General features: G+C 62.1%; 51 protein-coding genes (2 of these 51 cut by a window edge). 26 read left to right on the forward strand and 25 right to left on the reverse strand.

Annotated features, from left to right (window positions below):
- A protein-coding gene (xthA, locus tag AOA59_RS09130; RefSeq protein ID WP_069788271.1) for an exodeoxyribonuclease III crosses the window boundary here: on the forward strand, positions 1 to 193 show its 3' end. The gene continues 620 nt to the left of window position 1, outside the view; 193 of the gene's 813 nt are visible here — the last part of the coding sequence; the start codon falls outside the window, past its left edge; its stop codon occupies positions 191 to 193.
- A 197-nt stretch (positions 194 to 390) separates the two neighbouring features.
- The gene (locus AOA59_RS09135) at positions 391 to 1719 is read left to right on the forward strand and encodes a substrate-binding domain-containing protein (protein ID WP_099486954.1); all 1329 of its coding nucleotides are present in this window, start codon (positions 391 to 393) and stop codon (positions 1717 to 1719) included.
- Positions 1720 to 1851: 132 nt separating this feature from the next.
- Here the strand turns inward: AOA59_RS09135 and AOA59_RS09140 are convergent, their stop codons facing one another.
- The gene (locus AOA59_RS09140) at positions 1852 to 3081 is read right to left on the reverse strand and encodes an acyl-CoA dehydrogenase (protein ID WP_099486956.1); all 1230 of its coding nucleotides are present in this window, start codon (positions 3079 to 3081) and stop codon (positions 1852 to 1854) included.
- Positions 3082 to 3232: 151 nt separating this feature from the next.
- Here AOA59_RS09140 and AOA59_RS09145 point away from each other — a divergent pair, with 151 nt between their 5' ends.
- The 3 genes from AOA59_RS09145 to AOA59_RS09155 all read left to right on the forward strand — a co-directional run bounded on the left by AOA59_RS09145 (position 3233) and on the right by AOA59_RS09155 (position 5622).
- Positions 3233 to 4168 carry a LysR family transcriptional regulator gene (locus AOA59_RS09145; RefSeq protein ID WP_017136514.1) on the forward strand — a complete coding sequence of 312 codons (936 nt, stop codon included), beginning with the start codon at positions 3233 to 3235 and terminating at the stop codon, positions 4166 to 4168.
- Between the two features lie 144 nt (positions 4169 to 4312).
- The gene (locus AOA59_RS09150) at positions 4313 to 4705 is read left to right on the forward strand and encodes a MerR family DNA-binding transcriptional regulator (RefSeq protein WP_058420934.1); all 393 of its coding nucleotides are present in this window, start codon (positions 4313 to 4315) and stop codon (positions 4703 to 4705) included.
- Positions 4706 to 4722: 17 nt separating this feature from the next.
- The gene (locus AOA59_RS09155; protein WP_099486958.1) at positions 4723 to 5622 is read left to right on the forward strand and encodes a hydroxymethylglutaryl-CoA lyase; all 900 of its coding nucleotides are present in this window, start codon (positions 4723 to 4725) and stop codon (positions 5620 to 5622) included.
- A gap of 612 nt (positions 5623 to 6234) precedes the next feature.
- On the opposite strand, the gene AOA59_RS09160 is transcribed toward AOA59_RS09155, so the two are convergent.
- A complete protein-coding gene (locus AOA59_RS09160; RefSeq protein ID WP_099486960.1) occupies positions 6235 to 7872 on the reverse strand; it encodes an AMP-binding protein in 1638 nt (545 codons plus the stop codon).
- Between the two features lie 149 nt (positions 7873 to 8021).
- On the opposite strand from AOA59_RS09160, the gene AOA59_RS09165 reads away from it, so the two are divergent.
- From AOA59_RS09165 to AOA59_RS09180, 4 genes are read left to right on the forward strand one after another with little or no spacing between them, the layout of a single operon-like run.
- Positions 8022 to 9185 (forward strand): isovaleryl-CoA dehydrogenase, encoded by a 1164-nt coding sequence (locus AOA59_RS09165; protein WP_099486962.1) that lies wholly within the window; start codon positions 8022 to 8024, stop codon positions 9183 to 9185.
- Positions 9186 to 9196: 11 nt separating this feature from the next.
- Positions 9197 to 10804, forward strand: coding sequence for a carboxyl transferase domain-containing protein (locus AOA59_RS09170; RefSeq protein WP_065931072.1), 1608 nt, complete (start codon positions 9197 to 9199; stop codon positions 10802 to 10804).
- Positions 10805 to 10819: 15 nt separating this feature from the next.
- Positions 10820 to 11626: a gamma-carboxygeranoyl-CoA hydratase gene (locus AOA59_RS09175; protein WP_099486964.1), complete on the forward strand. Its 807-nt coding sequence runs from the start codon at positions 10820 to 10822 to the stop codon at positions 11624 to 11626.
- Complete coding sequence (locus AOA59_RS09180) at positions 11623 to 13548, forward strand: acetyl/propionyl/methylcrotonyl-CoA carboxylase subunit alpha (RefSeq protein WP_099486966.1); 1926 nt, start codon at positions 11623 to 11625, stop codon at positions 13546 to 13548. Before AOA59_RS09175 ends, AOA59_RS09180 begins: the two co-directional genes overlap by 4 nt.
- On the opposite strand, the gene AOA59_RS09185 is transcribed toward AOA59_RS09180, so the two are convergent.
- Complete coding sequence (locus AOA59_RS09185) at positions 13545 to 14180, reverse strand: LexA family transcriptional regulator (protein WP_065931075.1); 636 nt, start codon at positions 14178 to 14180, stop codon at positions 13545 to 13547. The two genes, AOA59_RS09180 and AOA59_RS09185, sit on opposite strands and share 4 nt — an antisense overlap.
- Positions 14181 to 14309: 129 nt before the next feature.
- Here AOA59_RS09185 and AOA59_RS09190 point away from each other — a divergent pair, with 129 nt between their 5' ends.
- Both AOA59_RS09190 and AOA59_RS09195 read left to right on the forward strand, forming a co-directional pair.
- A complete protein-coding gene (locus AOA59_RS09190; RefSeq protein WP_065931076.1) occupies positions 14310 to 14660 on the forward strand; it encodes a DUF6124 family protein in 351 nt (116 codons plus the stop codon).
- A gap of 467 nt (positions 14661 to 15127) precedes the next feature.
- Positions 15128 to 16279 carry a M14-type cytosolic carboxypeptidase gene (locus AOA59_RS09195; RefSeq protein ID WP_099486968.1) on the forward strand — a complete coding sequence of 384 codons (1152 nt, stop codon included), beginning with the start codon at positions 15128 to 15130 and terminating at the stop codon, positions 16277 to 16279.
- A 19-nt stretch (positions 16280 to 16298) separates the two neighbouring features.
- On the opposite strand, the gene AOA59_RS09200 is transcribed toward AOA59_RS09195, so the two are convergent.
- The 5 genes from AOA59_RS09200 to AOA59_RS09220 all read right to left on the reverse strand — a co-directional run bounded on the left by AOA59_RS09200 (position 16299) and on the right by AOA59_RS09220 (position 21716).
- Positions 16299 to 16838 (reverse strand): cytochrome b, encoded by a 540-nt coding sequence (locus tag AOA59_RS09200; protein WP_099486970.1) that lies wholly within the window; start codon positions 16836 to 16838, stop codon positions 16299 to 16301.
- Positions 16835 to 17917, reverse strand: a complete 1083-nt coding sequence (locus AOA59_RS09205; RefSeq protein WP_099486972.1) for a catalase family peroxidase — start codon at positions 17915 to 17917, stop codon at positions 16835 to 16837. The genes AOA59_RS09200 and AOA59_RS09205 overlap by 4 nt, the downstream gene beginning before the upstream one ends.
- Positions 17918 to 18037: 120 nt before the next feature.
- Positions 18038 to 18802, reverse strand: a complete 765-nt coding sequence (locus tag AOA59_RS09210; RefSeq protein ID WP_099486973.1) for an enoyl-CoA hydratase-related protein — start codon at positions 18800 to 18802, stop codon at positions 18038 to 18040.
- 42 nt (positions 18803 to 18844) lie between these two features.
- Positions 18845 to 20143, reverse strand: coding sequence for a hypothetical protein (locus tag AOA59_RS09215; protein ID WP_099486975.1), 1299 nt, complete (start codon positions 20141 to 20143; stop codon positions 18845 to 18847).
- A complete protein-coding gene (locus AOA59_RS09220; protein WP_099486977.1) occupies positions 20136 to 21716 on the reverse strand; it encodes an amino acid adenylation domain-containing protein in 1581 nt (526 codons plus the stop codon). The genes AOA59_RS09215 and AOA59_RS09220 overlap by 8 nt, the downstream gene beginning before the upstream one ends.
- 198 nt (positions 21717 to 21914) lie before the next feature.
- On the opposite strand from AOA59_RS09220, the gene AOA59_RS09225 reads away from it, so the two are divergent.
- Together AOA59_RS09225 and AOA59_RS09230 are read left to right on the forward strand one after the other, a co-directional pair.
- Positions 21915 to 22421: an RNA polymerase sigma factor gene (locus tag AOA59_RS09225; RefSeq protein ID WP_065931082.1), complete on the forward strand. Its 507-nt coding sequence runs from the start codon at positions 21915 to 21917 to the stop codon at positions 22419 to 22421.
- Positions 22418 to 23155, forward strand: a complete 738-nt coding sequence (locus AOA59_RS09230; protein WP_065931083.1) for an anti-sigma factor — start codon at positions 22418 to 22420, stop codon at positions 23153 to 23155. Before AOA59_RS09225 ends, AOA59_RS09230 begins: the two co-directional genes overlap by 4 nt.
- A 141-nt stretch (positions 23156 to 23296) precedes the next feature.
- On the opposite strand, the gene AOA59_RS09235 is transcribed toward AOA59_RS09230, so the two are convergent.
- The 7 genes from AOA59_RS09235 to AOA59_RS09265 form a co-directional block, all read right to left on the reverse strand.
- Positions 23297 to 24292: a spore coat U domain-containing protein gene (locus AOA59_RS09235; RefSeq protein WP_065931084.1), complete on the reverse strand. Its 996-nt coding sequence runs from the start codon at positions 24290 to 24292 to the stop codon at positions 23297 to 23299.
- A gap of 10 nt (positions 24293 to 24302) precedes the next feature.
- Positions 24303 to 26651: a fimbria/pilus outer membrane usher protein gene (locus AOA59_RS09240; protein WP_371919062.1), complete on the reverse strand. Its 2349-nt coding sequence runs from the start codon at positions 26649 to 26651 to the stop codon at positions 24303 to 24305.
- Between the two features lie 113 nt (positions 26652 to 26764).
- Positions 26765 to 27550 carry a molecular chaperone gene (locus AOA59_RS09245; RefSeq protein ID WP_099486980.1) on the reverse strand — a complete coding sequence of 262 codons (786 nt, stop codon included), beginning with the start codon at positions 27548 to 27550 and terminating at the stop codon, positions 26765 to 26767.
- A gap of 26 nt (positions 27551 to 27576) precedes the next feature.
- A complete protein-coding gene (locus AOA59_RS09250) occupies positions 27577 to 28077 on the reverse strand; it encodes a spore coat U domain-containing protein (RefSeq protein WP_099486982.1) in 501 nt (166 codons plus the stop codon).
- Positions 28078 to 28082: 5 nt separating this feature from the next.
- Entirely contained in the window at positions 28083 to 28616 is a 534-nt protein-coding gene (locus AOA59_RS09255) for a spore coat U domain-containing protein (protein ID WP_099487017.1), read from the reverse strand.
- Positions 28617 to 28634: 18 nt separating this feature from the next.
- Positions 28635 to 29177, reverse strand: coding sequence for a spore coat U domain-containing protein (locus tag AOA59_RS09260; RefSeq protein ID WP_099486983.1), 543 nt, complete (start codon positions 29175 to 29177; stop codon positions 28635 to 28637).
- Positions 29171 to 29662, reverse strand: coding sequence for a spore coat U domain-containing protein (locus AOA59_RS09265; RefSeq protein WP_178076254.1), 492 nt, complete (start codon positions 29660 to 29662; stop codon positions 29171 to 29173). Before AOA59_RS09265 ends, AOA59_RS09260 begins: the two co-directional genes overlap by 7 nt.
- Before the next feature lie 224 nt (positions 29663 to 29886).
- Between AOA59_RS09265 and zapE the strand changes: the two genes are divergently transcribed.
- On the forward strand, positions 29887 to 30981 hold the full coding sequence (gene zapE / locus AOA59_RS09270; RefSeq protein WP_099486987.1) for a cell division protein ZapE: 1095 nt from the start codon (positions 29887 to 29889) through the stop codon (positions 30979 to 30981).
- 40 nt (positions 30982 to 31021) lie between these two features.
- Complete coding sequence (locus tag AOA59_RS09275) at positions 31022 to 32326, forward strand: leucine-rich repeat-containing protein kinase family protein (protein WP_099487019.1); 1305 nt, start codon at positions 31022 to 31024, stop codon at positions 32324 to 32326.
- Between the two features lie 61 nt (positions 32327 to 32387).
- Here AOA59_RS09275 and AOA59_RS09280 read toward each other — a convergent pair whose 3' ends face one another.
- Complete coding sequence (locus AOA59_RS09280; RefSeq protein WP_056858461.1) at positions 32388 to 33095, reverse strand: YebC/PmpR family DNA-binding transcriptional regulator; 708 nt, start codon at positions 33093 to 33095, stop codon at positions 32388 to 32390.
- A 110-nt stretch (positions 33096 to 33205) separates the two neighbouring features.
- On the reverse strand, positions 33206 to 34519 hold the full coding sequence (locus AOA59_RS09285) for an MFS transporter (protein WP_099486988.1): 1314 nt from the start codon (positions 34517 to 34519) through the stop codon (positions 33206 to 33208).
- A 257-nt stretch (positions 34520 to 34776) separates the two neighbouring features.
- On the opposite strand from AOA59_RS09285, the gene AOA59_RS09295 reads away from it, so the two are divergent.
- Complete coding sequence (locus AOA59_RS09295; protein ID WP_056858458.1) at positions 34777 to 35649, forward strand: LysR substrate-binding domain-containing protein; 873 nt, start codon at positions 34777 to 34779, stop codon at positions 35647 to 35649.
- A gap of 173 nt (positions 35650 to 35822) precedes the next feature.
- On the opposite strand, the gene AOA59_RS09300 is transcribed toward AOA59_RS09295, so the two are convergent.
- A complete protein-coding gene (locus AOA59_RS09300; protein WP_099486992.1) occupies positions 35823 to 36680 on the reverse strand; it encodes a LysR substrate-binding domain-containing protein in 858 nt (285 codons plus the stop codon).
- A gap of 114 nt (positions 36681 to 36794) precedes the next feature.
- Here AOA59_RS09300 and AOA59_RS09305 point away from each other — a divergent pair, with 114 nt between their 5' ends.
- From AOA59_RS09305 to AOA59_RS09315, 3 genes are all read left to right on the forward strand, one after another.
- Positions 36795 to 37904, forward strand: coding sequence for a 2-aminoethylphosphonate--pyruvate transaminase (locus tag AOA59_RS09305; protein WP_069788286.1), 1110 nt, complete (start codon positions 36795 to 36797; stop codon positions 37902 to 37904).
- Between the two features lie 29 nt (positions 37905 to 37933).
- On the forward strand, positions 37934 to 38761 hold the full coding sequence (phnX, locus tag AOA59_RS09310; RefSeq protein ID WP_099486994.1) for a phosphonoacetaldehyde hydrolase: 828 nt from the start codon (positions 37934 to 37936) through the stop codon (positions 38759 to 38761).
- 114 nt (positions 38762 to 38875) lie between these two features.
- Positions 38876 to 39430, forward strand: coding sequence for a cytochrome b (locus tag AOA59_RS09315; protein ID WP_099486996.1), 555 nt, complete (start codon positions 38876 to 38878; stop codon positions 39428 to 39430).
- Here the strand turns inward: AOA59_RS09315 and AOA59_RS09320 are convergent.
- On the reverse strand, positions 39427 to 40317 hold the full coding sequence (locus AOA59_RS09320; protein ID WP_099486997.1) for a 1-aminocyclopropane-1-carboxylate deaminase/D-cysteine desulfhydrase: 891 nt from the start codon (positions 40315 to 40317) through the stop codon (positions 39427 to 39429). The two genes, AOA59_RS09315 and AOA59_RS09320, sit on opposite strands and share 4 nt — an antisense overlap.
- 57 nt (positions 40318 to 40374) lie before the next feature.
- Positions 40375 to 42414 carry an NADPH-dependent 2,4-dienoyl-CoA reductase gene (locus tag AOA59_RS09325; RefSeq protein ID WP_099486999.1) on the reverse strand — a complete coding sequence of 680 codons (2040 nt, stop codon included), beginning with the start codon at positions 42412 to 42414 and terminating at the stop codon, positions 40375 to 40377.
- A 211-nt stretch (positions 42415 to 42625) separates the two neighbouring features.
- Between AOA59_RS09325 and AOA59_RS09330 the strand changes: the two genes are divergently transcribed.
- A complete protein-coding gene (locus AOA59_RS09330; protein WP_099487001.1) occupies positions 42626 to 43756 on the forward strand; it encodes a carbon-nitrogen hydrolase family protein in 1131 nt (376 codons plus the stop codon).
- 4 nt (positions 43757 to 43760) lie between these two features.
- The gene (locus AOA59_RS09335) at positions 43761 to 44795 is read left to right on the forward strand and encodes an AraC family transcriptional regulator (protein ID WP_065931099.1); all 1035 of its coding nucleotides are present in this window, start codon (positions 43761 to 43763) and stop codon (positions 44793 to 44795) included.
- Positions 44796 to 44803: 8 nt separating this feature from the next.
- On the opposite strand, the gene AOA59_RS33115 is transcribed toward AOA59_RS09335, so the two are convergent.
- The gene (locus AOA59_RS33115) at positions 44804 to 44938 is read right to left on the reverse strand and encodes a hypothetical protein (RefSeq protein WP_256593039.1); all 135 of its coding nucleotides are present in this window, start codon (positions 44936 to 44938) and stop codon (positions 44804 to 44806) included.
- A gap of 189 nt (positions 44939 to 45127) precedes the next feature.
- Between AOA59_RS33115 and AOA59_RS09340 the strand changes: the two genes are divergently transcribed.
- The gene (locus AOA59_RS09340; RefSeq protein ID WP_099487003.1) at positions 45128 to 46129 is read left to right on the forward strand and encodes a pyruvate dehydrogenase; all 1002 of its coding nucleotides are present in this window, start codon (positions 45128 to 45130) and stop codon (positions 46127 to 46129) included.
- A gap of 128 nt (positions 46130 to 46257) precedes the next feature.
- Here AOA59_RS09340 and AOA59_RS09345 read toward each other — a convergent pair whose 3' ends face one another.
- Positions 46258 to 46728 (reverse strand): MarR family winged helix-turn-helix transcriptional regulator, encoded by a 471-nt coding sequence (locus tag AOA59_RS09345; RefSeq protein ID WP_058420905.1) that lies wholly within the window; start codon positions 46726 to 46728, stop codon positions 46258 to 46260.
- 145 nt (positions 46729 to 46873) lie between these two features.
- Here AOA59_RS09345 and aceE point away from each other — a divergent pair, with 145 nt between their 5' ends.
- A complete protein-coding gene (aceE, locus tag AOA59_RS09350; RefSeq protein ID WP_099487004.1) occupies positions 46874 to 49534 on the forward strand; it encodes a pyruvate dehydrogenase (acetyl-transferring), homodimeric type in 2661 nt (886 codons plus the stop codon).
- Between the two features lies 1 nt (position 49535).
- On the opposite strand, the gene AOA59_RS09355 is transcribed toward aceE, so the two are convergent.
- The gene (locus tag AOA59_RS09355) at positions 49536 to 50414 is read right to left on the reverse strand and encodes a DUF2242 domain-containing protein (RefSeq protein ID WP_099487006.1); all 879 of its coding nucleotides are present in this window, start codon (positions 50412 to 50414) and stop codon (positions 49536 to 49538) included.
- A gap of 92 nt (positions 50415 to 50506) precedes the next feature.
- Positions 50507 to 51403, reverse strand: a complete 897-nt coding sequence (locus AOA59_RS09360; protein WP_065931104.1) for a LysR family transcriptional regulator — start codon at positions 51401 to 51403, stop codon at positions 50507 to 50509.
- A 116-nt stretch (positions 51404 to 51519) separates the two neighbouring features.
- Here AOA59_RS09360 and AOA59_RS09365 point away from each other — a divergent pair, with 116 nt between their 5' ends.
- The 3 genes from AOA59_RS09365 (at position 51520) to nhaA (ending at position 55509) form a co-directional block, all read left to right on the forward strand.
- Entirely contained in the window at positions 51520 to 52734 is a 1215-nt protein-coding gene (locus AOA59_RS09365) for an MFS transporter (protein WP_099487007.1), read from the forward strand.
- 22 nt (positions 52735 to 52756) lie between these two features.
- A complete protein-coding gene (locus tag AOA59_RS09370; protein ID WP_099487021.1) occupies positions 52757 to 54058 on the forward strand; it encodes a chloride channel protein in 1302 nt (433 codons plus the stop codon).
- Between the two features lie 122 nt (positions 54059 to 54180).
- Entirely contained in the window at positions 54181 to 55509 is a 1329-nt protein-coding gene (nhaA, locus tag AOA59_RS09375; RefSeq protein WP_099487009.1) for a Na+/H+ antiporter NhaA, read from the forward strand.
- Positions 55510 to 55576: 67 nt separating this feature from the next.
- Here nhaA and AOA59_RS09380 read toward each other — a convergent pair whose 3' ends face one another.
- A protein-coding gene (locus AOA59_RS09380) for a SurA N-terminal domain-containing protein (RefSeq protein ID WP_099487011.1) crosses the window boundary here: on the reverse strand, positions 55577 to 57239 show its 3' portion. The gene runs 212 nt beyond the window's last position; the window shows 1663 of its 1875 coding nt (coding positions 213–1875); the start codon falls outside the window, past its right edge — the gene reads right to left on this strand; it ends in the stop codon at positions 55577 to 55579.

The raw sequence follows: 57239 nt of genomic DNA on the forward strand, positions 1-57239 counted from the left end.
GGCCGACCGCTTCAGCTGGTTCGACTACCGCAGCCGTGGGTTTGAAGATGAGCCCAAGCGTGGGCTGCGCATTGACGTGATCCTGGCGTCCAACGGCCTGGTGCCACGGGTCAAGGATGCAGGTGTGGATTACGATTTGCGTGGGCTGGAAAAACCGTCGGACCATGCGCCGATCTGGCTTGAGTTGAGCTGATTTCAAGGTTTGTGTATTTCAATGTGGGAGCTGGCTTGCCTGCGATAGCGGTGTGTCAGCCAGCCATTTGACGACTGGCCCACTGCAATCGCAGGCAAGCCAGCTCCCACATGTTGATTTGCAGTGTGCCGGTCATATTTATGCAATCTGCCTGACTTAATCTGGCGGCACTCCCTTTGGCTTAAGAAGGTGCCGGCATGATGCTGCGCGTTCTGTTCCTGTTGATACTGCCGCTCTACGCTGTCGCCGCTGCCCTCCCCGTTCCCGACCAAGGCCCCGCCCTGCGCATTCAGGGTTCCAATACCATTGGTGCGGCGCTGGGGCCTGCGTTGGTCAAGGGCATGCTGGAGCACCAGGGCTTGCAGGCGGTGCACAGCGAGCCCGGCGATGGCGCCAATGAACAACGGGTGATCGGCAAGACGCGCCAGGGCAAAACCGTCACGGTCGAAGTCGCGGCCCATGGCTCCAGCACCGGTTTCAGCGCACTGAAAAAAACCAATGCAGACCTTGCGGCCTCATCACGCCCGATCAAGGACAGCGAGCTGGTGGACCTTGAACCCCTGGGCGACCTGAAAAGCCCGGACGCCGAACAGGTAATCGCCATCGACGGCCTGGCCATTATCCTCAACCCGCAAAACCCGCTGAACACCTTGAACACCGACCAGCTGGCGCAGATTTTCAACGGCGAAGTCAGCCACTGGGAGGATGTCGGCGGCGTCGGCGGCGCCATTCATCTGTACGCCCGGGATGATCAGTCCGGCACCTATGACACCTTTAAAGAACTGGTACTGAACCGGCGCGGTAAACCGCTGACCGCGACGGCAACGCGTTTCGAGTCCAGCGAGGCGTTGTCCGATGCGGTGAGCCATGACCCGCAAGGCATTGGTTTTATCGGCCTGCCGTATGTGCGCCAGGCCAAGGCGCTGGCGATTGTCGACGGTGAATCACAGCCGATGTTGCCGCTGACCAGCCTGATCGCCACCGAGGATTACCCGCTGTCACGCCGCTTGTATTTTTACCTGCCGCCGTCGAACCGCAACCCGTGGGCCAAAGCCCTGGTGGACTTTACCCAAAGTGGCAAAGGCCAGGCGATTGTGGCCGCCAATGGCTTTATCGCCCAGCAGGTGCAGGCGATCGCCGTGGAGCCACGGGCGTCGATGCCCGAGGGCTATCAAACCATCGTCCGTGACGCCCAGCGCTTGAGTGTGAATTTTCGCTTCGAGGAAGGCAGCGCCAGCCTGGACAACAAGGCGCGCCAGGATTTGCAGCGAGTGGTGGCATATATAAAAAGCCACGGCAAGCTCGACAAGCAGGTGACGCTGGTGGGGTTTGGTGACGCCAAGAATGACCCGCAGCGGGCGGCGCTGTTGTCGAAGTTGCGGGCGATGGCGGTGCGCCGGGAGTTGGTCAAGAGCGGCGTGGTGCTGCGGGACATTCGCGGCTTTGGCGCGCAGATGCCGGTGGCGGCGAATACGGCGGATGAGGGGCGGATCAAGAATCGGCGGGTGGAGGTTTGGGTGTACTGACCCCTCGGGTCTTGTGTTGTAAATACTGGCCTCTTCGCGAGCAAGCCCGCTCCCACATTTTGACCGCGTTCCCCTTTGGAATACGGTCAAAATGTGGGAGCGGGCTTGCTCGCGAATGCAGGCGCCTCGGAGTTACTGCCCGCCGCGCATCAGCTCTTTAGGCACATATTTGCCAACCTCAAACTTGCCAATCGCCGCGCGGTGCACTTCATCCGGGCCATCGGCCAGGCGCAGGGTGCGTTGCATGGCGTACATATAGGCCAGCGGGAAGTCATTGGAAACCCCCGCGCCACCATGGATCTGGATCGCACGGTCAATCACCTTCAAGGCCACGTTCGGCGCCACGACCTTGATCTGCGCGATTTCGCTTTTCGCGACTTTGTTACCCACGGTGTCCATCATGTACGCCGCTTTCAGGGTCAGCAGGCGCGCCATGTCGATTTCCATGCGTGAGTCGGCGATCTTGTCGATATTGCCGCCCAGGCGCGCCAATGGCTTGCCGAACGCGGTGCGACTGACGGAGCGTTTGCACATCAGTTCCAGCGCGCGCTCGGCCATGCCGACGGAGCGCATGCAGTGGTGGATGCGGCCTGGGCCAAGGCGGCCCTGGGCGATTTCGAAGCCACGGCCTTCACCCAAGAGTACGTTTTCATACGGCACACGCACGTTGTCGAACAGCACTTCGGCGTGGCCGTGGGGCGCGTCGTCGTAGCCGAACACTGGCAGTGGTCGTACGATTTTTACCCCTGGGGTGTCTACCGGCACCAGGATCATCGAGTGCTGCTGGTGGCGCGGTGCATCCGGGTTGCTCAGGCCCATGAAGATCAGGATCTTGCAGCGCGGGTCGCAGGCGCCGGAGGTCCACCACTTCTTGCCATTGATCACCCATTCATCGCCTTGACGCTCGGCCCGGGCGGCCATGTTGGTGGCGTCGGATGAGGCCACGTCCGGTTCGGTCATGGCGAACGCCGAGCGGATCTCGCCGCGCAGCAGCGGTTCGAGCCAGCGTTGCTTCTGTTCTTCGTTGGCGTAGCGCACCAGCACTTCCATGTTGCCGGTGTCAGGGGCGGAGCAGTTGAACGGCTCCGGGCCCAACAGCGAGCGGCCCATGATTTCGGCCAGTGGCGCATATTCGAGGTTGGTCAGGCCGGCACCCAGCTCGGATTCGGGCAGGAACAGGTTCCACAGGCCTTCGGCTTTGGCCCTGGCCTTGAGCTCTTCCATGATCGCGGTGGGCTGCCAGCGGTCGCCTTCGCTGACCTGGCGTTCGAACACCGGCTCGGCCGGGTAAACGTAAGTGTCCATGAACGCGGTGACGCGTTCACGCAGTTCCTGAACCTTGGGCGAATAGGCGAAATCCATGGGCAGCTCCCTTCTCTGAGAGGTTGTTTAGGTCATGCAATCGATGCTAGAACAGCGTTGATAATTTACCTAGCCTATTCTCGGCGTGTATTAACATTCATCACCGATATATGATCGGCGCATGAGCACCTAACAATAAGAGCGCAACGACATGAATCTGAGCAAGGTCGACCTCAACCTGTTTATCGTCTTCGACGCGATCTACACCGAAGCCAACCTGACCCGCGCCGGGCAGATCGTCGGCATTACCCAGCCGGCGGTGTCCAACGCCCTGGCCCGCCTGCGGGAGACCTTCAACGACCCGCTGTTCGTGCGCACCGCCCAGGGCATGGTGCCCACGCCGATGGCGCAGAACATCATCGGCCCGGTGCGCAACGCGTTGTCGTTGCTGCGGGTGTCGGTGCAGGAAAGCCGGATTTTCAACCCTCAGCAGGCGGCCAAGACCTATCGCATCAGCATGACCGACCTCACCGAAGCGGTGATTCTGCCGCTGCTGTTCCAGCGCCTGCGCCGCCTGGCGCCCACCGTGGTGATCGAGAGTTTCTTGTCCAAGCGCCGCGAAACCACCAAGGAACTGGCCGCCGGGCGCCTGGACTTTGCCGTCGACGCACCGCTCAACACCGACCCGCAAGTGCGCCACGTCAAGCTGATGGAAGACCGCTACGTGTGCGCGATGCGCAAGGGCCATCCGATGGCGGGCAAGGACAAGTTCACACTGGATGACTACCTGTCGCTGACCCACATCCATATCTCCAGCCGGCGCAACGGCCTGGGCCACGTTGACCTGGCACTGGGCAAGATGGGCATCCAGCGCAAGATCGCCCTGCGTTCCCAGCATTACCTGATGGCCTCGCAAGTGTTGCAGCAGACCGACATGGTGATGACTGTGCCCGAGCGCTTTGCCCGACGCCATGAGCTGCATTGGTTCAACCTGCCGGTCAACGATGTGCCGCCGGTGGAAACCCACCTGTACTGGCACGAAAGCACCGACCAGGACCCGGCCAACCGCTGGATGCGCGAGCAGATGATCGAGCTGTGCCAGCAAGTCACCGCGCATGAAAAGAAGCTGGATGGCAAGCAAGCTTAAGCGCTGGCGAACGGGCCTGTTGTGGTGAACAGGCTTGTTGTGGCGAGCTCCCTCACCACAGGATAAGTATCCATCCAGGCTATTTGCTTGACGTAAACGTCAACCTGCCTTTAGCTTAGCGCCAAGACCTTCTTGAGCGCCGCCATGAGCACGACCTACAGCATCTCCGACCTCGCCCGCGAGCTCGACATCACCACCCGCGCCATTCGTTTCTACGAAGAGCAAGGCCTGCTGGCCCCGGAGCGCCGGGGCCAGGAGCGCATCTACTCGGCGCGCGACAAGGTCAGCCTCAAGTTGATCCTGCGCGGCAAGCGCATCGGCTTCTCCCTGGCCGAATGCCGTGAGCTGATCGAACTCTACGACCCCAGCAGCGGCAACCACATCCAGCTCAACAGCATGCTGGCGAAAATCGCCGAGCGCCGTGAGCAGCTTGAACAACAGATGCTCGATATCGAACAGATGAAGCTGGAACTGGACACCGCCGAAGAGCGCTGCACCCAGGCGCTGGCGCAGACCATGAACCCGGTTGGCCCATAAACACAAGGTAGCTGCCCATGTCTCTCCCCTCTTTTGTGCGCCTGGTGGAAGTCGGCCCGCGCGACGGTTTGCAGAACGAAGCCCAACCGATCAGCGTGACCGACAAGGTTCAACTGGTGGACGCGCTCAGCGCAGCCGGCTTGAGCTATATCGAAGTCGGCAGTTTTGTCTCGCCCAAATGGGTACCGCAGATGGCCGGTTCCGCCGAGGTGTTTGCGCAGATCCAGCGCATGCCCGGGGTAACCTACGGCGCGCTGGCGCCAAACCTGCGTGGTTTTGAAGATGCGCTGGCGGCCGGCGTGAAAGAGGTCGCGGTGTTTGCGGCGGCGTCCGAGGCGTTTTCCCAGCGCAATATCAACTGCTCCATCAGCGACAGCCTGGAGCGCTTTGCGCCGATCATGGCCGCCGCCAGGCAGCACGGCATCAGCGTGCGCGGCTATGTGTCGTGTGTGTTGGGTTGCCCTTACGAAGGTCAGATTGCGCCTGAGCAAGTGGCTGCAGTAGCACGCGAGTTGTATGCCATGGGCTGTTATGAAGTGTCCCTGGGCGACACCATCGGCACCGGTACGGCAGGCGCCACACGACGGTTGTTCGACGTGGTCGGGGCTCAGGTGCCACGGGACAAACTGGCCGGGCATTTCCATGACACCTATGGCCAGGCGATCGCGAATATCTACGCCAGCCTGCTTGAAGGCATCCAGGTATTCGACAGCTCTATTGCGGGCCTCGGCGGTTGCCCTTACGCCAAGGGCGCCAGCGGTAACGTCGCCACCGAAGACGTGGTGTACCTGCTCAATGGCCTGGGTATCAACACCGGCATCGATCTGGAGGCTTTGATTCGTGCGGGCCAGCAGATCAGTCACGTGCTGGGTCGAGCGACGGGTTCGCGAGTCGCCAAGGCACGTAACGCCGGTTGAGTAGCTTAGCCGTGACAATGTGTTACCGCACGGCTACACATCGAGTAACACGGGAACATATTTTGTCGTATTTGCCGCAGGCAAAATCCTACACAAAAATCAAACTATTGATTTTAAAGGACTTTTATAAGTTGGCACGGCTCCTGCTATCTCTATTGCATAACAAGAATAAAAAGCGCCAAACCTAATAAAAATAAGACGAAACGACTCTGACATAACAAAAACAACACGGCAGAGACGCAGCTAACAGATTTTTTTGAAGAAGATGTGCTTCGCAGGGACGGCTTGCCGCAACCCGCAACCGGTTAGAGAAAAATAAAACTACCTCAGGTAGCTGCCACTGGTTGGATCAATACGAAGAAGCAGATCAGCGTTCAAAAAAATACGTTTGCTCTTGACCCCGAATGGGGGTCGCAAAAAACAGCGGTAAAGGGTAACGGTTGCCAAAAACAACAATAGACCGCCCCTCAATAATAAAAAAAGAGCACGCAACGACAAATTAAAGGGGACCTTCGGGTCCCCTTTGTGCTTTCTGTGTTTCAGCTATTTACCTGACGTTCACTATTCAAACTGTGGGAGCTGGCTTGCCTGCTCCCACATGAGCCTGTGTCGTCAGGTAGAACGTGTTCGCAACTCCTCGATCGAAATTTCGCGCATGCGAAACTTCTGGATCTTGCCCGTCACCGTCATCGGAAACTCATCCACGAACTTGAAGTGCTTGGGCGTCTTGAAGTGCGCAATACGGCCCTTGCACCAGGTTTGCAATTCCAGCTCGTTAGCGACATGGCCGGGGTGGAATTTGACCCAGGCAACAATCTCTTCGCCGTAACGCTCATCCGGAATGCCAATGATCTGCACATCGGCCACCGCCGGGTGGGTGAAGAAAAACTCCTCCAGTTCACGCGGGTACACGTTCTCGCCGCCGCGAATGATCATGTCCTTGTTGCGCCCGGCGATGCACACGTAGCCGTGCTCATCCATGGTCGCAAGGTCACCGGTGTGCATCCAGCCGGCATCGTCGATGGCGTCGCGGGTGCCTTCTGGGTTGTTCCAATAGCCCAGCATCACGCTGTAGCCACGGGTGCAGAGTTCGCCGATCTGGCCACGGGGCACCGTGTTGCCGGCCTCATCGATGATTTTGTTTTCAAGCTGTGGCTGGGTGCGGCCGACGGTGGTGACGCGCCGCTCCAGGTCGTCATCGGCGCCGGTCTGCAACGACACCGGGCTGGTTTCAGTCATGCCGTAGGCGATCTGCACTTCGCCCATGTGCAACTCGCTGATGACCCGGCGCATCACTTCGATGGGGCACGTGGCGCCGGCCATGATGCCGGTGCGCAAGGTGGCCAGGTCGAACTCGCCTCGGCGGGGGTGATCCAGCAGCGCGATAAACATGGTCGGCACGCCATACAGGCCCGTGGCGCGTTCTTGCGCGACAGCTGTGAGCGTCAGCAGCGGGTCGAAACCGTCATTGGGGTAAATCATGGTGGTGCCGTGGGTGATGCAGCCGAGGTTGCCCATGACCATGCCGAAGCAGTGATACAGCGGCACCGGGATTACCAGGCGGTCCTGTGCGGTAAGGCCCAGGCTTTCGCCGACCATGTAACCGTTATTGAGTATGTTGTGGTGACTGAGGGTCGCGCCCTTGGGGAAGCCGGTGGTGCCGGAGGTGTACTGGATGTTGACGGCTTGATCGAAGTGCAGGCTGGCCTGGCGACTATAAAGCTGCTCGGGCGGGATGCCGGCGCCGAGCGCCGCCAGCTGCGACCAGGGCATAAATCCCGTGGGCGGGCTGGGGTCCAGGCTGATGAGGCCGCGCACATCGGGCTGCAGTTCCTGCAACATGGCGTGGTAATCGGAGCTTTTGAACGAACCGGCACACACCACCCATGCGCACCCGGACTGTTTGAGTACGTAGTCCAATTCACTGCTGCGGTAAGCCGGGTTGATATTGACCAGGATCACTCCGAGCTTGGCGCTGGCAATTTGGGTGATGCACCACTCGGCACAATTGGGCGCCCAGATACCCAGGCGATCGCCGGTTTGCATGCCCAAAGCCATGAATGCGCGGGCGTGCAAATCCACCGTCTCGGCCAACGCCCGCCAGGTGTAGCGGCGCTGTTGATGGCTCACCACCAAGGCTTCGCCATCGGGGTAGTGCGCCACGGTGTGATCGAAAGCCTGGCCGATGGTCATGGCCAGCAAGGTCTTGTCCTGGGAGCCACGGCTGTAGCTCGGGTGCGGTTGATCCATAACGACCCCTGTTGTCTTTTTTGTAGGTTGACGTAAACGTAAACTACGATTGACAGCGCCGTAACGCAAGCTTACGTTAACGTAAAGGTGAGCGCCCTCCTCCGCGTCCCGCCCACACAACAACAAAGCTCACATTAAGGTGCCTGTCCATGAGTTACCCGTCCCTGAACTTCGCCCTCGGTGAAACCATCGACATGCTGCGCGACCAGGTGCAGTCGTTCGTGGCCAAGGAGATCGCGCCGCGCGCGGCCCAGATCGACATCGACAACCTGTTCCCCGCCGACCTGTGGCGCAAGTTCGGAGACATGGGCCTCTTGGGCATCACCGTACCGGAAGAATACGGCGGCGCCGGCCTGGGTTACCTGGCGCACGTGGTGAGCATGGAAGAAATCAGCCGTGGTTCGGCGTCAGTGGCACTGTCCTACGGCGCGCACTCCAACCTGTGCGTGAACCAGATCAACCGCAACGGCAATCACGAGCAAAAGCTTAAATACCTGCCGAAACTGATCAGCGGCGAGCACATCGGCGCCCTGGCCATGAGCGAGCCGAATGCCGGCTCCGACGTGGTCTCGATGAAACTGCGCGCCGACAAGCGCGGCGACCACTACGTGCTCAACGGCAGCAAGACCTGGATCACCAACGGCCCCGACGCCAACACCTACGTGATCTACGCCAAGACCGACCTGGAAAAAGGCGCTCACGGGATTACCGCGTTTATTGTCGAACGCGACTCGAAAGGCTTCAGCCGCAGCAACAAGTTCGACAAGCTGGGCATGCGCGGCTCCAACACCTGCGAACTATTTTTTGATGACGTCGAGGTGCCCGAAGAAAACATCCTTGGTGTGCTCAATGGCGGCGTCAAAGTGCTGATGAGCGGCCTGGACTACGAGCGCGTGGTGCTCTCGGGTGGCCCGACCGGGATCATGCAAGCGTGCATGGACCTGATCGTGCCCTACATCCATGACCGCAAGCAGTTCGGCCAGAGCATCGGCGAATTCCAGCTGATCCAGGGCAAGGTCGCCGACATGTACACCCAGCTCAACGCCAGCCGCGCCTACCTCTATGCGGTGGCCCAGGCCTGCGAGCGTGGCGAAACCACGCGCAAGGACGCCGCCGGGGTGATCCTCTACAGTGCCGAGCGCGCCACGCAAATGGCCCTGGACGCGATCCAGATTCTCGGCGGCAACGGCTACATCAATGAATTCCCCGCCGGGCGCCTGCTGCGTGACGCCAAGCTGTACGAAATCGGTGCCGGCACCAGCGAGATTCGCCGGATGCTGATCGGTCGCGAACTCTTCAACGAAACCCGCTGAAGGAGCGCCCCATGGCCATCTTGCACACCCAGCTCAACCCGCGTTCAGCGGAGTTCGCCGACAACAGCGCGGCGATGCGCCAACAGGTCGACGCCCTGCACACCTTGCTCGCCCATGTGCAGCAAGGCGGCGGCGCCAAGGCTCAGGAGCGACACACCTCGCGCGGCAAACTGCTGCCCCGTGAGCGTATCAACCGCTTGCTCGACCCTGGCTCACCGTTCCTGGAACTCAGCCAGTTGGCGGCGCATCAGGTGTATGGCGAAGACGTGCCGGCGGCGGGCGTGATCGCCGGGATCGGCCGTGTGGAGGGCGTGGAATGCATGATCGTCGCCAACGACGCCACGGTCAAAGGCGGCTCGTACTACCCGCTCACGGTAAAAAAACACCTGCGTGCCCAGACCATCGCCGAGCAGAACCGCCTGCCCTGTATCTACCTGGTGGACTCCGGTGGCGCCAACCTGCCGCGTCAGGACGAAGTCTTCCCTGACCGCGAGCATTTCGGGCGGATCTTCTTCAACCAGGCCAACATGAGCGCCCAGGGCATCCCGCAAATCGCCGTGGTGATGGGCTCCTGCACCGCCGGTGGCGCCTACGTGCCCGCCATGGCCGACGAAGCGATCATGGTGCGCCAGCAAGCCACCATCTTCCTCGCCGGGCCGCCGCTGGTAAAAGCTGCGACCGGTGAAGTGGTCAGTGCCGAAGACCTGGGCGGTGCCGATGTGCATTGCAAGATCTCCGGCGTGGCCGACCACTATGCCGACAGCGACGAACATGCGCTGGCCCTGGCCCGACGCAGCGTGGCCAACCTCAATTGGCGTAAGCTGGGTGAGTTAGTGCAACGCCCGCCAGTGGCGCCGTTGTACAGCAGCGAAGAGTTGTACGGCGTCATCCCGGCCGATGCCAAGCAGCCATTTGATGTGCGCGAAGTCATCGCACGGCTGGCGGATGGCTCGGTGTTCGATGAGTTCAAAGCGCTGTTCGGCACCACGCTGGTGTGTGGATTCGCACACTTGCACGGCTACCCGATCGCGATCCTGGCCAACAACGGCATTCTGTTCGCCGAAGCCGCGCAAAAAGGCGCGCACTTTATCGAACTGGCCTGCCAGCGCGGGATTCCGTTGCTGTTTTTGCAGAACATCACCGGTTTCATGGTCGGCCAGAAGTATGAGGCCGGTGGCATCGCCAAGCACGGCGCCAAGCTGGTCACGGCGGTGGCCTGCGCCAAGGTGCCCAAGTTCACGGTGATCATCGGCGGCAGCTTTGGCGCCGGTAACTACGGCATGTGCGGCCGTGCCTATGACCCGCGCTTTCTGTGGATGTGGCCGAATGCACGCATCGGCGTGATGGGTGCCGAACAGGCCGCCGGCGTGCTGGTGCAGGTCAAGCGTGAACAGGCCGAGCGCGCGGGCAATGCGTTCAGCGCCGAAGAAGAAGCCGCGATCAAGCAGCCGATTCTCGACCAGTACGAAACCCAGGGCCACCCCTATTACTCCAGCGCACGCTTGTGGGACGACGGTGTGATTGACCCGCAGCAGACCCGTGACGTGCTGGCGCTGGCGCTGTCCGCCGCGCTGAATGCCCCCATCGAGACGAGCCGCTTCGGCGTGTTCCGCATGTAAATGGAGCTGAACCCCATGAGCGATTTCAACACCCTCGAACTGGTCATCGACAGCCGTGGTTTCGCCACGCTGTGGCTCAGTCGTGAAGCCAAGAACAACGCGTTCAATGCGCAGATGATCCGCGAACTGATCATCGCCCTCGACCAGGTGCAGGCCGATGCGTCCCTGCGTTTTTTAGTGCTGCGCGCACGCGGCAAGCACTTCAGCGCCGGCGCGGACCTGGCCTGGATGCAGCAATCGGCCGAGCTGGATTACCACACCAACCTGGACGACGCCCGGGAACTGGCCGAGTTGATGTACAACCTGGCCAAGCTAAAAATGCCGACCCTGGCGGTGGTGCAAGGCGCGGCGTACGGCGGCGCGCTGGGCTTGATCAGTTGCTGCGACATGGCGATTGGCGCCGATGACGCGCAGTTCTGCCTGTCGGAAGTGCGCATCGGCCTGGCCCCGGCGGTGATCAGCCCATTCGTGGTGCAGGCCATCGGCGAGCGGGCGGCGCGGCGCTATGCGCTGACGGCCGAGCGTTTTGGCGGCCAGCGTGCGCGCGACATCGGCCTGCTGGCGGAAAGCTACCCGGCCACCGAATTGGATACGCAAGTGGAACTGTGGATCGCCAACCTGTTGCAAAACAGCCCGGCAGCCATGCGCGCCAGCAAGGATTTGCTGCGCGAAGTCGGCAACGGCGCCCTCACCCCGGCGCTGCGTCGGTATTGCGAAAATGCCATCGCACGGATTCGCGTGAGCGCCGAGGGCCAGGAAGGCTTGCGCGCGTTCCTGCAAAAACGCCCGCCCAGCTGGCAAGTGCAGGAGCCACGTTCATGAGCACACTGACCACTGTGCTGGTGGCCAACCGCGGCGAAATCGCCTGCCGGGTGATGCGCACCGCCAAAGCCATGGGTTTGACCACCGTGGCGGTCCACAGCGCCACCGACCGTGATGCACGCCATAGCCGCGAGGCGGATATTCGGGTCGACCTGGGTGGCAGCAAGGCCACTGACAGTTACCTGCAAATCGACAAACTGATCGCCGCCGCCCACGCCAGTGGCGCCCAGGCGATTCATCCGGGTTACGGCTTTCTATCGGAGAACGCCGACTTTGCCCGCGCAATCGAAGCCGCCGGCTTGATCTTCCTCGGCCCGCCTGCCTCGGCCATCGATGCCATGGGCAGCAAATCAGCGGCCAAGGCGTTGATGGAAACGGCTGGGGTGCCGCTGGTGCCGGGTTATCACGGCGCGGCCCAGGACCTGGAAACCTTCCGCGATGCCTGCGAGCGTATCGGTTACCCGGTGCTGCTCAAGGCTACGGCAGGCGGCGGCGGCAAGGGCATGAAAGTGGTCGAGGACGTCAGCCAGTTGGCCGATGCCCTGGCCTCGGCCCAGCGTGAGGCGCTGTCGTCCTTCGGCAACGGGCAGATGCTGGTGGAGAAATACCTGCTCAAGCCGCGCCACGTGGAGATCCAGGTGTTTGCCGACCAGCACGGCCATTGCCTGTACCTCAATGAGCGAGACTGCTCCATTCAACGTCGCCATCAAAAGGTGGTGGAAGAAGCCCCCGCACCGGGCTTGAGTGCCGAGCAGCGTAAAGCCATGGGTCAGGCGGCCGTGCGTGCGGCCCAGGCAATCGGCTATGTGGGCGCCGGCACTGTGGAGTTTTTGCTGGACGCGCGTGGCGAGTTCTTCTTCATGGAGATGAACACGCGTCTGCAGGTGGAGCATCCGGTGACCGAGGCGATTACCGGCCTTGATCTGGTGGCCTGGCAGATTCGTGTGGCTCAGGGTGAGCCGCTGCCGATCACGCAGGACCAGGTGCCGTTGATCGGTCATGCGATTGAAGTGCGCTTGTATGCCGAAGACCCGGCCAATGATTTCCTGCCGGCCACCGGGCACCTGGCGCTGTACCGTGAGTGCGCGCCAGGCCCGGGGCGCCGCGTCGACAGCGGTGTAGAACAAGGCGACAACGTGTCACCCTTCTATGACCCGATGCTCGGCAAGCTGATCGCCTGGGGCGAAGACCGCGAACAGGCGCGCCTGCGGTTGTTGAGCATGCTCGACGAGTTTGCAGTCGGTGGGATCAAGACCAACCTTGGCTTTTTGCGGCGCATCATCGGCCATCCGGCGTTTGCGGCGGCTGAACTCGACACCGGGTTTATTCCGCGCTATCAGGATGAGCTGCTGCCCGCACCGGGTGCTTTGAGCGATGAGTTCTGGCAGGCGGCGGGTGCGGCGTTTATACAGAGCCAACCCGCCGGTGATGGCCCGTGGGCGGATACCCGCGGTTTTCGTGCCGGGTTGCCTGCGCAAGTATCGTTGCATTTGAGCTGCGCCGGGCAGGACCGGCTGGTGACAGTGCAGGACGGCGTCGCGCAGTTGCGTGGCGAACACTTGCTGATCGAACACCATGGCGTGCGCCGCGCTCATCTGGCGGTACGCAACGAAGGCATCCTGTATCTGCGCTGGGACGGCCAGATGCAGGCCGTCAGCTTGTATGACCCGATTGCTGCAGTCGAGGCCAACCAGGCTCATCAGGGTGGCCTCACGGCGCCGATGAACGGCAGCATCGTGCGGGTGCTGGTGGAAGTCGGTCAACACGTGGAGGCCGGCACGCAGTTGGTGGTGCTGGAGGCCATGAAGATGGAGCACAGTATCCGCGCGCCCCACGCCGGGGTGGTCAAGGCACTGTTTTGTCAGGAAGGTGAAATGGTCGCCGAAGGCAGCGCCCTGGTGGAGCTTGAAACCACGGACTAGAATTTCGCCGTGGCCTGCACCACAACACCGAGGATTCGGCATGCGTCGGTGAACAGCTGCTTGGGATACGTCGGATTGAGCGGTACCAGGTAACGCTGGCCGCTCTCTTCCAGCAACTGGCGAAAAGTTGCCTGGGGGCTGTCGGCCCACTGGGCGACCACCAGCTTGCCAGGTTCGGGCTCGATGGCCGGGTCCACCAGGATCATCATGCCCGCACCGATGCTAAGGCCATTGGGCGCGGTCATGGCATCGCCCGTCACGGGCAGCCAGAAGGCGTCACCCTGGGCGTGGTAATCGGTCAGTTCAAAACGTGGCGCGCCATAGGTGGCGCGCTCTTCGCGGGTTTCGCAGAGGCTTTTCCAGTCGTTGACCGGGTAGCGGAAGTAGGGGTTGTAGTGTTGTTGCAGGGCCGGTACTTCGCCGGCTTTTTCGCGAATCTCCAGGGCGACTTCCAGGTAGCCCAGCCCCAGCTCGGCCAGCACCCGGTTCATGTCCGCCAGGCTTGGCACGCGGCGCTTGTTGAGCCAATGGCCGACGCCGCCCTGGGACATGCCCAAGCGTTCGGCCAGTTCATCCTGCGTGACCTTGCGGTCTTTCATGTTGGCTTTGACCAACGCTATCCAGTTATCCATGGGGCCGACCATACGTTGCGCAGTGGTCACGACAATAAACAGTTTGTAGTAATCCATCAAATGACATAAATACGATTCGTATTACTATCGGGTGCAGGTTTTCAACGTCCAGCCAGAGTAATTGCCCCCATGATGACGCTCCCGAATCACCTGCCTTGCACGCCCGAAACCGACGAACTGCTGACGCTGCGCAGCAGCGGCGCCGCACAACGGGCACTCGACTATTACTTGAAAGAAGATGTGTCGGCGCCCACGCCTGACGTCGCTTTTTTCGACATCAGGCCCGGCATCAGCCAGGAAGACGCCCTGGTGCACGCATCGGACCTGCTGCGCAGTGCAGCGGCCGCCGCCTATGAATCGGCAAGCAGCCGGCAAGGCAACCAGCGGGACCTGGCATTTTCGGTGGTGTATTTGATTGATATGGCCAAGGCGATGGTGGAGCAGACATTGCAGGTGCCCGCTGCCCAGGCGAACGCCTGACAGGCAACAAAGAAAAATATTTCTATCCCACGGATAAAAACATTTGACTTGCAAATGATAATGATTATTATTGGACCCAGCTGATCGCGAGATCAGTCGATAGACCAAGGGACCTTAGGTCGGACTCTTGGAATATCTCCTCATCAGGATAATCACGGTTTTTGACCCGGCTCTTTGGCCGGGTCTTTTTTTTGCCAGTTTTTTTCTGGCGTGGCTTCAGGCTAATGAAGACTGTGTGTTGCTTGATGGCGCGCATGGTAGCAAAAGAGCATCGCCAAATGAAAGCCGATCGAACGCTCTAGCCCGGATCTTTGCGAAATAGCGCTTGAGAATCAATCTCATAGATCCTAAGCTGCTGCGGCGTCAAGGACGACGCCCCCTTCCCCGTGCAACAATTTTGCACCAAGATTTTGCCTCACTCCTGTGTAAGATATCCGCCACAACAATCATACGCAGGCAGCCAGACCATGACAGTGGCCTTGACCTCTATCAAGATCAGTACCGACTTCGACAGCGGCAACATCCAGGTCCTGGATGCCAGCGACGCTTACCAGTTGTTGCTGGCGATCAAACCCGATACCCGCAGCGCACATTTCCAATGGTTTCATTTCAAGGCCGAAGGCATGCACGTGGGCCACACCCACACCTTCCGACTAAGCAACGCCGGCCATTCGTCGTACAAAAACGCCTGGAGCGGCTACAACGCCGTGGCATCCTACGACCACGTCAACTGGTTCCGTGTGCCCACGCGCTTTGATGGCGATACATTGCATATCAGCCTGCAAACCCGCGAGAAGCAAGCCTGGTTCGCCTACTTTGAACCCTACAGCCGTAAGCGTCACGACTGGCTGATCGAACAGGCCTTGAGCCGCGCCGGCACCCAGCTGCTTGCCACCGGCAAAAGCGCCGAGGGCCGTGATATCCAGTTGCTGCGCCGTGGCAAAGGGGGCGAAGGCCAGCGCAAGGTCTGGATCATCGCCCAGCAGCATCCCGGCGAACACATGGCTGAATGGTTTATGGAAGGCGTCATCGAGCGCCTGCAACAGGACGGTGATGCTGAGCTGAAAAAACTCCTGGCCGTCGCCGACCTGTACCTGATCCCCAACATGAACCCCGATGGCGCCTTTCACGGGCACCTGCGCACCAACGCCATGGGCCAGGACCTCAACCGGGCCTGGCAGAACGCCAGCGAGGCGCTCAGCCCGGAAGTGCTGTTCGCCCAGCAACAGATGGAGAAATACGGCGTCGACCTGTTTCTCGACATCCATGGCGACGAAGAAATCCCCTACGTCTTCACTGCCGGCTGCGAAGGCAACCCCGGTTACACCCCGCGTATCGAAGCGCTGGAAAAACACTTCCGCAGGCACTTGAGCGCCCTGACCCGCGACTTCCAGACCACCCAAGGCTACACCCGCGACCTGCCGGGCGAAGCCAACATGACCCTGGCCTGCAATGCCGTTGGCCAGCAGTACGACTGCCTGTCGCTGACCCTGGAGATGCCCTTCAAGGACAACGACGACGCACCCAACCCGAAAACCGGTTGGTCCGGTGAGCGCTCCAAACAACTGGGCAAGGACGTGTTGAGCAGCGTGGCCGATATCGTCACCACCCTGCGTTGACCCGCCCTGCCCCCCGGCATCAGCCTTTGGTGCCGGTCATGCTTTGCAGCACACCGTCGCGCCGAATCAACCCGTGGAACAGCGCCGCCGCCAGGTGCAACAGCACCGTCAGAAACAACAGGTAGGCCAGGTAGCCATGGGCCTTGCGCAGCACTGCAAACAACGGTGCATTGGCCGCGACCAATGCCGGCAATTGCACCGAGCTGCTGAGCATCACCGGGTCACCGGCCGCTGAAATCATGGCCCAGCCCAGCAGCGGCAGCACCAGCATCAACGCATATAACACAACATGGGACGCCTTGGCGGCCAGCACTTGCCACAGTGGCAGGTCAGCAGGCAACGGCGGTTGCCGGGGGCAAAAGCGCACCACCAGCCGCACGATCACCAACGCCAGAATCGCGATACCCAGTGGCTTGTGCAGATGAATCAGCCACTCGTGACGCTCCGACACCGACGCCGCCATGCCCGCGCCGATAAACAACATGGCGATGATCATCAGCGCCATCAGCCAATGCAGCAGGCGAGCCAGAGGCGCGAAAAACCGTGGTTGGGCATTCATGGTTTCGACTCCTGAGGGGCACTGTGCAGCGGGCTGACTTCGCCGGCGCGGCGTACGTAGGAACTGGCATAAGCCGCCGAACGTGCAGCCAGCAGCGGGTCATTGGAGGCCTGGATACCGCTGGGCAAAATCAGCGGGTCATAGTTGATATCGCGGCAATCACCGTCAGCCTGCGGTTGGCTGCTTTGCAGCACCAACGTGCCGGCGTTGAGCACTTTGTGCGCGCCGGTCCAGGCTTTGCTGGCATCGTCCAGCGGATCACCGGTGTTGGCCAGGGTGATGTTCAGCTGCCAACGCAACGGCCCGGAAGCCAGACGCTGCACCAGGTCTTTTTCGAGAAAATCAGCGCCGGATGGCGCGGTGTCACCCGCCGCATCCTGGCTCTGTGGCACCACGCCCCAACGTACCGCCTGGCGCTGGCCATCGGCGTTTACCAGGTAAAAGGCATTGATGCCGTTGTAGGTTTCAGTCGCGTAACTGGCCGATGGCTTGGCAGTCTTGACCCAGGCCAGGAACGGCGCTGTCTCCGGGTGCGCGGCAAAAAACGCCGGCATGCTGGCCGGGTTCGGTTTGCCGGTGGCCGGGTCGGGCGCACCGGCCTTGAGCATCTGGTAAAACGCCTCAGGCGTGCCCACCGGGAACACCGGCATGCTGTTCATCCCCGTGCGCCATTGCTGGCCGTTGGCCTGGCTGAACTGCAAGGCGAAACTGCGAATCGGCACACTGCTGTCCGGCGCGTAGGGGTTGCCGCTGGGCAAGGCGAACCGGCCGATCACCGGGGTCTTCGCTTCGCTGAACACTTGGGCATTCGAGTACGTGCGCGCCTCGGGGCTGCTCTCGAAGTAACCGGCCACACACACGCCCTTGGCATGGTTACGCCGAAACCCTGGGTGCACGCCGTTATTGGTTTCCAGGGCATTGACCAGGGTTTTGGGGCGCAGGCGCTGTGGGTCCAGCGTGCCATTGACGTAGGCGAATGCCCCGGCAGCAAACGCCACGACCGCACCAATACACGCCAGCCTGATGAGCAAACTGAGGGTGCTGAGGGGCGCACGTGGCGGCGATGAGTGATCTACCATGAAAAACTCCGGGGCACGGGCCCACAAGGAAAATGAACTATGAGACGAGTCCCACGTAGGTCTATTCCCTTTTCACTGTAGTTTTTTTCAGAGCAGATGCACCGCGAACCGAGCGCTCTTTTACACCGCGTTGAACACTGCCGGGCGTTTGTTTAGAAACGCCTGCATGCCCTCCTGCTGATCAGGCGTCGCGAACAACTGGTGAAACAGTCGGCGCTCCAGGCGCACGCCATCGTGTAGCCCCAGTTCCAAGGCTTGCTCAACCGCCTCCCGCGCCGCCCGCGTGGCGGTGCGCGAGAACCCGGCGATCTGCGCAGCCACCAGCAGTGTCTGCACCAGCAAATCCGCCGTCGGGTACACACGTGACACCAACCCCGCCTGTTCCGCCTCTTGAGCCGTCATCGGCCGACCGGTCAACACCATGTCCATGGTCTTGGCTTTGCCGATCAGCCCGGTCAAGCGCTGGGTCGCGCCCATGCCGGGGATAACCCCCAGCTTGATTTCCGGCTGGGCAAACGTCGCCGTATCGGCGGCAAAAATCATGTCGCACATCATCGCCAGCTCACAACCGCCGCCAAACGCGTAGCCGCCCACTGCAGCAATGGTTGGCGTGCGCAGGCGGGTGAAGGCTTCCCAACCGACGAAGTAGTCCTCGTTAAGCATGTCCAGGTAAGACTTGGCGCTCATCTCCTTGATATCGGCCCCGGCGGCAAAATACTCGGGCGTACCGGTGATGACAAAACAGCCGACCTGCGGGTCCTGGTCCAGCGCTTCCAGACGGCTGATCAACTCCGTCATGAGTGCCGAACTCAGCGCATTCTTGACCTGCGGGCGATTAAGCCTGACCAGCACTACCCGGCCATGACGTTCTACTACTACATTCATAAACACCTCTGCTGATTAATCTCGAGCCTCAATGGCGCGGTGTCAGGAATCCCAGATCGCGCCATACGCCGGTATGCCGCGGGCTTCCATCTCGTGCACCACGCGCTGGGTCAACGCTTGGTTGGCAATACAGATCACTGCTTGCGCACCGAAGGTTTGCACAGCGCCGTAGGCCAACTGCACCAGGTCCGGCTTGCCGCGTTCATCGGTGTCCCAGATCAATGCGCCGGGTTGCGCCCGCAGGATTTCGTCGACCAGCTCATCGCCATAGGTCTTGCGCGGGCTGCGGGTGGACCAGATCAATTGGATCGGCACCTGAGCGGCAAGCAAATGCGGCATCACCGGGCCGATACCGCTGCCGGTGGCGATGTACACCACGGACGTGAACAAGGTTTCGACATTGGCGACGCCCGCCGTGGTGATGCCCTTGACCCAGACGTGGCTGGGCAAGTCTTCGATGAAGCGCCCGGTCCAATCGCCGGCGCGGGAAATGATCAGGCGAAACCCCGCCTCGCCCGGCGCAGGGATATTGGCAAATGAATGCCACTCCAGCAGAGGGTTGCGGCTGATCGCGGTGGAGGACCCCGCGAAGGGCGTGGTGTGGCTAAAACGCGTGATGACCGCATGCCCGGAAGGCCGGATATGTTCAACGGCGACCTTGCGCAGGCGCAACCACGGCAAGATGATGCTCAGCGTCAGCAGCACCAGCATCCAGAATGACCCGCTCTGTACCAGGCGGGTCGAGGTTTCGCTTGAGGCCAGTAACGTCAGCGCCCAGAACACCAGCAGCGCGCTCCAGCCGGCGAACCGATGGACCCGCTCGAAGCCATTGTGAAATCGGTTGCGAACCCACGGCTGCGCCATGATGACCATCAACAGCAACAGGCCGAGCAACACACCAGTGAGCCCTATCCAGGCTGACGACACACTGTCGGGTCGACGCAGATAATGTGCGACCTGAATCCCGACCATCGCCATGAACCAGGCGGTCGCCGCCAGGGCCGCGCCACTGTGCAACCCGCCAAAGTGGTAGACCTTGGCCGCACTGCGGCGCACGCGCAAAGGCCAGGTGACAGGCACGCGAGTGGCCAGCCAGAACAGCGCATTGACCAGGTATTGCTGGCGAATCAGGATTGCCAGCGACAGGTTGATCAACACCAGGTTCGAAAGCCTTTGAACCGTAACGGCATGGAAATCGACAGCCAGCAGCGCAAACGCCGCATTAACCATCAACACCAGCGCTGCCAGGCGGTTGTAGTAGGAAAACACTGGCAGTGAGGTCCAGCGACGCCACAGTGCCGGCTTGGGCGGCACGACGGTACGGGTCAATGCATCAATCATGCTGGGCCACCTCGGCTGCGATGGCCTGTTGCAGCAGCACGGCCTTGTCGATCTTGCCTCGGGCGGTCAGCGGAAAATGCTCCACCGCGTAGATGGATGTCGGCACGCAGTAGTAGGCCAGGCGCTCCCGGCAACGGGCTCGGCACGACTCAATATCCGCATTGGCAGGCGAGACGAAAGCCACCAGGGTGCGGCTGTCCAACTTCAATGTGACCGCCCGCAGGCAACCATCGCCGGCCTCCAGCGCCATGGACACCGCGTCCAGCTCCACACGGAAGCCACGCACCTTCACCTGGTCATCGACGCGCCCCAAGTGCTCCAACTGACCGTCAGCGGTCCAGCGCCCCAAGTCCCGCGTGCGAAACATCATGGCGTCCCCGCCCATAAAGGGGTCCGGGCGATAGCGCGCCTGGGTCAGCGCAGTGTCGTTCAAGTAACCGCCCGTGACTCCGACGCCACCGGCCCACATTTCGCCGGTTTCACCCAGCCCACAGGCACGGCCGTGCTCGTCGAGCACATACACGGTGTTATTGGGCGTCGGTTTGCCGATGGTCAACAACGTGCCAGGTACATGCCGGTGCAACGTGTTGACGATGGTGGTCTCGGTCGGCCCGCAGCCATTGTAGAAGGTGCAATGCTCGGCCCAGCGGTCGGCCAGTACCTGGGAACAGGGCTCGCCCGCGACGGCGACCACTTGGAGGTCAGGGCATTGCGCGGGGTCAAGGTTCGCCAGTATCGAGGGGGTGGCGATCAGCACGTGGCACTGCGCAGCAGTTTGCGCAATGTCTTTATCGCGAATCAGCAGGGTCGCCCCATGGGCCAGGCAACCGAGGATTTCCCAGGCCGCCATATCAAAGCCGATGTTAAGGATTTGCCCCACGTTACGACCCGGTGCCATGCCCATCCGCCCCGGCTGCGTGAGCAAGATGTTGCATACGTTGCGGTGGCTGACACACACGCCGTTGGGCCGCCCGGTCGTGCCGGAAGTGAACAGCACGAAGCAGAGGTCATCGGTGTCGCCGGCAGCGAATACGGCGGTGTTGTCCTCGACGATAAAGGGCTCTTCGGCGAGGAAGCTGTCCAGGCACAGACTTCGCGGGGCCGCATCCGCCGGCAGGTGATCGGCCAGGTTCGACAGGGTCAGAACCACTGGGCTGGTCAACGATTCCAGGACCATACCCAATTGCAGCGTCGGCACGATTCGGGCGTCTTGAGGCACATACGCGGCGCCCACCTTCAACACTGCCAACAGCCCGACCAGCATGGGAATCGAACGCTCAACGAACAGCCCCACGGTGTCACCGCGCTTAACGCCCAGCTCAACCAGGCACACCGCCAATCGATTGGCCTGACGATTGAGTTGTTCATAACTGATGCGCTGTCCTGCCCACACTGCAGCGATTGCCTGGGGCGTCAACGCCGCTTGCATTTCGACCGCATGGTGCACACTGCCATAGGCAGGCTTGGCCCAAGGGCCACAGCCCCATTGCTCAAACACCACGCGTTGAGCAGCAGGCAAATGAGCCAAAGCGTCTCGGGAGAAGAACTGTTTGTCGGTTGGAGAAAATGTCATGCACACACCCTCATCAATGAACTGCGCGAAATTGTTCGCAGCGGTTACGAGGGTTGATTGAGCGGTGGGAACGGTATTACAGGTCCGTATACAGAGCAGATAGCCCCCACAAGAAGGCTCATTTTTCTCACAGCCCCTGATGGAATAAGCTACGTTGGCTGGCGTCTTCCTCTGCACAACCGACCAGAATTCACGCCCATGCACGCGCTCGACGAACCGTTACGTGAACTCATCCCCAGGCTGCGGCGCTTTGCCGTGTCGCTGACGCGTAACGCCAGCAGCGCCGACGACCTGGTGCAGTCCACGCTGGAACGGGCGATCATCAGTTGGGCCGACAAACGCCCGGAAGGCGACCTGCGTGCCTGGCTGTTCTCGATCCTCTACCGCCAGTTCCTCGACGCCCACCGGCGCAGCCGGCGTTATGCACGCATGCTCGAATTTTTCACCGGTCGTGACGATGCGCAACCTTCAGTGGAGCGCACGGTGATGGCCCAATCGACCCTGCACGCCTTCGATCAACTCAACACCGAGCAACGTGCACTGCTGCTATGGGTGTCGGTTGAGGGTTTAAGTTACAAGGAAGTCGCCGAGATCCTGGCGGTGCCGTTGGGCACCGTGATGTCGCGCCTGTCCCGTGCGCGCCAGGCCTTGCGTCAACTCAGCGAAGGCGAAATTACCAGCCCTGCCCTGCGGATACTCAAATGATCAGCCTGCCCCCCAGCGAACGCGATTTGCATGCCTATGTCGATCACCAACTGCCGGAGAGCGACCGCCGCGTGCTTGAAACCTGGCTGGCCGCCCACCCTGAAATGGCCGCCCAGGTGCAGGCCTGGCAACAGGATGCACACGCCCTGCGCGCGGCCTTGAGCGGGACCTTGCAGCAACCGGCCAACCCCGACCTCGACCCGGCGCTGATTCGCCAACGCATTCGGCATCAATCGCGCCGCCACCTGGCCAGCGCCGCCGTGCTGCTGATCGCGGTCGGCCTCGGCGGCCTTGGCGGTTGGCACGCCCGCGAAGCGACCCAACCGCCGATGTTGCCGATGGCCGATGCCATGCAGGCATTCCGCCTGTTCGCCCAGGACGGCATTATGCCCGCCGACTTTAACGCCGAAGACCGCGGCACTATGCAGGGCTGGCTGGATCGCTATTTCAACCAGGCCCATCGCCTGCCCGATCTTAGCCAGGCCGGTTTCAAGCCGGTGAGCGGGCGCCTGCTCACCACTGAGCAAGGTGCGGCGGCGATGGTGTTGTATGAGGATCAGCAAGGCCATCGCATCAGCTTCTACATTCGCCCGCCGGGACCGGAAAACGGCTTTCTGCCGCGTGGCAGCCGCAGCGCCGATGGGCTGCAGGCCGATTACTGGTCCGATGGCGGGTATAACTATGCGATGGTCAGCCCGGTGGATCAGGCGGCGACGCACTTGCTCAAGTTCTAGACGATCAAGACAGGTTTTTGTGGGAGCGGGCTTGCTGGCGAATACGGTGGGTCAGTCAATTCATCTGTCACTGATAGACCGCATTCGCGAGCAAGCCCGCTCCCACATTTTGACCGCGTGGGCCTGCAACGGATGCTGCTACTAGAAGCCCACATCCAGCACCACATTATCAATGTAGGTGCCGCCCGGCGGCGTGGTTTGGTCGGTGTAGATCTTGGCGTTGTAGTTGAACACCTGGCTGCCGGTGCCCAAGCCGTTGCCGGGGTTGATCTCGGCCGTTGAGCTGGCCCGCCGCGCGGCGCCCACGCTGCCCCAGCGCGTGGTGCCGGCACTCATGAAGATGTCGTAGGCGAGGAAGTTGCTGCCGGAAATCATCCGCCGCCGCCCGCCCACGCTCACCGGGTTCTGCCCATCGCTGAGGCCGACGGTGTAGGCGCTGCCCTTGGTGCAGGCCACGCTGGCCTGGCCGTTGACGGTGGCGAAGGCGCTGACCACCGGCGCACTGCCGAAGGCAATCGGCGGCGTGGTGATCTGGCAGTCGTTGACCACCGTCATGCTGACGTTCACGGTGGTGGTGCCGTTGTTGACCTCACGGCCCAGGCAGACTCCGCCAATACCAATGCCCGAGCAATAGTTCCAGTTCCAGAAAATACTCAGGGTCTCGCTGTACACCCCCGACGCCACGTTGCTGCCAAGGGTGGTGGCGAAGTACAGCGGCACGACTTTGGTGCCCGGCCCGAACACCAGGCCAAGGGAGGCGGCAATGCCGCCACTGCCGCCAAAATCGAAGGCGGTGCCACGTGTCATCGGGAACGCCGTGGTGTTGTTGGCATAGATCGTATAGTTGATCACATCACCGGTCGGCCCCACCAGGCCACCTTGGGGCGAACCACTGACGGTCGCGTAAAAATGGTCATTGGAGGTCAACACCGACAATACCGCCGGCGTGCAGCTGAAGCCGGCATTGGTGGTCGAACTGGGCTGGGAGGTGGTGCGCACAGTCATCGAACTCACCGTTGTGCCAAAGCTGGCCGGTACGCTGGCCACCACCGAACATACGGCCTGTACCTGCGCCGACACGCCCAGGCTTGCCAGCAACACGCCCCGCAACAGCCATTCCTTGACCCGCACACGCACACTCCTTATGTCATTGGCACACCAGTGGCCCGATCAGTGGCACCTGGGCCTGGGTGGTATCGAGTTCGAACCTTGCCTGGCAGGTCTGGCCGCTGCCCAAGGTGACTTGCAAGGTGTTATGGGCCGCCAGGTTTTCCAGGTACACCAGGCCGTCCCACCCCACCACCGCCTGCGCGCCGCTTTGCTCGTGTCGCACCTGGCTGCCCAGGGGCAAATCCTGATGCTGGGCGTCGACCAAGGTGATGCTCGCCGCGCTCACCTGGCGCACCGGGAACTCCAGCAAGTAGCCACTGCCACGGCGCACGGCCACCCGCTGCTCGACGTTGGGCACCTGCACGTTCGATGGCAGGTTCAATGGGTCGATCTCGTATTTGGCGCGGTAGTAAGCACTGGTCCACGGCACCAGCAAGTGCCCGTTGCGGTCGGTTTCGCCCACCACCTGGTTCTCGTAGCGCACCGGCACACCACTGACGCCATCGGTGCTCACCACCACAAACGCATCGTTGACGCGGTTGGCGGCGAACACTTGATTGTCCATCCACACCAGCGAGCCACTGGCGTCGGCCCAACGGGTTTCGGCGTCGCTGCTGCCGTACACGCCGGCCTGCAACTGCACCGACTGCAGGCGCCAGGTCAGGTCGGCCTGGCGATAAGCCGGCCCGTCACCACTGGCATAACCCAGGTTGAAGCCCACACCGCCCTCGGCCGGCACGGCTCGGCTGTAGTTGACCCGCTGCAGGCTCTCGCCGGTTTTACTGCGCTCGGTGCCCACGCTGAGGCTGCCGTACACGTCGAACGGCACCACCACCTGCGCCTGCACCGCCCAACTGCTATCACCCACTTCATGGTTGGCCGACAGGTAAAAACTGCTGTTGCGCCACAGCGGCTTGCTCCAGGTCAGGTTCACCAGGCGGGTGCGCGAATCATCCGCCGCCTGCACATCGAAATAGCCGACGCCCAGGCTGCCGAAATTATTCAGGTTCAGGCTCAAGGTCGCCTGCTGACTGCGCTTGCTGAGGCTGGCGTAAGGCGTGTCGATCAGGCTCAAGTCGGCGTATTGCTCACGGCGCTCGACCCGTTGATACGACAGGCTGTAGCGCTGGTTGCTGTATTGGTAGCCCAGGCTCAGTTGCTGACCGGTCCGGCCGTCGTACCGGCTTTGGCTGACGGCGGTATTGAGCACGCCGAAGTGACCGACCCGCAGGTTGCCGCCGACACCGCCCAGGGCCAGGTCATTGGCGGCTTCGGCATGGCTTTCGAGGGTGAACGCGTCGGATATCCCGTAGCGAAAAGTGCCGCTGGCCACGCCAGGGCCATAGCCGAAATCGCGCAAGGTGTAGTCGCGACGCAAATTACCCGCCGCCACCGAGAAATCCGACAACCCCTTTTGCAGCAAAGTACTGGTGACATAGAACGGCACCGTGGTCGACACCTGCCGGCCCAGCGCATCGGTAGTGACCACCACCGCCTCGCCGGCGCCGTTGATAAACGGCACGTTGGTCAGGGTGTACGGCCCCGGCTGCAGGTCGGCGCTGCTGGATTTATAGCCATTGATAAACAGGTCCACCGAAGACGGCACCGCCGCCTCGCCGGCGAACTGCGGCAGCGGGTAGGTGACCAGATCCGGGCGTACTCCAAAGTCCCGCGACACCTGCACGCCGCCCAGGCGCACCGAAGTGCTCCAGGGCAAGGCGCCGCTGATCACGTCGCCCGCTTCATAGGTCAACAGGCGTTCATCGTCGGAGAATCGCCAGGTGGTGTCGTACCGCCGATAGCCGTTGTACAGGTTGCTGCCGGCGGTTTCCCGGCCAATGGTGGTGCGGTATTGGCCGGTGTTGGACAACGTGCCCCAGGTATCGAACAAGCGCACTTCGTTGAAGATACCGAGGTAGGTGCCCGCATCGTCGGTGTCGTTGAGGTAGGCGTCATAGTTGAACAACGCGCCGAAACTGGTCAGCGCCCGGGTGCGTGGGTAGTTGTTGCGGCTGCCGATAAATTGCTCCGGCAGCCAGGCCGGCGGCACGCTCAATACCAGGCGCTGGCCCTGGCTGTCGTAATCGGTGTGCAGGCCGGGAAAGCTTTCCAGCGCAACCTCGCCAGGCATGTCGCCAGGCACGCTCCCAGGCACATCCCCAGGCAACTTCACGCCGACTTCCTGCAACACCGACGCCGGCAAAAACAACTGCCCGGCACGCTGATTGACGGCGACCACACGGCCGGTGTCCATCTGGTTGACCACCAACTCCAGGAACAACTGCGCATCGGCAACAGCCTCCATGCTGCTGGGCGGGGGCGGCAACGGCGCAGCGAAGCCCGGCGGCGCCGGCACCAAGCCAGACAAACCGCCCACCACCCACATCGATCGCCATAGACATCGAGCCCGATCCTGGCTCACCAAGGCTTTGTGTCCATCAATGGACATCTCCATCCGTATTTAACACCAGGGCCTACTCCATGCCCTGCCACACTGAGTCAGCGTGTCGGTGCGAGGCTCTCCATTTGCGTTGCCCCATTGATGCGCACCTGCAACGGCTGATCGGCCGGCAAACCGTCCGGCACCGGCCAGCGCATGGTCGCGCCCGGCAGCACATAGCCCATCAGGCCTTCCACCAAAGGCCGCGGCTGGCCGCCCTGCCTGAACGTGGCATCGGTGAGGCGCGCATGCACGGCGCCCTGGTTGCGCATCTCGACGTAGTTGCGCCCGCCCACGCTGACTTTTTTCCAGCTTAAATCCGGCTTGCCGGCGGTTTTCGGGTCGCGGTCCCGGGTGCCGTCAACCTTGCTCCACAAGCCCGGGCCGTAGGCAAACAACGGCACCGAATAGCGCATCTGGAAGCGGATCGCGGCGGCCGTCTTGCCATCCGCCGGCGCCGGTGGGGGCGTGGCCGAAGGGATCTCATCGATGATGATGCGGTACGCCAGTTCCTGGCCGGGCGGCACGTCTTTGGTTCGGGTCAGACGCACCAATTGCTTTTGCCCAGGCTCGATTTTCGCCACCGGCGGGCTGCCAATCACATCGCGCTGGTTCTGGTATTGCTCGTCAAAACCACTCTGGGTCCAGGCAAACACGCGGATCTGCAGGTTGGCGGTCTCGGTGCCGCGGTTCTCCAGCCACAGCGCGCTGGCCTGTTGGTCGGCCTCCAGCACCGGGTCGATCGGCCAGATCAGCACAGAACTGGCCGCCAGGGCCTGCCCCGCCGCCAACATCAACAACCCGCTCAAACCCGCTGCCCACCCGTACCGGGAAGCTGCAAACATAGCTCTCACTCCTTATACCGTTCGCCTTACCACGACAGCTGCACCTGCAACGTGTCGCTGTACATGCCCCCAGGCTGGTTACCCGGTAATTGCACTCGCCCATAAATCGGCAAGCTGATGTTGTTGGCGTTGCTGTAGGCCACGCTCACGCTTTGGCTGATGCCCAGGCTCTGACTGAACGCCGCGTCCCGAAACAATTGATAAGCCACTTGGGCAGTGCCGCTATTGAGCTGCATCCGCCGTCCGCTGTTGTTATGCAACCCGCCATCGACACTCATGCTCAGCGCCACCCCCGGCGTGCATTGCAGGGTCACGCCGCCCGCCAGCGCGACAGACGCCATACTGGTGGCCAACGCCGAATAGGTGCCGAACGCCAGGCTGCCGTAATTGCTGCCGCCGCCGACCACCAGGCACCCTGGCGTGATCGTCGCGCTGACCTGGAACGACTGGCTGGTCACCGCCAACAGCGACAGCGGCGCTCCCCAGCCGATGCACACCGCCAACGCCGCCCATCCTGAACGCCCCATAGCCCTTAGAACGTCAGGGTCACGTTAACCGTGTCGGTGTAAGTACCGGCCGGCAAGCCCGCCTTGCCATTGGCCTTGCCGTAGATATTCACGGCCTGGGCCACGCCGGTGCTCGGCGCCAGGTTGATCACCCCGCCGATGGCCAGCAGCGTCGAGTGGCCGCTGTCGGTGTACAGGTCATACGGCACGTAGTTGGCCACCCCGTCATACAGCGCGCGGCCACCGCCCACGGACTGGCCATCGTGGGCACCGGCAGACACCGTCAACGTCGGTGACGTACCCGCCGAACACAGAATCGACAACGCCCCGCCACCGCCGCCCAGCACCTGGCCGTCGGCTTCGGTGAACAGGCTGTCGGCGGTACCGAAGTTCAAGTTACCGAAGCTCATCCCGCCGGTGGCTGCGGCGCCGTTGACCTGGCAGCTGCTGGTGAGCACCAGGGTGGCGCTGACCGTACCGGCCACCGTCGCGGCCTGTGCGCCCGACACCCACGCCAACGCCATCAATGGAAAAACCGCCTTCGCTATACATGCATGCATGATGTCCATCCTCATGGTTTACCAATCCAGAGTCACCGTCAGGGTGTCTGTGTAGATGCCGGCCGGTAAGGCCCTGGTATTCGCCACCACCGAGCCGAATACCGGGATCGGTACTTGTGTGCCCTTGGTCACGACGAAATTACGTTGCTCGCCAATGCTGTAGCTGCGCCGGCCGAGCGGATCAGCCGAGAGTTGATAGGGAATGGTCTGGCGCCCGTTACTCAGGCGCCTTGTAGTGCCGTCACCATGGGCACCGCCGTCGATGGTCACGGTGAAGCTGCTGACCACCGAGGGGTTGCAGGACACCGACAGCGGCGCCTTGCTGCCATCGGTAACGCCCGCGCCCAAGGGGTTGCTCCACGTCGGGCCCTGGCTGCCGAAATCCAGCAGCGCGCTGCCGCCTGCGGGGCTCACCGGCGCGCTCTCGATGTCTTTGCTCACCTGGCAACTGGCGGTAATGACCAGCCGTGCGTGGATCTGCCCGGCAACGGCCGCCTGGGCGTCATCGGCCAGCAGCAACAGCCCGCCCATGGCCGCCAGGGCCCAACTGCGGCTTACCATGTGACGGTGACCTTGAGCAGATCGGTGTAGCGCCCCACCGCCGGAATCTCCTTGAGCGGCTCAATGCGCCCATACAGCGGCAGGTCGACACTGCCGGAGTCCGGCACACGCCCACTCAGCGGCTCGTTGACCGGCAAGGCAATACGCCGCGCAGCGTCGGCATAAATACGGTAGGGAATCGGTTTGCTCGAAGGGGTTGCGGCACTCAGGTAGCGCACTTCGCCGTTGCCGCCATGCAGGCCGCCGTCAACGCGCAGTTGGTAAGGGGTGTCGGGGTTGCACTCCAGACGCGGCTGGCGCTGGCTGATCAGCGCCGCACTCAGCGGCCCGGCCGGGTCATCCAGACGCGGGCCGCTGCCGAAATCCAATACACCAAGTTGCTCGATGCCCGCACTGCGGGTGGTGCCCACCAGCTGGCAGCCCCGCTGCACGTCGATGCGCACCTCCACCTGGAGTTGCGCAGCGTAAATCGTGCTGCAGAGCATCGTGCCCATGACTGCCAAAACGCCTCGTCCCTTCACTGCCCCAAATCCTTGTACAGGGGTGACTGCTCTGTAAGAGGTTAGCCACAAAGGGCGAAACTGCCAGTCTGGGCCGGTTGGCGGGCGTAACATGCCATTTCGGGATAGCGGGGGACGCCGTTCTGTATTGGTCAAATCGACGTGAGCGCCCTAAAGTGGGCAACCACCGAAATACAGAGTGACGTGCATTGGCTGTGCTTTCCCTGATTCAGCGTCTGCTGGGCAAAAAAACCGCGCTGGCGGGCGCCTCGCCTATCCCGGCGTTCTTTGAAAACAAGGCCCGAGACCAGGGCTATACCCTCAGCGCCGGCCAAACCCGGGCGATTGCCGCCCTCGCCCGCGAGACCCGGCACCTGCTCGCCGGCCAGCCCACGCGCAGCCTGTACCTGCACGGCCCGGTGGGGCGTGGCAAAAGCTGGCTGCTCGATGGGTTTTTCCAGGCGCTGCCGATTGCGCAAAAGCAGCGCGTGCACTTCCACACATTTTTCACCCGCCTGCACCAAGGCATGTTTCAGCACCGTGAACAGGACGACGCCTTGGGCGTGACGCTGGACGCGCTGCTGGCCGATTGCCGAGTGCTGTGTTTCGACGAGTTTCACGTCCACGATATCGGCGACGCCATGCTCATCAGCCGCTTGTTCCAGGCCTTGTTCCAGCGTGGCGTGCTGCTGTTGGTGACCTCCAATTACGCCCCCGAGGGCCTGCTGCCCAACCCGCTGTACCACGAGCGCTTCAAGCCGGTGATCAACTTGATCGCCACGCGCATGCAGGTGCTGGAAGTCAGCTCCCCCGAGGATTTTCGCAGCTTGCCCCAGGCCCATGCCGAGCAGCGCTTCACCGGCGGCCAGTATGTATGGCCGGGTAACGCCGCCCAGCGCGAAGCCCTCGGGCTGCCCGCCACGCCTGGCCCGGCGCAAACCCTGAAGGTCGGCAACCGCCAATTGCTCTGCCGCAGCCATCAGGCGCGCAGCATCCTGTTCACCTTCAACGACCTGTGTGAACAGCTCACCGCCGTGATGGATTACCTGTTGTTGTGCGAGGACTTCGACCACTGGATCGTCGACGGCCTGCCCCCCTTGGCCGACTGCCCGATCGCCGTGCAACAGCGCTTTATCAACCTGGTGGACGTGCTCTACGACCAGGACAAACGCCTGACCCTGATCGGCCCGCACCCCTTGGCCCGCGCTCTGGAAGGCCAGGCCATCGACCTTGCCCGCACCGCCAGCCGGCTGAACCAATTACACACGGTGTGCCCGCAACCCGCGCCCGACCCGGTATCATGAGCGCTTTTTACGCCCATCTTGCCGAGTGACCGCGCCGTTCATGAATACCCTCGCCCAACTCAAGGCTGGCCAATTGGCCGGTATTACACGCCTGGACCTGTCTTGCGGGCTGACCGAATTCCCGCCGGAAATCTTCGCGCTGGCCGACAGCCTGGAAGTCCTCAACCTTACCGGCAACACCTTGAGCCGCCTGCCCGACGACCTGCATCGGCTGTCGCGCCTGCGCGTGCTGTTCTGCTCGGACAACGCCTTCACTGAGCTGCCCGCCTGCCTGGGTCAGTGCGCCAACCTGAGCATGATCGGCTTCAAGGCCAACCAGATCAGCCATGTACCCGCCGCCGCATTGCCGCCACAGTTACGCTGGCTGATCCTCACCGACAACTGCATCAGCCAGTTGCCCGGCGAGCTGGGCGAGCGGCCCCTGCTGCAAAAGCTGATGCTGGCCGGCAATCACCTGACGGACCTGCCGCCTAGCCTGGTCAACTGCAAAAACCTCGAACTGCTGCGCATCGCCTCCAACCGCTTCACTCAACTGCCGCCATGGCTGCTGACGCTGCCGAGCCTGACCTGGCTGGCCTATGCCGGTAACCCGGTGGAAATGGCCGTTGAAGTGGCGAACGACGATGCAACGCCGAATATCCCCTGGTCTGAACTGGAACTGGGCGAAGTGTTGGGCGAAGGCGCTTCGGGGATCATCCGCAAGGCGCTGTGGAAGCCGCAAGCATTGCCGGTCGCGGTCAAACTCTACAAAGGCACAATCACCAGCGATGGCTCGCCGCTGCATGAAATGCAGGCCTGCATCGCCGCCGGGCTGCACCCGAACCTGATCAAGGTGGAGGGGCGCGTGATCGGCCACCCGGAAGACCAGGCGGCCCTGGTGATGGACCTGATCGACCCGAGTTACCGCAACCTCGCAGCCTTGCCGAGCCTGGCGTCATGCACCCGCGACATCTACGCGCCGGGTACGCACTTCAGCGCTGAAGTGGCCTTGCGCATGGCGCGCGGCATCGCCTCGGTGGCGGCGCACCTGCACCGGCACGGCATCACCCACGGCGACCTGTACGGCCACAATATCCTGTGGAATGCCGCGGGTGACTGTCTGCTCGGGGACTTTGGCGGGGCGTCGTTCCATGGGACGGCGGACACCCTGGAAACCAGGGCCTTGCGGCGCATTGAAGTGCGTGCGTTCGGGATATTGCTGGGGGAGTTGCTGGAGCGGGTAGACGAAGGCTTCGACAGTGAAGCGCTGGTGGCGCTGCAACAAAGCTGCTGCCAGCCCGATGTGTTAGCGCGACCGAGCTTTGAAGAGATCGACGCGCTGCTGCAATCGCTGCCACACCACTAAACTATGTGGGAGCGAGCAAGCCCGCTCCCACATTTTTTGCCGGCATTTATTCAGCTATAAATCAGCCAGCCAACCCGACAAACATGTCCTGCACGTCATCATGGTTGTCCAACCCTTCCAGGAAGGCTTCGACTTCAGCCATCTGCTCATCGGTCAAACCGCTTACCGGGTTCTTCGAGATGTAGCCCAGCTTGGCCGACAACACGGTGAACCCCTGCTCCGGCAGGGCTTTTTGCACCGCGTCGAGGTCGGTGGTTTCGGTGATGAACAAGGTGCTGCCTTCTTCTTCGCCGTCTTCAAAATCCTGCGCGCCGGCTTCGATGGCGGCCATTTCCGGGTCGGCGTCCGGGCTGTCCGGCGAGGCTTCGATCAGGCCGACGTGGTTGAAGTCCCACGCTACGGAACCGGAAGCGCCAAGCTGGCCCTTACGGAACGCCACGCGGATTTCCGCCACGGTACGGTTGATGTTGTCGGTCACGCACTCGACGATCAGCGGCACCTGGTGCGGGGCAAAACCTTCGTAGGTCACGCGGTGGTACTGCACGGTTTCACCGAGCAGACCGGCGCCTTTCTTGATGGCGCGTTCCAGGGTTTCTTTAGGCATCGAGGCTTTTTTAGCCTGCTCGACCACCAAACGCAGGTGGGCGTTGGTCGCGGTGTCAGCGCCGTTGCGGGCGGCGATGGTGATTTCTTTCACCAACTTGCCGAAGATCTTGCCCTTGGCATTGGATGCCGCTTCTTTATGTTTGACTTTCCACTGTGCGCCCATGACTCACTCTCTTTTCGTCCATCGCGCCGAAACGTCTACTGGCCGGCGCTTTGGGGGCAGAGTTTATAGCGCAAAAACACTCTAATCCACCAAAAAACCGGCCAGGTGCCTCAGGTGCGCAAGGGTTTGATGGTGACGTCACGCTCTGGCACAAAGTCGCCGACCTGGGCCAGCACCGCGGGTCTGGCGTTCCAGTAAGGCATCAGCACCAGCGAAGAAAACAACGCCGCGCCGGCAAATACGATAAACACCGTGACCGTATCGAAGTAGCCCGGCAACAGGCCGCCAAGGATCGCCCCCACCGAACCGCAGCCGTTCACAAAGCCTGCCGCCGTGGCGCCGGCCTTGGCGGTGCCGAAGTCGATGGCCGCCGTGCTGCTAATCATCGAGTCCGGCCCGTACAGGGTCAGGCCCATCACAAACAGCAAGGCCATCACCAGCATCACGCTGCCGGTGTGCAGCGCGCCCATGAACAACGCCAGGGCCACGGTCAGCGCCAGCAGGCTGAGCACACAGGCCGGCATGCGCCGGGCGCCGAAAAGTTTGTCGGACGCCAGCCCGATCATGATCGGCCCCAGCAGCCCGGCCAGCTCGAACGCCGTGGGCACGATGGCCGCGCCGACCTTGCCCACCGAGGGCATTTGCTCATAAACGATCACCGGCCCCCACAACAGGATCGCGTAACGCGCCGGTTTCAACAGAAAGTACGCCAGGCCCAAGGTCAGCACCGTGCGGTTACGCAGGATCGCGCGCAGCGGTTCCAGCACGCTGACCCGCTGTGCGTCGCCCGCCACGACCGGCTCCGACTCAACCGCCGGCAAGCCGACATCCTGCGGTGTATTGCGCTGGAAGATAAAGAACAGCACGGCCACCACCGCCACCACCGCGGCACTGGAAATAAACGCCGCATGCCAAGTGCCGATCAGCGTATAGGCCCACCAGCCGGCGAAGGGCGATGCCACCAGGCCACCAAAGGCGTAGCACGAACTCCACAACCCCAGCACCCGCCCGCGTTGCTGCGACGGGAAGAAACTGCCGAGGTTCTTGCACAGCCCCGACCAGCCGGTGGACTGCGCCAGCCCCTGGATCAACATGCAACTGATAAAGATCGGCAAGGTGGCAAAGGTGCCCATCACCAACGCCGCCGCGGCGGAAATCAACAACCCGCCCAGCACCACCACCCGTGGCCCGAAGCGGTCGGCGAGCATGCCCCAGGTGAACTGCCCCACCGCATAGGCCGCCAGGTACAGGCCATCGAGGTTGGCCATCATCATTTTATCGAGGGGAAAACTGGGGTCATCGACGATGCCCAGCTTGGCCACCGAAAACGCTTTGCGAGTGAAATAGAACGCGGCGTACGCCAGCCAGGTGATGGCAAAAATCTGCACGCGCCAACGCTTGATGCTACCCGTTTGGATATTCATGGTGGTTCTGACCTCAGGTGAGTGTGCCGGCAGGATCGAGAAGCAAATGCCTGTTGTTTTTATGGTTGAGCACTGCAATGCCAAGCCCTGGAGGGCGCGGTATTGGTCAGATGGGTCCGGCTTGGCAGAACCCATGGCCACCGAGGTTGTAGGACTCAACCTTCGGCGACTGGGGCGTATCAAAGCAATGGCTGACTAATAGGTAAAATCGATTTATCGTATTTCAACTATAAGCTCAGCTTGTAAGAGGATTTGCGATGTCGGTTTCCCACGCCCAACTCAAAGCCTTCCACGCCGTGGCCGTACACGGCAGTTTCACTCAGGCCGCCGAACGCCTGTTCCTCACGCAGCCGGCGATTTCCGATCAGGTGCGCAAGCTCGAAGAACGTTTCGGCGTGCTGCTGTTTCACCGCAACAAAAGGGCCGTGCGCCTTACCGACCTGGGCGAACGCCTGCTCGGCATCACCCAGCGCCTGTTTGTGATCGAGGCTGAAGCCGAAGAGCTGCTGCAAGACTCCCGCGCCCTGCTCACCGGCACCCTCACCCTGGCCGTGGACGCGCCCGTGCATGTGTTGCCGCAGATCGCACGCTTCTGCCAGTTGTACCCAGGCATCAGCGTGAAGATCGAAACCGGCAACACCGACGAGTCGCTGTTTCGCCTGTACAACTACCAGGCCGACCTGGCCCTGCTGGGGCGCGATGTCGACGATGAACGCCTGCTGTCGTTGCCGCTGCCCGATGAGCAGCTGCTCGCCTTTGTGGCACGCAACCACCCGTGGGCCGGGCGTGAATCCATCTGCCTGGCCGACCTGGATGACACACCGCTGGTGCTGCGGGAAATCGGCTCGGTCACCCGCCAGACCCTGGAGCAGGAAATGCGCCAGGCCGGGCTGCGCATTCGCCCGGCGATCCAGGTCGAAGGCCGCGAAGCCGCGCGGGAGGCGGTGGTGGTGGGGATTGGCGTGGGCGTGGTGTCGGCAGCGGAACTCGGCGCCGACTCGCGGGTGTATGCCATGCCGATCCGCGATTGCAGCCAGCGCATGAAGGAAACACTGGTGTGCCTCAAGGAGCAGAGTTCGCGGCGGGTGGTGGCGACGTTTCTGGATATTGTGCGGGACAGTTTGCGTTGAATTTGCAAGCTATTGTGGCGAGCAGGCTTGCCCTGCGTTGGCCTGCGAAGCAGGCCCAGTGAAGACACAGTTTTTTCCTGAAAAAACTCAGCGCCTGGTTTTGGGGCCGCTGCGCAGCCCAACGCAGGGCAAGCCTGCTCGCCACAAAGGGAGATTGGGTTGCCTCGGATACCTCAAGACGCCAACTCAAAAAACGCCTGAATCAGTCGCAATGAGCGGCGCCGCTCCAAGCAGCCGAGCATATGCCGGTTCAACAACCCATCACCCTGAATCGCCACCGCCTGCACACGCGGGTCCTGGCTGACCTCCATCGACGACACCACGCCCACGCCCAACTCGGCCGCCACGGCCTCGGTCACCGCCTCGCGGCTGTCCAGTTCCAGCAGCACCTTGGGCTGCACACCCGCGACCGCACACGCCTCATCGAAAGTACGCCGCGTGATGGAGCTGGGCTCGCGCAGCACCATGATCACCTCGTTGAGCTGTTCCAGACGAATGCCCTTGGGCAAGGCCGCCCACGGGTGGCTGGCCGGGACCAGTGCGCAAATCCGCGACTCACTCAACGGCTGCAGGTGCAGGCCATTGCGCGGTTCCACCTCCGTCAGCACCGCCACATCCGCGTGCTCGGAGAGCAGTGCCGCCAGGGTTTCCTGGGCATTGCCCAGGCGCAGGTTCACGGTGATGCCGGGGTAACGGGCACGCAGGCTGGCGATCATCGGCATCACCAGGTGCGGGCCGTCTGCCGCTACTTCCAGGCGCCCAGTGAGCAACTGTCGATTGGCTTCAAGCAGCAGCTGCGCCTCGTCCACCAGGCCGAAAATCGCCCGGGTAATCGCCGCCAGGCGCGTGCCTTCCTCGGTCAACGCCACCCGCCGGGCCGTGCGGCGCAACAGTGCGATCTGGTAGTGCTCTTCCAGGGCTTTGATATGCCCGGTCACCGCCGGTTGACTGATGAACAACCGTGCGGCGGCTCGGGTAAAGCTGCCCTCGCGGGCCACGGCATCGAATGCACGCAGTTGAAACAAATTCATAGCTATCGGCCTCACTGATAGCTCGCATAACAACAAACAATTTGATTGATGACAAGCCAAACTGCAATTTAGGCGCCGTAGCTTCACCCCCCAATGACCTTGCGAGGACTTGAGATGAGCACTGCCGCGCCGATCCTGCTGACCCCTGGCCCCTTGACCACTTCGAACCGCACCCGTCAGGCAATGATGGTGGATTGGGGGTCATGGGATGAGCGTTTCAACCAACTGACCGCCAGCGTCTGCACACAGTTGCTGGCGATCCTGCACGCCACCGACAGCCACCACTGCGTGCCCCTGCAAGGCAGCGGCACCTTCGCCGTCGAAGCCGCCATCGGCACCCTGGTGCCGCGTAACGGCAAGGTACTGGTGCTGATCAACGGCGCCTACGGCAAGCGCCTGGCGAAGATCTGCGAAGTGCTCGGCCGCGATTTCAGTACCTTCGAAACCGCTGAAGACGAGCCCACCACCGCCGCCGACGTCGATCGCCTGCTGCACGCCGACCCGGCGATCACTCACGTTGCGTTGATCCACTGTGAAACCAGCACCGGCATTCTCAACCCGCTGCCGGACATCGCGCAGGTGGTTAAACAGCACGATAAACGCCTGATCATCGACGCCATGAGCTCCTTCGGCGCGCTGGCGATCGACGCCCGCGCAGTGCCGTTTGACGCGCTGATCGCCGCCTCGGGCAAATGCCTGGAAGGCGTGCCGGGCATGGGCTTTGTCTTCGCCGACAAACAGGCACTGGCGGGCGCCCAGGGCAACTGCCATTCCCTGGCGATGGACCTGTTCGACCAGCACAGCTACATGGCCAAGACCGGCCAATGGCGCTTCACCCCGCCGACCCACGTGGTCGCCGCGCTGCACGAAGCCTTGCTGCAATACCAGGAAGAAGGCGGCCTGCCCGCACGGCATCAACGCTACGCCGACAACTGCCAGACGCTGCTCGACGGCATGGCCGCACTCGGCCTGCGCAGCTTCCTGCCAGCTGCCATCCAGGCGCCGATCATCGTCACCTTCCATGCGCCAAAAGACCCGCGCTACCAGTTCAAGGACTTCTACGAACGGGTCAAGGCCAAGGGTTTCATTCTCTACCCCGGCAAATTGACCCAGGTAGAAACCTTCCGCGTCGGCTGCATCGGCCACGTTGACGCGCAGGGCATGCAGGCGGCGGTCGAGGCGATCGGCCAGGTGCTGCAAGAAATGGAAGTGCTGGACATCTGATTGCCCCCATTACCCACAGGATTTGAACCATGAACTATCAAAACCCCAACACCCTCCAGGCCGTAATCCTCGACTGGGCCGGCACCGTGGTCGACTTCGGCTCTTTCGCACCCACGCAAATCTTTGTCGAGGCGTTTGCCGAGTTCGACGTGCAAGTCTCCATCGAAGAAGCCCGTGGCCCGATGGGCATGGGCAAGTGGGACCATATCCGCACCCTCTGCGACCAACCGCAGGTCGCCGAACGTTACCGCAAGGCCTTCGGCCGCACGCCGACCGATGACGACGTGACCTCGATCTACCAGCGCTTCATGCCCTTGCAGATCGAGAAAATCGCCGAGCACTCGGCGCTGATCCCCGGCGCCCTCGACACTATCGCGCGCCTGCGTGTGCAAGGCATCAAGATCGGCTCCTGCTCCGGCTACCCCAAGCAGGTGATGGACAAGGTGGTCGCCCTGGCCGCCACCAACGGCTACATCGCCGACCACGTGGTCGCCACCGACGAAGTGCCCAACGGCCGCCCTTGGCCGGCCCAGGCGCTGGCCAACGTGATCGCGCTGGGCATTGACGATGTGGCGGCGTGCGTGAAGGTCGACGACACCGTGCCGGGCATCCTCGAAGGCCGTCGCGCCGGCATGTGGACCGTGGCACTGACCTGCTCCGGCAATGCACTGGGCCTGACTTACGCGCAATTTCGTGACCTGGACGCTGCCGCCCTGGCCAGTGAGCGCACACGCATCGAAAAGCTGTTCGAAGGCTCGCGCCCGCACTACCTGATCGACACCCTCAACGACCTGCCGGCGGTGATCACCGATATCAACCAGCGCCTGGCCCGCGGTGAAATGCCGCAAAGCCACTGATTGAAATCAAAACAACGGCATTTACGCCAGGCGAACCACTCAAAACCGGCATACAGTTAAAGGACTCCATCGCGAAAGAATGGAGGTATGCCCTGATGAGTGAGGAACACAGCGATGCCGTGGAAAAACGCCGATACCCGCTACAGCACCATGTCGATTGCGCTGCACTGGTTGATGGTGGTGCTGCTGGCGGTGGTTTACGCCTGCATAGAGTTACGCGGCCAGTTCCCTAAAGGCAGTGGTGCGCGAACCCTGATTGTCGAAATGCACTTTATGTTCGGCCTTACCGTGTTTGTGCTGGTGTGGCTGCGCCTGTTTGCCCGCAGCCTGGGGGTTGCGCCGAAGATCGTGCCCACACCGCCGCAATGGCAGACGGTGTTGGCCACACTGATGCACGTTGCGTTGTACGCGTTGATGATCGGCATGCCGATTGCCGGCTGGTTGATCGTCAGTGCCGAAGGGCATTCGGTGATGTTTTATGGGATTGAGTTGCCGCCGTTGATTGCGGAAAACAAAGCACTGGCCAAGGAGATTGAGAGTTGGCATGTGCTGTTCGGCAAGATTGGTTATTGGCTGATCGGGCTGCATGCGCTGGCGGGGATCTTCCATCACTACATCCTGCGCGATAATACGGCTTTGCGAATGATGCCAGGTGGGAGCTTACGCTAAGTGGTAAAGCCTCGGCGGCCTTGCAGGCCGCCGGTGTGTACGAAGATCAGGCGGGTGCCGGGGGTGAAGCGTCCGGCCTCGATCTGGTGTTTCAACGCCAGGAGTGCCTTGCCGGTATAGAGCGGTTCAAGCGGCACGCCACAGGCTTGTTCAGTGGTTTGGATAAAGTCGAGCAATAACGGGTCGACCTTGGCAAAACCCACTCGGCTCGCCTCCAGCAGCTCATAACCGCCCGGCACAATCGCCTGCACATTCTGTGCAACCCCATGATCATCCGGCACGGCCATTGCGCCATACACCGGATGCGCGCCCGCCTCGGCCAGCGCCAACCCGGCCAGTGTGGTGCCCGTCCCTGCCGCCAGCCACCACCCGTGGTAATCGTCCCAGCCCCGACGGCTCAATTGCGCCCGCACGTGCTCAACCAACACCCCGCAACCCACGGCACCCGCCAACCCGCCGCCGCCTTCGGGCACGGGATACAGATCGGGGTACTGTTCGCGCCACTGCAACCAAAAACCCGGCTCATGCCGCGCGCGATAGCCGCCATAACCCAGCCAATGCAGCTGCATGCCGAAGGCTTTGAGGTCCAGCACAGTGGGCGTGTCTTGAGGATGGCCGCGCAACAGGCCGACGGTGGCGAAACCAAAGCGTTTGCCGGCGGCCGCCAGTGCGTGCAAGTGGTTGGAGTGGGCGCCACCGAGGCTGATGATGCCGCGCGCGCCGGCGGCTTGCGCGTGGGCCAGGTGCTCGGTGAGCTTGAACCACTTGTTGCCGCTGATCAGTGGGTCGATGCGGTCCAGGCGCAGCACGGCCAACTCGACGCCGTTCAGCCAGTCGAGCTGCAACGGTTCAAGCGGTGCCTGGGGAAGCCAGTCGAAGGGGCCCATCGAGCGGTATCTGCATGAAAAAAGGGGCGGTAGTCTAACACCGCCCCTTGGGTCGTTTTACAACTCGGCAGCCAGGCGCGAACCCTGGTTGATGGCGCGCTTGGCATCCAACTCGGCTGCCACATCGGCGCCGCCGACCAGGTGCACGTTCTGGCCGGCAGCGACCAGCCCATCCTGCAGTTCGCGCAGTGGGTCTTGCCCGGCGCAGATGACGATATTGTCGACGGCCAGCACCTGCGGTTCGCCCTCGGCGCCGATTCGGATATGCAGGCCTTCGTCATCAATCTTCAGGTACTCGACACTGTTGAGCATCTGCACCTGCTTGTTCTTCAAGCCTGTGCGGTGGATCCAGCCGGTGGTCTTGCCCAGGCCGTCGCCGACCTTGGAAGTCTTGCGTTGCAGCAGGAACACTTCACGTGCCGGTGCATGGGGTTGCGGTTTGATGCCGGCCACACCGCCACGGGCTTGCAGCTGGGTGTCGATGCCCCACTCTTTCCAGAACGCTTCGCGGTCCAGGCTGGTGGACACGCCCGCGTGCACGAGGAACTCGCAGACGTCGAAGCCGATACCGCCGGCGCCGATCACCGCCACGCACTTGCCCACAGGCTTGCGCTGCAGAATCACGTCCAGGTAGCTCAGCACCTTGGCATTGTCGACACCCGGAATCGCCGGGGTGCGCGGCGCAATGCCGGTGGCCAGGATGATCTCGTCGTAACCGCCTGCCGCCAGTTGCGCCACATCCACGCGGGTGTTGAGGCACAGCTCAACATGGGTGGTCTGCAATTTGCGCTTGAAGTAACGCAGGGTTTCGAAGAACTCCTCTTTGCCCGGCACGCGCTTGGCGATATTGAACTGGCCGCCGATCTCGCTGGCCGAATCGAACAGGGTCACCTGGTGGCCGCGCTCTGCCGCCACGGTGGCCGCCGCCAGCCCCGCTGGCCCGGCGCCGACCACCGCGATTTTCTTGATCTGCTTGACCGGCAGGTAGTTCAGCTCGGTCTCGTAGCAGGCACGCGGGTTGACCAGGCAGGTGGTCAGTTTGCCGCCAAAGGTGTGGTCCAGGCAGGCCTGGTTGCAGCCGATGCAGGTATTGATTTCATCCGCGCGGCCGGCCGCGGCCTTGTTGACGAATTCCGGGTCGGCCAGGAACGGCCGCGCCATCGAGACCATGTCCGCATCGCCTTCGGCCAGAATCTGCTCGGCAATTTCCGGGGTATTGATGCGGTTGGTGGTGATCAACGGAATCTGCACCGCGCCACGCAGCTTGGCGGTGACCTTGCTGAACGCGCCACGCGGCACCTTGGTGGCGATGGTGGGGATACGCGCTTCGTGCCAGCCGATACCGGTGTTGATAATGCTTGCACCGGCGCCTTCAATAGCCTTGGCCAGCTGCACGATCTCTTCCCAGGTGCTGCCGCCTTCCACCAGGTCGAGCATCGACAGGCGGAAGATGATGATGAAGTTCGGGCCTACCGCTTCGCGCACCCGGCGCACGATGTCCACGGCCAGGCGCATGCGGTTTTCGTAGCTGCCACCCCAACGGTCGGTGCGATGGTTGGTGTGGGCGGCGAGGAACTGGTTAATGAAGTAGCCTTCGGACCCCATGATTTCCACGCCGTCGTACTCGGCAACCTGGGCCAGCAGCGAGCAGGTGACAAAGTCCTGGACCTGCTTCTCGATGCCCTCCTCGTCCAGCTCCTTGGGCTTGAACGGGTTGATCGGCGCCTGGATCGCGCTCGGTGCCACCTGCTTGGGGCTGTAGGCATAACGCCCGGCGTGGAGGATCTGCATGCAGATCTTGCCGCCGGCTTCGTGCACGGCCTGGGTCACGATCTTGTGCTTTTGCGCTTCTGCGTCGGTGGTCAGCTTGGCGGCACCGGCATACACGCCGCCTTCATCGTTCGGGCCGATGCCACCGGTGACCATCAGGCCAACGCCGCCACGGGCGCGCTCGGCAAAATAGGCGGCCATGCGTTCGAAGCCGCCGGGCTTTTCTTCCAGGCCGGTGTGCATCGAGCCCATCAGGGTGCGGTTGCGCAAGGTGGTAAAACCCAGGTCCAACGGGGCCAGCAGGTGCGGGTAGGCAGCAGCGGTCATGGTACAGCTCCACAACGGATCATCACGGGACGTGGCCGGCTCGAATGGCTTGCCATCGGTTTATGTCCCACAGACTAAGAGGCGATGGACTACCGCTCAATGACCGTAACTGACAAGTTATTGATCCAAATGCACAGTGCCCCTTGGCAAGCCGCTGCATGCGCCCTACCCTAGTCGCGAACCCTGCACACGGTCTGTTGTCTGTTGCCCCATGCGTAAACTTCTAGCGTTCACCGTCTCCATGGCCCTGGTTGCCGCCGTCGCCGCGTATCTGGTCTGGACCCAGGAGCGCCCTGTGGCGCATTACCTGTCGGACCTGCGTATCACTCTGGCCGTCAATGAAGGCGAGCCCGCCGACCGTGGCAACCTGCTGGGCATCCAACCCGAGCTGTTCCCGGCCGATTACCAGAGCCTGGAACGCCTGCACCTGAAACTCTCGGCCTACCTGCAAAAGGCCCGCGACCAAGGGTTGATCAACCCCAAAACCATCGTCGTGTTGCCGGAACATATCGGCACCTGGCTGATGCTCAGCGGCGAAAAGAACGAGCTGTACCAGGCCACCCACCTCAAGGATGCGATGAATTGGCTGTCGGCCAGCAACCCGTTGCAGTTTGCCCGCGCCTGGATCAGTGCCAAAGGCGATAACCGCATGGACGACGCCTACCTGCGCATGAAGGCACCGGCCATGGCCCGCGACTATCAAGTGCTGTTCGGTGGCCTGGCCAAAGAGTTCGGCGTGACCCTGGTGGCCGGCTCCATCGCGCTGCCCAACCCCAGTGTCAGCCAGGGCCAACTGCACATCGGCCACGGTGCGCTGTACAACGCCAGCGTGGTGTTTGCCGCCGATGGCCTGCCCATCGGCGACCCCCAGCGCCAGCTTTACCCCATTTACGATGAGCCCGGCTTTATCGCCCCGGGTGACGAAAATATCGTCAGCGTGGTCGACACCCCGGCCGGGCGCCTGGGCATCCTGATCGGCAGCGACAGCTGGTACCCGGACAACTACCGCAAACTCAACGAGCAAGGTGCGCAACTGGTCGCCGTACCGGCCTTCGTCACCGGCCGCGACACCTGGGACCGGCCATGGCGCGGCTTTAAAAGCGTGTCCACGCCGCCGGAAATCAGCCTCAAGCCCGAAGAACTCAGTGAAGGCGAGGCTTGGCGCCGCCTCACCCTGATCAGCCAGCAGCCGATCAGCCAGGCCAGCGCCGGCATGAGTGTGTTCCTGCGTGGGCAGTTCTGGGACCTGGGCACCGCCGGGCACAGCTTCCTCAGCAACGACGGGCACGTCACTGCGGGCAACGACGCCCGTGGCGCGCGCCTGCTGAATATCTGGCTGTAACGCCGTGAAGCCGGTGCGCCTTGGGGATTTGTCGGTGGGCTTTGTACAGTCCCTTGCCGACGCCGTCCACAGCCATGGCCTGGACCCGCAACCGCTGCTGCTGCAATACGGCCTGGACCCGGCGCGCCTTGCCGAAGCCGGGGCGCGGTTGTCGATCCCGCGCTACATGCGCCTGGGCCACGCCGCCATCCAACTGACCGGCGACCCCGGCCTGGGCCTGCGCATGGGTCAATTGAGCCGTCTGAGCCAGGCGGGATTGGCTGGCGTCACCGCCGCACAGGCGCCCAACGTACGCGAAGCGGCGCGCGCACTGACACGGTTTGAAGCGCTGTACGGCTCCAACTATCGCGGGCAGTCGAGCTTTCACGAAGATGCCGAAGGCGCTTGGCTGCGCTTCTATTCCATCAGCCCGTACAACGCCTACAACCGCTTTGTGGTGGACTCGATCATCGCCGGCTGGCTGCAGCAATTGTCGAGCCTGGCCCAACAACCGGTGCAGGCGCAGCGCATCGACATCGAATTTGAAGCCCCGGAGTACAGCGAACAGTACAGCGTGCTGGGTGACAGCCCGGTGCATTTCGGTGCCGACGCCAACCAGCTGCGCCTCAACCAGCCAACCCTGGGCCTGCGTAACCCGCAGCATTGCCCCAGCACCTGGCAGTTACTGTTGAAATTATGTGAACAGGAATTGGAGCAACTCACCCGCACCCGCAGCCTGCGCGAGCGCATTACAAGGTTGCTCGGGCCGATGCTCAATGGCGGCCGGGAACCCGACCTGGAAGAAGTGGCGGCACGCCTGAAGCTGCCAACCTGGACGCTGCGGCGCAAACTGGCCGACGAAGGCACGCAGTTTCGCGCAATTCTCAACGATACCCGCCGCGATCTGGCCATGACCTACATTCGCGACACGGAACTGGCGTTCGGCGAGATCGCCTACTTGCTCGGTTTTGCCTCAGCCCAAGCCTTTCAACGGGCCTTCAGGCGGTGGAACAACCAGACCCCAGGGGAATTTCGCCGCAGTCAGCGGCATTCCGCCTGAAGTCGGTGTTACAGCTCGGTGGCGTCATCGGCCGGATCCAGCGGATCCAGTTCAAACGCGTGGTACTCCAGCAGTTCTTCCTGGTATTCGTCCATGGTGGACTCCTTCTTGGTTAAAAGCGGTTGCAGATAAATGACCTGCACAGCCAGCCTAAAGTGCCGTGATGACGAAAAAATGTCGGCGCCATGACGTTCCTGCACTTCAAGATAAAACGTAGCAGGGTTGGATCGATTTAGCACTTCGAGATCGAGATGCGATTGCAATCATTGCAATTGCAATCACATGCCATTTTCCATTAGGGTAGGAACCTCTGTCGCCAGGAGCCTCGCCCCATGCCTGTCTCAACCGCCCAAGCCGCGCAGCGCTGTATCGATGCGCTGAGCAGTGCCGCGCCGCCTCCCGGCTCGCCGCTGTACACGGTCATGACCATGGCCAATACCCTGGAATTGAGCCGACAGGCCTGGGTGATTCGTGGCCAGTCACGCAGCCGCCGTGTGGGCAACTGGCCAAGCTGGTTTGCGCGCAATACCGGCGAAAAACCCCTGCTGTACCTGCACCGTGCAGCATCGTCGGCGCAGTTATGTGGGCTGTCGCAGGCCTCCTTGCAGCGTGGCATCCTGTGCAACGACATCGAAAACCAACCCTCTGCCTGGCCCAAGGGCGCGCAACCCTCACTGCCGTTGTGGCTGGCGACGAACCCGCACTGCACGCCGTATGACCCGGCGTCAGGTGCCGAAGCGCGCGCGATTGTGCTGGCGGGTTTGCGCGCGTTGTATGTCGACGGCAAGCCAGGGTTTTATTACCTCGCGCTGCACGATCAAGCGCGCACAGCGATGCTCGATACGCAGGATCGTGAAGACGCGCTCAAGGGCATGTACCCGCTGCGCCGCAAACATTCTGCGGATGTGCAATTGCTCGGCGCTGGCCGCACGCTTGAGGACGTGACCCACGCGGCGCAACTGCTCGAACAGGATTGGGGCGTGACGGCGCAGGTGTGGAGTTGCCCGAGCTATACGCGGCTCGCCCGGGAGGCAGCGGCCGCCGAGCGCTGGAATCGCCTGCACCCGATGGCCGCCCGGCGAAGTTGCCATTTGCATGAGTGCCTGGCCGGGAGCGCCGCGCCGGTGATTGCCGTGACCGGTTATCCGCAGGTGATTGTCGATCAGTTGGCGGCGTATGTGCCGGCGCGGTTTGTCGGGTTGGGTGCAGGGTCGGTGCAGGCGTCTGCGCCCAGTCGGTATTGGATTGTGGTGTGTGCGCTGCGGGCATTGGCCGATGAAGGCCGTATTGGTGTTGAGCAGGTCGAAGCGGCGATGCATCGGTATCCACTGTGATGGCTGGCAATACGATCAAAATGTGGGAGCGGGCTTGCTCGCGAATGCGATCTGTCAGACACATAGAGGCTGGCTGACCCACCGCATTCGCGAGCAAGCCCGCTCCCACATTGGACCCTCATCGCCTATTAGATCTTGCGTCGGCTGCGGGTTTGCACGCCCGCCTCCACCGCCAGCCCCGCCGTGCGCTCCAAGGTATCGGCAAACAGCTGGCGTTGCTCAGGCTCGATTTGCGACAGGAACAGCTCATCTACCGTGCTTTCGTAGATTTTCCACATCTTTTTACGCAACACCCGGCCGGCCTCGGTGATGGAGGCAAACGCTGCGCGGCCGTCGCCGTCGGAACGTGAACGCACCACCAGGCCGTCCTTTTCCAGGCGGTCTACCAGGCGTGTGAGGTTGTAGCGCTCAATCGCCAGCACATCGGCCAATTCGTGCATGCGCCGCGTGCCGTCGGGGCCGCTTTCCAGGCCCCATAACGCGTCATACCAGGCGTAGGGCGGCAGGTCTGCCGCGGCCAGGCGGCGTTCGATTTCTCGGATGACCGTCCTGTGGGCCCTGACAAAACGGAACCATACATCTGGCTCTTTCGACGACATGCAACACCATCCGGGGAATTTCAAGAAGGTTGCAATAGTAGCTCATCCCGCGCTAGATTCAGTCATGTAGTTGCAATTGCAATTACATTCGCGCAACTCCCACAAGGAGCCCGCTGCTTGAAATCCGCCTACCCTGGAGCCGCACATGACCCCCAATAACGCAGTAAGACTGGACGACGATCCACAGGAAACCCGCGAGTGGCTGGAGTCCATCGAATCGGTGCTGTCCACCGAAGGCCGCCCACGTGCCCACTACCTGATAGATCAGTTGCTGGATTTCGACGTTGCGCGCCATGGTGACTTCTACGGGCGGGTGACCACGCCTTACGTCAACACCATCGCGGTTGACCGCCAACTGCCCTACCCCGGCAACCTGGCCATCGAGCGGCGCACCAATGCGTTTATTCGCTGGAATGCCATGGCGATGGTGCTGCGTGCGGGTAAACACTCGGGTGTCGGTGGGCATATTGCGACCTACGCGTCGGCCGCCGTCCTGTACGACGTAGGTTTCGACCACTTCTTCCGTGGCCGAACCGATACCTTCGACGGCGATCTGGTGTACATCCAGGGCCACTCCTCCCCGGGCATTTACGGCCGCGCCTACCTCGAAGGCCGCATCAGCGAAGCGCAGCTGGACAACTTTCGCCGCGAGGCCGGTGGCGAGGGCTTGTCCTCCTACCCGCACCCACGGCTGATGCCGGACTTCTGGCAGTTCCCGACAGTATCGATGGGCCTGGGCCCGATTACCGCCGCCTACCAGGCGCGCTTTATGCGCTACCTGGAGTTCCGCGACCTCAAGCTACACCAAGGCCGCAAGGTGTGGGCATTCCTGGGCGACGGCGAAATGGACCAGCCGGAATCCCTGGCCGCCATCTCCCTGGCCGGCCGCGAGAAGCTCGACAACCTGATCTTTGTGGTCAATTGCAACCTGCAGCGCCTGGACGGCCCGGTGCGTGGCAATGCCAAGGTGATCCAGGAGTTCGAAAGCCTGTACCGCGCCGCCGGCTGGAATGTGATCAAGGTGATCTGGGGCGGCGGCTGGGATGCGCTGCTGGAAAAGGACCAGAGCGGCCTGTTGCGCCAACGCATGATGGAGTGCGTGGACGGCGACTACCAGAACTACAAATCCCAGAACGGCGCCTATGTGCGTGAACATTTCTTCGGCAAATACCCGCAATTACTGGCGCTGGTTGCCGACATGTCCGACGACGATATCTGGAAACTCTCACGCGGTGGCCACGACCCGGACAAGGTCTACAACGCCTACGCCGCTGCCGTGCGCCACAAAGGCCAACCGACGGTGATCCTGGCCAAAACCGTCAAGGGTTTCGGCATGGGCGAAGCAGGCGAAGGCCAGAACATCAATCACCAGTTGAAGAAGATGGGCGCTGATGCCGTAAAAGCCTTTCGCGACCGCTTCGGCCTGGAAGTGGCCGATGACCAGCTCGACGAAATCCCTTACCTCAAGCCTGCCGCCGACAGCGAAGAAGCCCGCTACTTCGCTGCCCGTCGCCAGGCGTTGGGCGGCCATGTGCCAGCACGACACACTGCGGTCGAGGCCTTGCAGATACCCGAACTGAGCGCGTTTGCCACCCAACTCAAAGACACCGGCGAGCGTGCCATCTCCACCACCATGGCGTTTGTGCGCATCCTTGGCACCCTGCTCAAAGACCCGCACCTGGGCAAGCTGATCGTACCGATAGTGCCGGACGAGTCGCGCACCTTCGGCATGGAGAGCCTGTTCCGTCAGATCGGCATTCACTCCGCCGTCGGCCAGCTCTATACCCCACAAGACGCCGGGCAATTGAGCTACTACAAAGAGAGCAAAGACGGACAGATCATGCAGGAAGGCCTGAATGAGTCCGGGGCCATTTCTTCGTGGATTGCGGCGAGCACGTCCTACAGCAATCACGGCTTGATGACCGTGCCGTTCTACATTTTCTATTCGATGTTCGGGTTCCAGCGCGTCGGCGACCTGGCCTGGGCCGCCGGCGATGCCCGCGCTCGCGGCTTTCTGCTGGGCGCCACGGCCGGCCGCACCACGCTGATGGGCGAAGGCTTGCAGCATGACGACGGCCACAGCCACATCCTGGCGTCGGTGATCCCCTGCTGCGTCGCCTATGACCCGACCTTTGCCTACGAGCTGGCGGTGATCATTCGCGAAGGCATGCGGCGCATGTACGTCGAACAGGAGGACATTTACTACTACATCACCCTGCTCAACGAAAACTACCCGCACCCGGCCATGCCCGAAGGCGCGGAAGACGGGATTCTCAAAGGCTTGTATCCGCTGAGCACGCAACCCCAGGCACAGGTGCAATTGATGGGCAGCGGCTCGATCCTGCGCGAGGTGATTGGCGCAGCGCAACTGCTCGACAAGGACTTTGGCGTAGCCAGTAATGTCTGGAGCGCCACCAGCCTGACCGAATTGCGCCGCGACGGGCACGCGGTAGAGCGCTGGAACCTGCTGCACCCGCAGGACGAACCGCGCGCGAGCTACGTGGAAACCAGCTTGGCCGGACACAGCGGGCCGGTGGTGGTGGCGACGGACTATATGAAGTTATTCGCCGACCAGATCCGCCCGTTTGTACACGGCCGCCGTTTCGTGGCGCTGGGTACCGATGGCTTTGGGCAATCGGACACCCGCGAAACCCTGCGCGAATTCTTTGAGGTGGACCGCCACTTCATCGTGTTGGCGGCGCTGAAGGCGCTGGCCGATGACGGCGTGATCGGGCGTGACAAGGTGAGCGAGGCCATCAGCCGCTACGGGATCAACGTCGACAAGACGAACCCCGTAGCGGTCTGAGTTACTGCCCAGGCGTCGGCAGTGGTGGAATCGCCTCTGTCGGCGCCGGCAGGTTCGGGTTGGTCGGCGCTGGCGCTGGTTCCGCAGCCGGTGCAGGTGTTGGCGCAGTGGTCGGCGCTGGCTCGGCCTGTGGCGAAATCGGTGCCGCCTCTGGCGGCGGTGCCAGCGGTTCCGACACGGCGGGCGCTACCGATGCGTCCTTGGGCGCGTCGACCTTATCGGCCGGCGCTACCTTATCGGTCGGCGCTACCTTATCGGCAGGCGCAGGCTTATCGGCAGGCGCAGCCGCTTTCGGCTCCGGCACGCCCAGCTCAGCCTTGGGCTTCTCTGGAATATGTTCGGCCGCTTTCACGTCCTGGGGCAGGAACACATCCACCAGCGAGAAGTAGCGATCGTAAAACTTTGGTGCCGTCACCGTCTCGCTGGCCACCTTGACCATCGAATCATCGGTTGAGCCGATCGGCATCGACACCGAGCCCAACACACCCACGCCGAGGCTGGCGGAGTTGTTGACCTTCTTCAGCGCGTAGCGGTCCTGCAAGGCGTTGGCGAACATGGTTGAGTGCTTGGCGCCTTTGCCATCATCGGCACACACCACGTTGAAGCTGATTTGCAGATGGGTTTCGCCGGTCTGCTGGAAGCTCTTGTTACCCACCACCAGCTTGGGGTCGCTGCTGGTGATGATGTAACCCTGGCTCAACAGCGCACGTCGCGCCGCTTCACAGGCCGCCACGTCGCTGACCGGGTAATCACGGGAGAACGTGCCGGAGTCGTCGAAATTTTCATGTTCATAAATAGCGGTCTTGGGTGACGAGCAGCCCGCAGCGCCCGCCAGCACCAGCGCCAACCCGAGGCTACGCAAGTGAAATGATGTCGACATCGAAAATCCTGAGGAAAACAGTCAGGGCGCTATTGTGCAACAGAACGCAGGGTTGGCGCGCACATTCCTGTCGGTAAAACGTCACAGCGTTATTACACCACCTGCGCAGGGAAAAGCCCGGCAGACATATGGTCGATAAACACCCGCAGCTTGGCCGAGGCGAAGCGACTCGAGGGCCACAGCATCCAGAAACTGCCACGGTGGACCAGATGCTCATCCAGCACCCGTTGCAGACGCCCCTGGCGCACCGCCTCCTTGACCATAAAGTCCGGCAGGCAGGCGATGCCCAACCCTTCGTGCACCACATAGCTGAGGGACTCGATGGTGGTGCTGACCAGCGGCGCACGCAGCACCGGCTCCGCCACGCCCGGCACCGGGCGCAGTGGCCAGGGCTCCAGCTTGCCGGTGGCGCAGAACTTGTGGCGCAGGCAGGCATGGCCGCTCAAATCCTGCGGCTGTTGCGGCGTGCCATGCTGGGCCAGGTAACCCGGCGTGGCCACCAGGACCAGCTGATAATGCCCCAGACGACGTGCCATCAGCCGTGAATCTTCCGGCTTGCCGGTGCGAATCACCGCATCAAAACCTTCCTCGATCACGTCGACCATGCGATCGGAGAAGTCCACATCCAGTTCAATGTCCGGGTAGGCGCGCATAAAGTCGCTGAGCACCGGCATCAACAAGCCACGCACTTGCGGCAAGCTGATGCGCAATGTACCTCGGGGCGTGGCGCCGGCCTCGGTCAATTCCTGCTCGGCCGCTTCCACCTCGGCCAGAATCCGTCGCGAGCGCTCCAGGAACAGCGCGCCTTCGCCGGTCAGGGTGACGCTGCGTGTGCTGCGATGAAACAGCCGCACGCCCAGGCGTTCTTCCATGCGCGCGATGCTTTTGCCCACGGCCGAAGACGACACCCCCAGCACGCGGCCAGCAGCGGTAAAGCTGCGGGTTTCCGCAACCTGCACGAACACCGCAAGGCTACTCAGACTGTCCATCGCCCATCCTTATCGATTGCGGACTTTGATGTCCGATAAGTTCGGAACCTTAGCCTGTTTTTCCGCAACCCACAGCCCCCTACTCTGCCTCCTGACCTTTTGCATGGAGACGGAACATGAGCGACTGCCCCCCGATTACCAACCCGGCCGTCACGACCGTAAAGGACGCACTGCCCCTCGGCGGCTTGCTGGCCTTGGCGTGTGCCGGGTTTATCACGATTCTGACCGAGGCCATGCCGGCCGGGCTGCTGCCACAAATGAGCGAAGGGCTGCAGGTTTCGCAGGCGTTGGTCGGCCAACTGGTGACCCTGTATGCCCTCGGTTCATTGCTCGCGGCCATTCCCCTGACCTTATTGACCCAAGGCTGGCGGCGGCGTCCGTTGCTGCTGATTGCCATCGGCGGCTTTGCCCTGGTCAACAGCGTCACGGCACTCTCCACCCATTACGGGCTGACCCTGGTTGCGCGGTTTTTTGCCGGCGTATTCGCCGGGTTGCTTTGGGCGTTGCTGGCCGGGTATGCCAGCCGGATGGTGGCCCCGCGCCTGCAAGGCCGGGCGATTGCTGTGGCCATGCTCGGCGCACCGCTGGCGTTGTCGCTGGGTGTACCCGCCGGCACTTTCCTCGGCACTGCGGTGGGCTGGCGCCTGAGCTTTGCCATCATGACCGGGCTGACGCTGTTGCTGCTGGTGTGGGCACGCTGGCAACTGCCGGATTTCGCCGGGCAAGCGGCGCAACAGCGCTTGGGTTTGCGCCAAGTGTTTAACCTGCCAGGCATTCGTCCGGTGCTGTGGGTGACGTTTACCTACGTACTGGCGCACAACATTCTGTACACCTACATCGCCCCACTGCTGGTGCCTGCCGGGTTAGAAGCCGACATCGACCGGATCTTGCTGGTGTTTGGTCTCGCGGCCTTGCTGAGCATCTGGCTGACGGGCGTGCTGATTGATCAACACCTGCGGCGCCTGCTGATCATCAGTTGCGTGATGTTCGCGGGAGCGGCCCTGGCACTGGGCGTGTGGATGACCTCCACCGGTGCGGTGTATGCCAGCGTGGCGCTGTGGGGCCTGGCCTTTGGTGGCTTGCCGGCGCTGCTGCAGACGGCGCTGGCCAAGTCTGCCGGTGACTCGGCCGATGCCGCGCAATCGATGCTGGTGACGGTGTGGAACCTGGGGATTGCCGGCGGCGGGCTGGCGGGCGGCCTGTTGCTGCAAACATCGGGGATTGGGTTGTTCCCCTGGGCGGTGGGCGGATTGGTGCTGTTGGCGTTGGCGCCGACACGGCGCATCGCGAGGACAAGCGCTGGATATACGGTTAACCTTGAAACACCCTGAAACTTATTTGGAATTAACCTGGGTGATCAAACCGTTCATTTCACTGCGCCGCCGCTTTACCTCACTGCGCTGGCGCACCCGGATCACCCTGTGGGCCGGCGCCACCATCGCCGGGCTGATGGTGGTGATGTTTGCGCGCCTGGCTGACGTGGCGCTCACTCAATTCGCCGAGCAATCCAGCGCCCATCCGTGGCTGCCCTTTCTCTATACACCGCTGGTGGGCATGCTGGTGGTGTGGCTGACCACGCGCTTTTTTGCCGGTGCCCAAGGCAGCGGCATTCCCCAGGTCATCGCTGCCACCCGCCTGGCCAACAAGGGGCAGGACGTCAGCAGGCTGGTGTCCTTGCGTATCGCCTTTGCCAAGATAGGCCTCGGTACATTGGCGTTGACCGGCGGTTTTTCCGCCGGGCGCGAAGGGCCGTCCGTGCAGGTGGCGGCGTCGATCATGCACTTCTTCCATCGCTACCTGCCCAATGCCCGCATCATCCGTAGCGAAGACTTGATCCTGGCCGGCGGCGCTGCCGGTATCGCCGCTGCGTTCAATACGCCGTTGGCCGGCATCGCCTTCGCAGTCGAAGAGTTGGGGCGCAAGCTCGAAACCCGCACCAGCGGTGTCTTGCTCAGCACGATTATTTTATCGGGGATGGTCGCCATCGCCCTGCAGGGCAATTACAACTATTTCGGCCATCTGGACGTTGAGGAGATCAAACTCGACATCATTATTCCGGTGCTGGCGGCAGGCATCGGCTGCGGCCTGCTCGGCGGGCTGTTCAGCCGCATGCTGCTGTGGCCACAGCGCCACCACAAGTTTGTAGTCTGGGAATGGCGGCGTGCCCACCCGGTGTGGTTCGCCGGGGCGTGTGGGCTGGTAGTGGCAATCCTGGGCTGGCTCAGCGGCGGAATGTCCTTCGGCAGCGGCTACGGGATTACTTCGCAGATCATTGCTGCCGATGTCGGCTTGCCGTGGCATGCGCCGGTCACGCGTTTTCTGGCCACAGTGGTCACTTATTTTTCCGGGATTCCCGGCGGCATCTTTGCCCCGTCGCTGGCCGTCGGCGCGGCCGTGGGCGCCAACGCAGCCGAGTTCTTCGCGCTGGCAGCGCAACCGACCATTGCGCTGTGCATGGTGGGCTTTCTGGCGGCCGTGACCCAATCGCCGATCACCTCGGCAATCATCGTGATGGAGATGATCGACAGCCACGGGATGGTGATCAGCCTGATGGCGGTGGCGCTGATTGCCAAGGCCGTCAGTTCGCGAATGGGGCCGGAGTTGTACCAGCAATTGGCGCGCGGTTTTCTGCAACCTCCGACAAAAAGCCCGTAACGCTGACAACATTGTTTACAACTTATTCATCAACTTCCTATCATCGCCCTGGGTGCGTGACTGCATAGGGCACAACGCAGGTTAAAGCAAAGCATTGGTCGGGCCGCCAATGGAGACTTGTCGTGCCCAAAAAACACCCTGCCATCCCTCGTCCCCAGGCCTTGACCGAGGGCGCACTGTCGGCTCTTGAGCGGTTTTCACGCATTGAGGCGGTCAGCGGCATCGTCCTGCTGCTGGCGGCCATTGCTGCGCTGATCTGGGCCAACAGCCCCGCCGCCGCGTCCTATGAACACTTCTGGAACACCCCGCTCACCCTCGGGCTGGGCGACTTCAGTGTGTCGCGCTCACTGCACTTTCTGGTCAACGACGGCTTGATGACCATCTTCTTCCTGGTGGTTGGCGCCGAGATACGCCAGGAAATAAAGGACGGCGCACTCGCCAACCTGAAACTTGCGACCCTGCCGCTGGGCGCCGCACTGGGTGGCGTATTGATGCCCGCCATCCTCTACACTGCGCTCAATCATGGCACCGCCGCCGCCAGTGGCTGGGCCGTGCCTACCGCCACCGACATTGCCTTTGCCGTCGGCGTGCTGGCGCTGTTGGGCAAATCGATCCCCAGCGGTGTGCGTGTGTTGCTGCTGGCACTGGCCATCATCGATGACATCGTGGCGATCCTGATCATTGCCGTGTTCTTCACTGCCAGCCTGGACTACATGGGCCTGGTGGTGGCCGCAGGTGGTTTGGCCTTAGTGCTGGTGTTCCAGCGGATGGGCATCAGCAAGGCGGCGATCTATCTGCTGCCGGGGGCGATTGTCTGGTTCGGCCTGCTCAAGACCGGCGTGCACCCGACCCTCGCCGGGGTGATCCTGGGCCTGATGACGCCGGTGAGTTCCAAACCGACCACCGAACGCCCCCTGGACACCATCGGACGTACCTTCAACGAGCTGATGGATCGCCTTTCGCAACCGGCCGACGACGCGCACCAGGTCGCCAGGCCGCTCAAGCAACTGCGCGAAGCCCAACGCGAGCTGATGCCGCCGGTGCAGCGCGTGCAATCGGCGTTGCACCCGTGGGTCGCGTTCGGCGTGATGCCGCTGTTCGCCCTGGCCAATGCCGGTGTGAGCCTACAGGGCTTGAACCTTGAGCACCCGCTGCCCCACGGCGTGTTTATGGGCGTGATCGTCGCCTTGGTGATCGGCAAGCCGTTGGGCGTGATGCTGGCGAGTGTCACGCTGGTCAAACTCAATATCTGCAAGCTGCCCGACGGTGTCACCTGGAGCGGTGTCGGCCTGGTCGGCCTGCTGGCGGGGATTGGTTTTACCATGTCGATCTTTATCTCGTCCCTGGCCTTCTCCGACCCGGAACTGTTGGCAGCGGCCAAACTGAGTGTGCTGACGGCGTCGACCGTGGCAGCGGTGATTGGGTTGAGCTGGGGCAAGCTGAAGTTCTGAGCTGGACATTGCGCAAAAAAAAAGCCCCCGGTCGTTCGGACCGGGGGCTTTTCTATTCAAACCAACATCAGAACTTCTTGATGTCAGCCTTGGTTTGCAACTGCTTGCGGTAGGCAGCAAAGTCCTGCTGGCCAATACGCGAGGCGAGGAAGCGGCGGTATTGCGCCTTTTCGTCGTCGGTAGGGGCTGCAGCTTCGTTGACGCCGTTCAAGCGCACGATCACCAGGCTACCGTCAGCCAGGGTCACGGTGGTGAAGGTCGGCTTGTCCTTGGCCGCAGGCTTTGGCATGCGGAACAGGGCTTGCAGCACGGCCGGCTCGATCGCTTCAGCGTTACGGGTTGCCGCTTCAGTCACCTTCCAGGCCTGGCCGTCGATCGGCTGGTTCAACGGGGTCTTGCCGTCACGCAGGCTGGCGATCAACTCGTCGGCATGGGTTTTGGCAGCCGCGATGGCGCGCTCTTTGGTCATCTGAGTGCGGATCGCAGCCGACACGCTTTCCAGCGGCAGTTGCGTTGGCTTCAGATGCTCTTTGGCACGCAGCACGATGATGGTTTCCGGGTCCAGCTCGATAGCGCTGCTGTTGGCACCTTCATCCAGCACTTCCGGGCTGAACGCAGCAGTGACCACGGCACGGTTGGCCGCAACACCTTCGCCACCTTCACGACCAAACGGCGCGGACGTATGCACGGTCAGCTTCAGGTCGGACGCCGGCTGAGCCAGGTCGGAGGCTTCGAATGCCGCATCTTCCAATTGCTTGGTCGCCTCGACATAACGCTGCTCGACCTGCTGGGTCTTGAGTTCACGGGTCAGCTTGTCTTTCAGGCTGGCAAACGATGGCACTTCTGGTGCTTCAACGCCCAACAGCTTGATCAAGTGCCAACCGAAGGTGGTTCGCACCGGCGCCGACACCTGGTCCTTGTTCAAGGCATACAGGGCGGTTTCGAAGTCCGGGTCGTAGACGCCAGGGCCGGCAAAGCCCAAGTCACCGCCATTGTTGGCCGAACCTGGATCCTGGGAGAACTCCTTGGCCAGGGCTTCGAACTTCTCACCCTTGGCCAGGCGTGCCTGGATGTCTTCGATCTTGGCCTTGGCTTGCGCGTCGGTGGTCTTGTCGTTGACTTCAATCAGAATGTGCGCGGCACGACGCTGTTCAGCGAGGTTGGCGGTTTCTTTCTGATAGGCCGCCTGCAGCTCTTCGTCCTTGACGGTGACCTGGTCGAAGAAGGACGACTTCTTCAGTTCCAGGTAATCGATGACCACTTGATCGGGAGTCATTAACTCTTTGGCGTGCTGGTCGTAGTAAGCCTTGACCTCATCGTCGGTAAGCTTCACCGCCGCAGGGTCGGTCTTGATCTTGACGGTGGCAAAATCGCGGGTCTGTTTTTCCAGACGGGCGAAAGCCAGCACTTCGGCGTCGGTGACGAAACCGCTGCCGGCGATGCCTGCGCGAACCTGGCCGATCAGCATTTCCTGGGTCAGCATCTGACGAAATTGCATACGGGTGTAGCCCAGCTGACGGATCACCTGGTCAAAGCGTTCGGCACTGAACTTGCCGTCCACCTGGAATTCCGGCGTCTGCAGGATCACCTGGTCCAGCGCAGCTTCAGAGAAGCCGAACTTTGAATCGGCGGCGCCTTGCAGCAACAGCTTGCGATCGATCAGGCCCTTCAGAGCCGCTTCGCGCAGCAGTTTTTCGTCCAGCAGCGAAGCATCGAAATCCTTGCCCAAC

It is taken from the genome of Pseudomonas sp. 2822-15 (assembly GCF_002742515.1).
Taxonomy (GTDB): Bacteria; Pseudomonadota; Gammaproteobacteria; order Pseudomonadales; family Pseudomonadaceae; genus Aquipseudomonas; species Aquipseudomonas salomonii.

Bases quoted from the DNA above. Each gene is read 5' to 3' on its own strand.
- AOA59_RS09165 (WP_099486962.1), top strand. From the start codon at position 8,022: ATGAGTTACCCGTCCCTGAACTTCGCCCTCGGTGAAACCATCGACATG.
- AOA59_RS09345 (WP_058420905.1), bottom strand. From the start codon at position 46,728: ATGTCGTCGAAAGAGCCAGATGTATGGTTCCGTTTTGTCAGGGCCCAC.
- AOA59_RS09330 (WP_099487001.1), top strand. From the start codon at position 42,626: ATGCGTAAACTTCTAGCGTTCACCGTCTCCATGGCCCTGGTTGCCGCC.
- AOA59_RS09150 (WP_058420934.1), top strand. From the start codon at position 4,313: ATGAGCACGACCTACAGCATCTCCGACCTCGCCCGCGAGCTCGACATC.
- AOA59_RS09210 (WP_099486973.1), bottom strand. From the start codon at position 18,802: ATGAATGTAGTAGTAGAACGTCATGGCCGGGTAGTGCTGGTCAGGCTT.
- AOA59_RS09340 (WP_099487003.1), top strand. From the start codon at position 45,128: ATGCCTGTCTCAACCGCCCAAGCCGCGCAGCGCTGTATCGATGCGCTG.
- aceE (WP_099487004.1), top strand. From the start codon at position 46,874: ATGACCCCCAATAACGCAGTAAGACTGGACGACGATCCACAGGAAACC.
- AOA59_RS09225 (WP_065931082.1), top strand. From the start codon at position 21,915: ATGCACGCGCTCGACGAACCGTTACGTGAACTCATCCCCAGGCTGCGG.
- AOA59_RS09355 (WP_099487006.1), bottom strand. From the start codon at position 50,414: ATGTCGACATCATTTCACTTGCGTAGCCTCGGGTTGGCGCTGGTGCTG.
- AOA59_RS09205 (WP_099486972.1), bottom strand. From the start codon at position 17,917: ATGGTAGATCACTCATCGCCGCCACGTGCGCCCCTCAGCACCCTCAGT.
- AOA59_RS09215 (WP_099486975.1), bottom strand. From the start codon at position 20,143: ATGATTGATGCATTGACCCGTACCGTCGTGCCGCCCAAGCCGGCACTG.
- AOA59_RS09280 (WP_056858461.1), bottom strand. From the start codon at position 33,095: ATGGGCGCACAGTGGAAAGTCAAACATAAAGAAGCGGCATCCAATGCC.
- AOA59_RS09200 (WP_099486970.1), bottom strand. From the start codon at position 16,838: ATGAATGCCCAACCACGGTTTTTCGCGCCTCTGGCTCGCCTGCTGCAT.
- AOA59_RS09300 (WP_099486992.1), bottom strand. From the start codon at position 36,680: ATGAATTTGTTTCAACTGCGTGCATTCGATGCCGTGGCCCGCGAGGGC.
- AOA59_RS09140 (WP_099486956.1), bottom strand. From the start codon at position 3,081: ATGGATTTCGCCTATTCGCCCAAGGTTCAGGAACTGCGTGAACGCGTC.
- AOA59_RS09240 (WP_371919062.1), bottom strand. From the start codon at position 26,651: ATGTGGGTGGTGGGCGGTTTGTCTGGCTTGGTGCCGGCGCCGCCGGGC.
- AOA59_RS09305 (WP_069788286.1), top strand. From the start codon at position 36,795: ATGAGCACTGCCGCGCCGATCCTGCTGACCCCTGGCCCCTTGACCACT.
- AOA59_RS09230 (WP_065931083.1), top strand. From the start codon at position 22,418: ATGATCAGCCTGCCCCCCAGCGAACGCGATTTGCATGCCTATGTCGAT.
- AOA59_RS09135 (WP_099486954.1), top strand. From the start codon at position 391: ATGATGCTGCGCGTTCTGTTCCTGTTGATACTGCCGCTCTACGCTGTC.
- AOA59_RS09315 (WP_099486996.1), top strand. From the start codon at position 38,876: ATGCCGTGGAAAAACGCCGATACCCGCTACAGCACCATGTCGATTGCG.
- AOA59_RS09260 (WP_099486983.1), bottom strand. From the start codon at position 29,177: ATGGTAAGCCGCAGTTGGGCCCTGGCGGCCATGGGCGGGCTGTTGCTG.
- AOA59_RS09185 (WP_065931075.1), bottom strand. From the start codon at position 14,180: ATGGATAACTGGATAGCGTTGGTCAAAGCCAACATGAAAGACCGCAAG.
- AOA59_RS09325 (WP_099486999.1), bottom strand. From the start codon at position 42,414: ATGACCGCTGCTGCCTACCCGCACCTGCTGGCCCCGTTGGACCTGGGT.
- AOA59_RS09190 (WP_065931076.1), top strand. From the start codon at position 14,310: ATGATGACGCTCCCGAATCACCTGCCTTGCACGCCCGAAACCGACGAA.
- AOA59_RS09245 (WP_099486980.1), bottom strand. From the start codon at position 27,550: ATGTTTGCAGCTTCCCGGTACGGGTGGGCAGCGGGTTTGAGCGGGTTG.
- AOA59_RS09175 (WP_099486964.1), top strand. From the start codon at position 10,820: ATGAGCGATTTCAACACCCTCGAACTGGTCATCGACAGCCGTGGTTTC.
- AOA59_RS09155 (WP_099486958.1), top strand. From the start codon at position 4,723: ATGTCTCTCCCCTCTTTTGTGCGCCTGGTGGAAGTCGGCCCGCGCGAC.
- AOA59_RS09250 (WP_099486982.1), bottom strand. From the start codon at position 28,077: ATGGGGCGTTCAGGATGGGCGGCGTTGGCGGTGTGCATCGGCTGGGGA.
- AOA59_RS09145 (WP_017136514.1), top strand. From the start codon at position 3,233: ATGAATCTGAGCAAGGTCGACCTCAACCTGTTTATCGTCTTCGACGCG.
- AOA59_RS09220 (WP_099486977.1), bottom strand. From the start codon at position 21,716: ATGACATTTTCTCCAACCGACAAACAGTTCTTCTCCCGAGACGCTTTG.
- AOA59_RS09285 (WP_099486988.1), bottom strand. From the start codon at position 34,519: ATGAATATCCAAACGGGTAGCATCAAGCGTTGGCGCGTGCAGATTTTT.
- AOA59_RS09295 (WP_056858458.1), top strand. From the start codon at position 34,777: ATGTCGGTTTCCCACGCCCAACTCAAAGCCTTCCACGCCGTGGCCGTA.
- AOA59_RS09160 (WP_099486960.1), bottom strand. From the start codon at position 7,872: ATGGATCAACCGCACCCGAGCTACAGCCGTGGCTCCCAGGACAAGACC.
- AOA59_RS09365 (WP_099487007.1), top strand. From the start codon at position 51,520: ATGAGCGACTGCCCCCCGATTACCAACCCGGCCGTCACGACCGTAAAG.
- AOA59_RS09320 (WP_099486997.1), bottom strand. From the start codon at position 40,317: ATGGGCCCCTTCGACTGGCTTCCCCAGGCACCGCTTGAACCGTTGCAG.
- AOA59_RS09265 (WP_178076254.1), bottom strand. From the start codon at position 29,662: ATGCTCTGCAGCACGATTTACGCTGCGCAACTCCAGGTGGAGGTGCGC.
- AOA59_RS09360 (WP_065931104.1), bottom strand. From the start codon at position 51,403: ATGGACAGTCTGAGTAGCCTTGCGGTGTTCGTGCAGGTTGCGGAAACC.
- AOA59_RS09275 (WP_099487019.1), top strand. From the start codon at position 31,022: ATGAATACCCTCGCCCAACTCAAGGCTGGCCAATTGGCCGGTATTACA.
- AOA59_RS09170 (WP_065931072.1), top strand. From the start codon at position 9,197: ATGGCCATCTTGCACACCCAGCTCAACCCGCGTTCAGCGGAGTTCGCC.
- AOA59_RS09180 (WP_099486966.1), top strand. From the start codon at position 11,623: ATGAGCACACTGACCACTGTGCTGGTGGCCAACCGCGGCGAAATCGCC.
- AOA59_RS09195 (WP_099486968.1), top strand. From the start codon at position 15,128: ATGACAGTGGCCTTGACCTCTATCAAGATCAGTACCGACTTCGACAGC.
- phnX (WP_099486994.1), top strand. From the start codon at position 37,934: ATGAACTATCAAAACCCCAACACCCTCCAGGCCGTAATCCTCGACTGG.
- AOA59_RS09255 (WP_099487017.1), bottom strand. From the start codon at position 28,616: ATGCATGCATGTATAGCGAAGGCGGTTTTTCCATTGATGGCGTTGGCG.